Source organism: Roseburia amylophila (genome assembly GCF_025567465.1).
Lineage (GTDB): Bacteria > Bacillota > Clostridia > Lachnospirales > Lachnospiraceae > Roseburia_C > Roseburia_C amylophila.
Map to the genome: position 1 here is coordinate 115,343 of NZ_JAOQKI010000004.1, position 56,503 is coordinate 171,845.

52 protein-coding genes, 1 tRNA gene and 1 other annotated feature (1 of these 54 only partly in view) are annotated in these 56,503 nt (G+C 41.0%); of the genes, 50 read left to right on the plus strand and 3 right to left on the minus strand.

The genetic code is table 11. The features are described 5' to 3' along the window. The 7 genes from dapF to OCV43_RS03830 form a co-directional block, all read left to right on the plus strand. Positions 1–372 carry the 3' portion of a diaminopimelate epimerase gene (gene dapF / locus OCV43_RS03800; protein WP_262623451.1) on the plus strand. The gene continues 477 nt to the left of window position 1, outside the view, so 372 of the gene's 849 nt are visible here — the last part of the coding sequence; its start codon lies off the left edge, out of view; its stop codon occupies positions 370–372. A 67-nt stretch (positions 373–439) separates the two neighbouring features. Next, on the plus strand, positions 440–2,209 hold the full coding sequence (gene argS / locus OCV43_RS03805) for an arginine--tRNA ligase (RefSeq protein WP_262623452.1): 1,770 nt from the start codon (positions 440–442) through the stop codon (positions 2,207–2,209). Between the two features lie 10 nt (positions 2,210–2,219). Next, positions 2,220–2,867 (plus strand): HAD family hydrolase, encoded by a 648-nt coding sequence (locus OCV43_RS03810; protein ID WP_262623453.1) that lies wholly within the window; start codon positions 2,220–2,222, stop codon positions 2,865–2,867. A gap of 113 nt (positions 2,868–2,980) precedes the next feature. Further along, entirely contained in the window at positions 2,981–3,922 is a 942-nt protein-coding gene (locus OCV43_RS03815; protein WP_262623454.1) for an ABC transporter ATP-binding protein, read from the plus strand. Continuing rightward, positions 3,922–6,027 carry a Gldg family protein gene (locus OCV43_RS03820; protein ID WP_262623455.1) on the plus strand — a complete coding sequence of 702 codons (2,106 nt, stop codon included), beginning with the start codon at positions 3,922–3,924 and terminating at the stop codon, positions 6,025–6,027. The genes OCV43_RS03815 and OCV43_RS03820 overlap by 1 nt, the downstream gene beginning before the upstream one ends. Further along, positions 6,027–6,590: a DUF4340 domain-containing protein gene (locus OCV43_RS03825; protein WP_227700142.1), complete on the plus strand. Its 564-nt coding sequence runs from the start codon at positions 6,027–6,029 to the stop codon at positions 6,588–6,590. Before OCV43_RS03820 ends, OCV43_RS03825 begins: the two co-directional genes overlap by 1 nt. A gap of 38 nt (positions 6,591–6,628) precedes the next feature. Further along, positions 6,629–6,856, plus strand: a binding site (T-box leader). 72 nt (positions 6,857–6,928) lie between these two features. Beyond that, positions 6,929–8,632: a proline--tRNA ligase gene (locus OCV43_RS03830; protein WP_262623456.1), complete on the plus strand. Its 1,704-nt coding sequence runs from the start codon at positions 6,929–6,931 to the stop codon at positions 8,630–8,632. A gap of 171 nt (positions 8,633–8,803) precedes the next feature. On the opposite strand, the gene OCV43_RS03835 is transcribed toward OCV43_RS03830, so the two are convergent. Then, the gene (locus OCV43_RS03835; protein ID WP_227700141.1) at positions 8,804–10,078 is read right to left on the minus strand and encodes a chloride channel protein; all 1,275 of its coding nucleotides are present in this window, start codon (positions 10,076–10,078) and stop codon (positions 8,804–8,806) included. Between the two features lie 227 nt (positions 10,079–10,305). Here OCV43_RS03835 and OCV43_RS03840 point away from each other — a divergent pair, with 227 nt between their 5' ends. The 9 genes from OCV43_RS03840 to spoIVA all read left to right on the plus strand — a co-directional run bounded on the left by OCV43_RS03840 (position 10,306) and on the right by spoIVA (position 20,062). After that, on the plus strand, positions 10,306–11,043 hold the full coding sequence (locus OCV43_RS03840; RefSeq protein WP_022242596.1) for a class II aldolase/adducin family protein: 738 nt from the start codon (positions 10,306–10,308) through the stop codon (positions 11,041–11,043). A 90-nt stretch (positions 11,044–11,133) separates the two neighbouring features. After that, on the plus strand, positions 11,134–11,544 hold the full coding sequence (locus OCV43_RS03845) for a C-GCAxxG-C-C family protein (RefSeq protein ID WP_022242595.1): 411 nt from the start codon (positions 11,134–11,136) through the stop codon (positions 11,542–11,544). A 230-nt stretch (positions 11,545–11,774) separates the two neighbouring features. Beyond that, positions 11,775–13,169 (plus strand): ABC transporter substrate-binding protein, encoded by a 1,395-nt coding sequence (locus tag OCV43_RS03850; RefSeq protein WP_262623457.1) that lies wholly within the window; start codon positions 11,775–11,777, stop codon positions 13,167–13,169. Between the two features lie 87 nt (positions 13,170–13,256). Next, positions 13,257–14,099 (plus strand): carbohydrate ABC transporter permease, encoded by an 843-nt coding sequence (locus OCV43_RS03855; RefSeq protein ID WP_022242593.1) that lies wholly within the window; start codon positions 13,257–13,259, stop codon positions 14,097–14,099. After that, positions 14,099–14,983 carry a carbohydrate ABC transporter permease gene (locus OCV43_RS03860; RefSeq protein WP_022242592.1) on the plus strand — a complete coding sequence of 295 codons (885 nt, stop codon included), beginning with the start codon at positions 14,099–14,101 and terminating at the stop codon, positions 14,981–14,983. The genes OCV43_RS03855 and OCV43_RS03860 overlap by 1 nt, the downstream gene beginning before the upstream one ends. Before the next feature lie 54 nt (positions 14,984–15,037). Then, a complete protein-coding gene (locus OCV43_RS03865) occupies positions 15,038–16,048 on the plus strand; it encodes a LacI family DNA-binding transcriptional regulator (protein WP_022242591.1) in 1,011 nt (336 codons plus the stop codon). 25 nt (positions 16,049–16,073) lie between these two features. Further along, the gene (gene malQ / locus OCV43_RS03870; RefSeq protein ID WP_022242590.1) at positions 16,074–17,591 is read left to right on the plus strand and encodes a 4-alpha-glucanotransferase; all 1,518 of its coding nucleotides are present in this window, start codon (positions 16,074–16,076) and stop codon (positions 17,589–17,591) included. 1 nt (position 17,592) lies between these two features. Beyond that, complete coding sequence (locus OCV43_RS03875) at positions 17,593–18,522, plus strand: diacylglycerol/lipid kinase family protein (protein WP_022242589.1); 930 nt, start codon at positions 17,593–17,595, stop codon at positions 18,520–18,522. A gap of 52 nt (positions 18,523–18,574) precedes the next feature. Then, positions 18,575–20,062, plus strand: a complete 1,488-nt coding sequence (gene spoIVA, locus OCV43_RS03880) for a stage IV sporulation protein A (protein WP_262623458.1) — start codon at positions 18,575–18,577, stop codon at positions 20,060–20,062. On the opposite strand, the gene OCV43_RS03885 is transcribed toward spoIVA, so the two are convergent. Then, positions 20,042–20,884 carry an AraC family transcriptional regulator gene (locus OCV43_RS03885; protein ID WP_022242587.1) on the minus strand — a complete coding sequence of 281 codons (843 nt, stop codon included), beginning with the start codon at positions 20,882–20,884 and terminating at the stop codon, positions 20,042–20,044. The genes spoIVA and OCV43_RS03885 overlap by 21 nt on opposite strands. A gap of 184 nt (positions 20,885–21,068) precedes the next feature. Here OCV43_RS03885 and galE point away from each other — a divergent pair, with 184 nt between their 5' ends. The 17 genes from galE to cls all read left to right on the plus strand — a co-directional run bounded on the left by galE (position 21,069) and on the right by cls (position 39,459). Continuing rightward, entirely contained in the window at positions 21,069–22,085 is a 1,017-nt protein-coding gene (galE, locus tag OCV43_RS03890; RefSeq protein WP_022242586.1) for a UDP-glucose 4-epimerase GalE, read from the plus strand. 84 nt (positions 22,086–22,169) lie between these two features. Next, positions 22,170–22,241, plus strand: a tRNA-Glu gene (locus OCV43_RS03895). Positions 22,242–22,434: 193 nt separating this feature from the next. Next, entirely contained in the window at positions 22,435–23,955 is a 1,521-nt protein-coding gene (gene pulA, locus OCV43_RS03900; protein ID WP_262623472.1) for a type I pullulanase, read from the plus strand. Between the two features lie 144 nt (positions 23,956–24,099). Next, a complete protein-coding gene (rimP, locus tag OCV43_RS03905; protein WP_022242582.1) occupies positions 24,100–24,567 on the plus strand; it encodes a ribosome maturation factor RimP in 468 nt (155 codons plus the stop codon). 51 nt (positions 24,568–24,618) lie between these two features. Beyond that, a complete protein-coding gene (nusA, locus tag OCV43_RS03910; RefSeq protein ID WP_227709487.1) occupies positions 24,619–25,767 on the plus strand; it encodes a transcription termination factor NusA in 1,149 nt (382 codons plus the stop codon). After that, a complete protein-coding gene (rnpM, locus tag OCV43_RS03915) occupies positions 25,754–26,032 on the plus strand; it encodes an RNase P modulator RnpM (protein ID WP_022242580.1) in 279 nt (92 codons plus the stop codon). The genes nusA and rnpM overlap by 14 nt, the downstream gene beginning before the upstream one ends. After that, positions 26,019–26,336, plus strand: a complete 318-nt coding sequence (locus OCV43_RS03920) for a L7Ae/L30e/S12e/Gadd45 family ribosomal protein (RefSeq protein WP_022242579.1) — start codon at positions 26,019–26,021, stop codon at positions 26,334–26,336. Before rnpM ends, OCV43_RS03920 begins: the two co-directional genes overlap by 14 nt. Positions 26,337–26,351: 15 nt before the next feature. Then, complete coding sequence (gene infB, locus OCV43_RS03925) at positions 26,352–29,282, plus strand: translation initiation factor IF-2 (RefSeq protein WP_262623459.1); 2,931 nt, start codon at positions 26,352–26,354, stop codon at positions 29,280–29,282. Positions 29,283–29,305: 23 nt separating this feature from the next. Beyond that, on the plus strand, positions 29,306–29,668 hold the full coding sequence (gene rbfA, locus OCV43_RS03930; RefSeq protein WP_022242577.1) for a 30S ribosome-binding factor RbfA: 363 nt from the start codon (positions 29,306–29,308) through the stop codon (positions 29,666–29,668). A 35-nt stretch (positions 29,669–29,703) separates the two neighbouring features. After that, entirely contained in the window at positions 29,704–30,654 is a 951-nt protein-coding gene (locus OCV43_RS03935; RefSeq protein ID WP_022242576.1) for a DHH family phosphoesterase, read from the plus strand. Between the two features lie 12 nt (positions 30,655–30,666). Beyond that, positions 30,667–31,599, plus strand: coding sequence for a tRNA pseudouridine(55) synthase TruB (gene truB, locus OCV43_RS03940; RefSeq protein ID WP_262623460.1), 933 nt, complete (start codon positions 30,667–30,669; stop codon positions 31,597–31,599). 32 nt (positions 31,600–31,631) lie between these two features. Further along, on the plus strand, positions 31,632–32,555 hold the full coding sequence (locus OCV43_RS03945) for a bifunctional riboflavin kinase/FAD synthetase (RefSeq protein ID WP_022242574.1): 924 nt from the start codon (positions 31,632–31,634) through the stop codon (positions 32,553–32,555). A 174-nt stretch (positions 32,556–32,729) separates the two neighbouring features. Beyond that, positions 32,730–33,848, plus strand: a complete 1,119-nt coding sequence (locus tag OCV43_RS03950) for a C40 family peptidase (protein WP_117697173.1) — start codon at positions 32,730–32,732, stop codon at positions 33,846–33,848. A gap of 144 nt (positions 33,849–33,992) precedes the next feature. After that, positions 33,993–34,259: a 30S ribosomal protein S15 gene (rpsO, locus tag OCV43_RS03955; RefSeq protein WP_022242572.1), complete on the plus strand. Its 267-nt coding sequence runs from the start codon at positions 33,993–33,995 to the stop codon at positions 34,257–34,259. Positions 34,260–34,552: 293 nt separating this feature from the next. Next, a complete protein-coding gene (locus OCV43_RS03960; RefSeq protein ID WP_022242571.1) occupies positions 34,553–36,646 on the plus strand; it encodes a polyribonucleotide nucleotidyltransferase in 2,094 nt (697 codons plus the stop codon). A 239-nt stretch (positions 36,647–36,885) separates the two neighbouring features. After that, positions 36,886–37,776 (plus strand): S8 family peptidase, encoded by an 891-nt coding sequence (locus OCV43_RS03965; RefSeq protein ID WP_022243719.1) that lies wholly within the window; start codon positions 36,886–36,888, stop codon positions 37,774–37,776. 147 nt (positions 37,777–37,923) lie between these two features. Beyond that, complete coding sequence (cls, locus tag OCV43_RS03970) at positions 37,924–39,459, plus strand: cardiolipin synthase (protein WP_262623461.1); 1,536 nt, start codon at positions 37,924–37,926, stop codon at positions 39,457–39,459. 8 nt (positions 39,460–39,467) lie between these two features. Here cls and OCV43_RS03975 read toward each other — a convergent pair whose 3' ends face one another. After that, positions 39,468–40,730: a D-alanyl-D-alanine carboxypeptidase family protein gene (locus tag OCV43_RS03975; protein ID WP_331494965.1), complete on the minus strand. Its 1,263-nt coding sequence runs from the start codon at positions 40,728–40,730 to the stop codon at positions 39,468–39,470. Positions 40,731–40,828: 98 nt separating this feature from the next. Here OCV43_RS03975 and OCV43_RS03980 point away from each other — a divergent pair, with 98 nt between their 5' ends. From OCV43_RS03980 to OCV43_RS04060, 17 genes are all read left to right on the plus strand, one after another. Then, positions 40,829–41,686 carry a metallophosphoesterase gene (locus OCV43_RS03980; RefSeq protein ID WP_262623462.1) on the plus strand — a complete coding sequence of 286 codons (858 nt, stop codon included), beginning with the start codon at positions 40,829–40,831 and terminating at the stop codon, positions 41,684–41,686. Positions 41,687–41,793: 107 nt separating this feature from the next. Next, complete coding sequence (locus tag OCV43_RS03985) at positions 41,794–42,543, plus strand: segregation and condensation protein A (protein ID WP_022243723.1); 750 nt, start codon at positions 41,794–41,796, stop codon at positions 42,541–42,543. 23 nt (positions 42,544–42,566) lie between these two features. Then, a complete protein-coding gene (gene scpB / locus OCV43_RS03990) occupies positions 42,567–43,136 on the plus strand; it encodes an SMC-Scp complex subunit ScpB (protein ID WP_022243724.1) in 570 nt (189 codons plus the stop codon). An 80-nt stretch (positions 43,137–43,216) separates the two neighbouring features. Next, entirely contained in the window at positions 43,217–44,479 is a 1,263-nt protein-coding gene (locus tag OCV43_RS03995; RefSeq protein ID WP_262623463.1) for a D-alanyl-D-alanine carboxypeptidase family protein, read from the plus strand. A gap of 140 nt (positions 44,480–44,619) precedes the next feature. Further along, a complete protein-coding gene (locus tag OCV43_RS04000; protein ID WP_262623464.1) occupies positions 44,620–46,056 on the plus strand; it encodes an acyl-CoA carboxylase subunit beta in 1,437 nt (478 codons plus the stop codon). 13 nt (positions 46,057–46,069) lie between these two features. After that, positions 46,070–46,804, plus strand: a complete 735-nt coding sequence (locus OCV43_RS04005; RefSeq protein ID WP_262623465.1) for an OadG family transporter subunit — start codon at positions 46,070–46,072, stop codon at positions 46,802–46,804. Between the two features lie 28 nt (positions 46,805–46,832). Beyond that, positions 46,833–47,195 carry a biotin/lipoyl-containing protein gene (locus tag OCV43_RS04010; RefSeq protein ID WP_117946906.1) on the plus strand — a complete coding sequence of 121 codons (363 nt, stop codon included), beginning with the start codon at positions 46,833–46,835 and terminating at the stop codon, positions 47,193–47,195. A 10-nt stretch (positions 47,196–47,205) separates the two neighbouring features. Further along, the gene (locus tag OCV43_RS04015) at positions 47,206–48,357 is read left to right on the plus strand and encodes a sodium ion-translocating decarboxylase subunit beta (protein WP_117697187.1); all 1,152 of its coding nucleotides are present in this window, start codon (positions 47,206–47,208) and stop codon (positions 48,355–48,357) included. Between the two features lie 10 nt (positions 48,358–48,367). After that, positions 48,368–49,786, plus strand: a complete 1,419-nt coding sequence (locus OCV43_RS04020; RefSeq protein WP_262623466.1) for an oxaloacetate decarboxylase subunit alpha — start codon at positions 48,368–48,370, stop codon at positions 49,784–49,786. Positions 49,787–49,831: 45 nt separating this feature from the next. Beyond that, on the plus strand, positions 49,832–50,041 hold the full coding sequence (locus tag OCV43_RS04025) for a hypothetical protein (RefSeq protein WP_262623467.1): 210 nt from the start codon (positions 49,832–49,834) through the stop codon (positions 50,039–50,041). Beyond that, entirely contained in the window at positions 50,028–50,669 is a 642-nt protein-coding gene (locus OCV43_RS04030; protein WP_262623468.1) for a PilZ domain-containing protein, read from the plus strand. Before OCV43_RS04025 ends, OCV43_RS04030 begins: the two co-directional genes overlap by 14 nt. A 73-nt stretch (positions 50,670–50,742) precedes the next feature. Next, a complete protein-coding gene (locus tag OCV43_RS04035; protein WP_022243732.1) occupies positions 50,743–51,672 on the plus strand; it encodes a MurR/RpiR family transcriptional regulator in 930 nt (309 codons plus the stop codon). After that, on the plus strand, positions 51,665–52,900 hold the full coding sequence (locus tag OCV43_RS04040; protein ID WP_117841010.1) for a BaiN/RdsA family NAD(P)/FAD-dependent oxidoreductase: 1,236 nt from the start codon (positions 51,665–51,667) through the stop codon (positions 52,898–52,900). The genes OCV43_RS04035 and OCV43_RS04040 overlap by 8 nt, the downstream gene beginning before the upstream one ends. A gap of 36 nt (positions 52,901–52,936) precedes the next feature. Beyond that, on the plus strand, positions 52,937–53,602 hold the full coding sequence (cmk, locus tag OCV43_RS04045) for a (d)CMP kinase (RefSeq protein ID WP_262623469.1): 666 nt from the start codon (positions 52,937–52,939) through the stop codon (positions 53,600–53,602). Between the two features lies 1 nt (position 53,603). After that, positions 53,604–54,482 (plus strand): 4-hydroxy-3-methylbut-2-enyl diphosphate reductase, encoded by an 879-nt coding sequence (gene ispH, locus OCV43_RS04050; RefSeq protein ID WP_022243735.1) that lies wholly within the window; start codon positions 53,604–53,606, stop codon positions 54,480–54,482. After that, positions 54,463–55,554, plus strand: a complete 1,092-nt coding sequence (gene rpsA / locus OCV43_RS04055; RefSeq protein ID WP_022243736.1) for a 30S ribosomal protein S1 — start codon at positions 54,463–54,465, stop codon at positions 55,552–55,554. The genes ispH and rpsA overlap by 20 nt, the downstream gene beginning before the upstream one ends. 20 nt (positions 55,555–55,574) lie before the next feature. Further along, positions 55,575–56,348, plus strand: a complete 774-nt coding sequence (locus OCV43_RS04060) for a CheR family methyltransferase (RefSeq protein WP_022243737.1) — start codon at positions 55,575–55,577, stop codon at positions 56,346–56,348. The last annotated feature ends 155 nt before the right edge of the window (positions 56,349–56,503 follow it).

The window sequence follows — 56,503 nt, forward strand, 5'->3', positions numbered from 1 at the left end:
ATGGGAAATCCGAACTGCGTGATTCATTTAGATGAAATCAGTAAAGAAAAGGCAATGGAATTAGGACCTTATGTGGAAAATGCATCTTATTTTCCAAACCGGATTAATATGCAGCTTTGTAAAGTAATGGATAGAGGTCATATCCGGGTGGAAATCTATGAGCGGGGAGCCGGATATACCTTAGCTTCCGGAACCGGAGCCTGTGCAGCAGCGGCAGCATCCCATAAGCTGGGACTGGTAGATGACAGAATTGAAGTCACGATGCCGGGTGGGCAGTTACTGATAGAAATCGGAGAGGATGGCAGTGTGTTCCTTACCGGAGAGGTGCAGAAAATCGGAACAATTCTGATGGCAGAACACTTTCTGGCGTAGTTGACAACTGCTTGCCTTTGAGTATAAAATGGAAAAATAGAATGCTCAGAAAGGAACATGAGAAAGAATGAGAAAGATACTGGATTTAATAACAGATGAGATGGTGAAAGCATTTGAAGCAGCCGGACTTGATGCAAAATATGCAAAAGTAACTGTTTCAAACAGACCGGACTTATGTGAATATCAGTGCAACGGCGCTATGGCTGCTGCAAAAGAATATAAGAAAGCACCGATTATGATTGCGGAGGAAGTAGTAGCACAGCTTAAGGATAACGCAATGTTTGAATCCGTAGAAGCTGTAAAACCTGGCTTCCTTAACTTAAAGCTGAATAATGAATTTGTGGCTTCCTATATCAGTAAGATGCAGGAGGATACAGAGCGTTTAGGCTGTGATAAGGTGGAAAATCCAAAGACCATCATGATTGACTATGGCGGACCAAACGTTGCAAAACCACTTCATGTAGGACATTTACGTTCTGCTATTATCGGTGAAAGCATCAAACGTATTGGTAAATTCATGGGACACAATATGATTGGTGATGTGCATCTGGGTGACTGGGGTCTTCAGATGGGACTGATTATTACTGAATTAAAGCTCCGTAAACCGGAACTTTGCTATTTTGATGAAAATTATGAAGGAGAATATCCGGTTGAGCCTCCATTTACCATTTCCGAGCTGGAAGAAATTTATCCGACAGCCAGCGGAAAATCCAAAGAGGATGCAGCTTATAAAGAAGCTGCCATGCAGGCAACCTATGAACTGCAGCATGGAAGAAGAGGCTATCAGGCATTACTTTCCCATATTTTAAATGTATCTGTAACGGATTTAAAGAAGAATTATGCTAATTTAAATGTATCTTTTGAATTATGGAAGGGTGAGTCTGACGCACAGCCATATATCCCGGACATGGTACAGAAGATGAAGGATGACGGTTATGCATATATCAGTGATGGTGCACTGATAGTAGATGTCAAAGAAGAGACTGATACGAAAGAGATCCCGCCATGTATGATTTTAAAATCCGATGGGGCTTCTCTTTATAACACAACAGACCTTGCGACGATTGTATGGCGTATGAAAGACTATCATCCGGATAAAATTATCTATGTAGTGGATAAACGTCAGGAGCTATATTTTACACAGGTGTTCCGTTGTGCCAGAAAGACACATCTTGTGGATGATGATACAGAGCTTCAGTTTTTAGGTTTTGGTACCATGAATGGAAAAGACGGAAAACCATTTAAGACCAGAGAGGGTGGTGTCATGCGGTTAGAGACACTGCTTTCCAGCATCAATGATGAGATGTACCGCAAGATTACAGAGAACCGTACGGTAGAAGAAGCGGAAGCAAAGGCAACTGCAAAAGTAGTTGCACTTTCCGCAGTAAAATACGGAGACCTTTCCAATCAGGCTTCCAAGGATTATATTTTTGATATCGACCGTTTTACTTCATTTGAAGGAAATACAGGCCCATATATTCTTTATACGATTGTCCGGATCAAATCCATTCTGAACAAATATAAAGAAGCAGGAAAAGAAGCAGGAACAGCAGCAATTCTTCCGGCACATTCCGAAAGCGAGAAGGCATTGATGTTAGAGCTGACCCGTTTCAATGCCATGATGGAAAATGCCTACGAAGAGACAGCACCGCATAAGGTATGTTCTTATATCTATGACCTGGCAAATGCATTGAATCATTTTTATCATGAGACAAAGATTATGGCAGAAGAAGACGAGGCAGTGCAGGCTTCCTATGTTCGTTTATTAACACTGACCAGGCGGACATTAGAGGTTTGTATCGATGTATTAGGTTTCTCTGCACCAGACAGAATGTAAAGGAAAATATATGATTGACAATAGAATGGGTGCCATCTTTGATTTAGATGGCACTCTTTTAGACTCCATGGGAGTATGGCGGAAAATTGATGAGGATTTTCTTGGCAAAAGAGGATTTGTTGTGCCGAATGATTATCTGGTAGCAATTACTTCAAAGAACTTTGATGCGGCAGCAGAATATACCAAAGAGCGTTTTAATCTGCCGGAGTCCGAAGAAGAGATTATCAAAGAATGGTTTGATATGGCGATTGAAGCTTATACCAATGAAGTAAAGTTGAAAGCCGGTGTTATAGATTACCTGAAGCAATTAAAGGCAGAAGGAATTAAGATTGCAGCAGCAACTTCTTCCGATGAGAGGCTGTTTCGTCCCTGTCTTACCCATTGCGGCATCATGAAATATTTTGATGCATTTACAGTGACGCAGGAAGTGAAGCGGGGAAAAGGATTCCCGGATGTGTACCAGCTTGCAGCAGAAAAGCTTTCTTTGAAACCGGAGCAGTGTGTGGTATATGAAGATATTTTAAAAGGTGTGGAAGGTGCAAAGATGGATGATTTCTATGTGGTAGGTGTGGAAGATATCCATTCCTCCTATGAGAAAAATGAAATCATGCAGCTATCTGACCGCTATATCCTAAGCTTTGAAGAATTATTAGATTAATTCCGTCACACAAAAAACACAGTTTGACCGCATTTTTATCACAAAAACATCGTCTTTTTAACACAACTTTCTCATAAACTTTCTGAGGTGAGATGTTATAAGGAGGACGAGACGTGATAGAGATTAGTCATTTGACGAAAAAATACGGGACGCATGTAGCGGTAGATGATTTGAATCTTACCATTGAGCCGGGAAGAATTTATGGCTTCTTAGGACCGAATGGTGCAGGCAAATCAACTACAATGAACATGATTACCGGATATCTGGGGGCAACAGAGGGAACCATTAAAATCAATGGATTTGATATTTTGGCACAGCCGGAGGATGCAAAGAAATGTATAGGCTATTTGCCGGAGCTGCCACCTTTATACATGGATATGACGGTGGAAGAATATCTTTTGTTTGCAGCAGAACTTAAGAAGATTCCAAAGGAGAAACGGAAACCCTATGTAGAAGATGCCATGGCAACCACAAAGATTACTGATATGAGAGGCAGACTGATTAAAAATCTGTCCAAAGGATACCGGCAGAGAGTCGGACTGGCGCAGGCAGTCTTAGGTTATCCGGAAGTTATTATATTAGATGAGCCTACAGTAGGCTTAGACCCGAAACAGATTATTGAAATCCGTGATCTGATTCAGAGTCTTGGAAAGAAGCATACTGTAATTTTAAGTTCCCATATTCTTTCGGAAGTCCGGGCAGTATGTGATTACATATTTATTATTTCCCATGGAAAATTAGTTGCATCGGAAGAAACAGAAGAACTGGTAGAGCGGATGTCCGGTGGACAGGTAATAGAGCTTAAGTTAAAAGCTGAAGAAGAAAAAATAAAAGAAGTTTTTGCAGATGCAGAACATATTACTGCAGTAGAAACGAAAGAACTGCCGGAGGATGGAGTTACTGAGGTGACTGTAACGGCAGAAAAAAATAAAGATGTCAGAGAAGAGATTTTTCATATTTGTGCAGAAAGTGATATGCCGATTTTGGAAATGATAAACGGTGGTAAATCGCTGGAAGATATCTTTCTTGAACTTACATCAAAGGAGGAAGAATAATGCGTGCAATATGGAAAAGAGAATTAAAATCTTATTTTCAGACGGTGACCGGATGGCTTTTTATTGCAGCAACACTGGCACTGTTTGGCCTTTATTTTTATGTATACAATATGTATTATGGTTCGACAGATATCAGCAGTACTTTATCAGCAGTAACGTTTCTGTTTCTGGTTACTGTGCCGATTCTTACGATGCGTACCCTGGCAGAGGAGCGGAAGAATAAGACAGACCAGCTGATTTTAACTTCGCCGGTATCAGTAGAAAAAGTGGTTCTGGCAAAATATCTCGCCACCGGAACCGTATTTACCATCAGTGTAGCGGTTATGTGTCTGGCACCGTTAATTATGTCAGCATATGGAAACGTTGCTTTTGCAAAGAGCTATGTGGGAGTACTGGGTTTCTGGTTATATGGTATGACCTGTATTGCCATTGGAACCTTTGTATCTTCACTGACAGAAAGTATTGTAATTTCTGCAGTATTAACCTTTGTATTTCTCTTTGTGGGATATCTGATGACCGGAATTACCAATCTGATTTCACAGAATGGAAATATTATTACAAAGATTTTAGGCTGTTATGATTTGACAAAACACATGGATATGCTGATGCAGGGAATTCTTGATGTATCCGGCATTGTATATTATATTTCCATGATTATCCTGTTTTTGTTCCTGACGGTACAGTCCATACAGAAGCGTCGCTGGAGTATGAGCAGTAAGAAATTAAAGCTTGGCGTATTCAGTTCTGCCATGGTTGTGATCGGAATCGTGGTTACAGTTGCAGTAAATCTTGTAGTAAATGCATTGCCATCTTCCATTACGTCTATTGATTTGACAGCACAGAAGATGTATTCCATTTCTGATGATACAAAAGAGATTCTTCATAATCTGGATGAGGATGTCACAATTTATGTTCTGGAAGCGGAAGGAAATATGGATGATACTCTTGCAACGACATTAAAGCGTTATGAAGGCGAATCTTCCCATATTTCGGTAGAATATAAAGACCCTTCCGTTTATCCGAATTTTTACCGGGATTATACGGATGATACATCTATCACCAGAAAGAGTCTGATTGTAGAAAGCAGTAAACGTTCCAAAGTAATTAATTACAGCAATATTTATGAGACCAGTATAGATTACAGTACTTATAGCAGCCAGACTACAGGTTATGATGGAGAGGGACAGCTTACCAGTGCCATTTCCTATGTCACATCGGATGAAATGCCGGTTATGTACGAACTGCAGGGACATGGTGAGACAGCATTGAACGGTAATTTTAAAGATGCTATTGAGAAAGCAAATGTCACATTAAACAGCCTCAACCTGATGCAGGCAGACAGCATTCCGGAAGATGCACAGGCACTTATTATCAATGGACCGACCTCTGATTTTTCATCCGATGATGCGTCAAAAGTAATTGATTATATCAATAAAGGTGGCAAACTTTTTGTAACGCTATCTTATACAGATGCTGATATGAGTAATTTTTATTCGGTTTTAAATGAGTTTGGCATCACTGCAGTAGAAGGAATGGTGATGGAGAGCAATACCGGTTCTTATTATCAGGCACCATATTATCTTTTACCAAATGTAGAAAGCAGTGCGCTGACTTCCGGTGTGGATGGTTATGTATTTACACCGTATGCAGTAGGTCTTACCTATAATACCGATACCGAAAATGTAACCTATACACCTTTACTTACCACTTCGGATGCAGCGTACAGTAAGACAGATGCTACAAGCTCCTTAGAGCAGACGGAGGATGATATTGCAGGACCGTTTACGGTAGGATTAAAGGCGGAAAAAACCATGGATGATACAAGCGCAGATATTCTTGTATATTCTTCCATGAGCATGTTTATGGATGATGCAGACAGTATGGTATCCGGAAATAATTTATCCGTATTTTCAAAATCCATTGCAAGCTATATTCCGGAAGACAGCGGTTCAGCAGTTGTGATTCCGGTCAAAGAATATGACAGCAGTACCCTGACCGTACCGGCTTCGGTTGTCATTGCATCAGCTGTAATCGGCATTGCAGTAATTCCGTTATTGCTTCTTGCAATCGGTATCGTAATCTGGATGAGAAGGAGAAAGAAGTAATGAAGAAACAGAAAAAACAGTTGATTGCTTTATGCATCCTGCTTCTTATCTGTATTGTTGCATGGGTTAGCCTGACGAAGTGGAATAAAAGCCAGGAACAGAAAAAACAGGAAGAGGAAGAAGCATCCAAAGTTATGGTGACAGACATTTCAACAGAAGATGTAAAAGCATTTTCTTATCAGTATAATAATGAGACACTGTCTTTTGTAAAAGAAGATGACACCTGGTATTATGAGGCAGATAAAAGCATTGCATTAGACCAGGATGCCGTGGAAACATTGGTTACCACCGCAGCACAGTTTACAGCAGACCAGGAAATCAGGGATTATGAGGACTTGTCAGAGTATGGACTTGAAACGCCGTCAAATACCATTACACTGACGACAGGGGATGGAACAACAACACTTCTGATTGGAAATAAAAATGACATGCTGAGCCAGTATTATGTAAAGACGGATCAGTCTGACAGTATTTATCTGGCAGGAAGTGCAGTATATACCACTTATCAGAAAGGAATCGCGGATTTGACTGCAGCAGAAAGCACAACCGAAATTGCGGAATAAAAGGATTGACAAGTAAAATATCCATTGGTAAAATATATGAGAAAGTGTGGAAGAGAAATAGTAATCATTGGAAGCCTTCAGAGAGAAAACGGCAGGTGAGAGTTTTTGACGGAAGATGATGAACCAGTCTTGGAGCTGCATATCCAAGCAGAAGTGAAGGTATGTCGGGTTCTCCCGTTACAGAGAGAAGGCATAAGAAGATGTGCCGGAGTGCAGGAGCAGTCCTGAATTTAGGTGGTACCACGGATGAAACATTCGCCCTAAGCTAAATCATAGCTTAGGGCTTTTATATTGCTTTAAGCAGATGAGTCGCAAGAATAGAAAAAGGAGATAAGAAAATGAAACTGGAAAAATTAGTTGGTGACCGGTTTAAAGAGAGACCGGCAGATTGTGTGATTGACAGTCATGCACTTATGGTAAAAGGTGGATACATCAAATATGTGGCAAATGGTATCTATTCTTCATTCCTGCCATTAAAGAGAATTACACGTAAGATTGAGCAGATTCTTCGTGAAGAGATGGACAAGGTAGATGGACAGGAAGTACAGTTCCCGGTTGTTATGCCTGCATCTATCTGGGAAGAATCCGGAAGATATGAAAGCATCGGAGACGAGCTGCTTCGTTTTACAGACAGAAACGGTGCCAAGATGGTACTTGGTATGACCCACGAAGAAGCAGCCGTGCAGCTGGTTCGTGAGTATGCACAGAGCTATACCAAATATCCTTTTATGATTTATCAGATTCAGACCAAATTCCGTGATGAAGCAAGACCTCGTGCTGGATTAATCCGTGTGAGAGAATTTACCATGAAGGATGCATATTCCTTCCATACCAGCCAGGAAGATTTGGAGCAGTATTATCAGAGAGTACACAAGGCATATGAGCGTATTTTTGAAAGAGCCGGTATTCCGGAAGTAGTATCCGTTGCATCTGATTCCGGCATGATGGGTGGAAGTCTTTCCCATGAGTTCATGCTTCTTACTCCGATTGGAGAAGATTCCATTGTACTTTGTGATGATTGTGGATACAAAGCAAATATGGAAGCTGCAGAAAATATTTCTGACATTCCAAGAGCCGCAGAATCAGCAGAACTGGAAAAGGTTCATACACCAAATATCCATACCATTGAAGATATCTGTGAATTCTTTGGTGATAAGACAAACAACTCCTGTAAAGCAGTTGTTTATCAGAAAAATTCAGATGACAGCTATGTGGTTGTATTTATCCGTGGCGATCTGGAAATCAATGAGACCAAGCTTGTTAATTATCTTGGTGATCAGATTCATGCTGCTGTTATTACAGAAGAGTGCGGATTAAATGCAGGCTATATCGGACCGGTTGGCTTACATATCAATGCACCTCATGTGGTTTTATATGATAAGTCTCTGGAAGGAAGAAATAACTTATCCTGCGGAGCAAATGAAGAGGAATACCACTTCAAAGGACTTGATATGGAGCGTGATGTAAAAGACGCAGAATATCATGATTTTGCTAAGGTATACGAAGGTGGAATCTGCCCGAAATGTGGTAAGAAGACCGTCCGTATTTCTAAAGGTATTGAAGTGGGAAATATCTTCCAGCTCGGAACCAAATATACCAAGTCCATGAAGATGACTTATGTAGATAAAGATGGTGAGAGACAGACTCCAATCATGGGCTGCTATGGAATCGGTGTCGGAAGACTTGCTGCTGCTGTATGTGAAGCCCATCATGATGAGTATGGTCCAATCTGGCCAAAAGAAATTGCTCCATGGCAGGTCCACCTTTGCGCAGTAAGACCGGACAATGAAGAAGTAAAGGCTTTTGCTGATGATTTATATGAGAAAATGCAGAATGCCGGTATTGAAGTTATCTATGATGACCGTACCGTAAGTGCCGGCATTATGTTTGCAGATGCAGACCTTCTTGGAATTCCACTTCGTGTTATCGTAAGTCCTAGAAATATGAAGCAGGGAATCGTAGAAGTGACATCCCGTGATAAGACCTTAAAGGAACAGGTTCCGGTAGAAAACGTATTTGAAGAGATTCAGAAGTACTTATAAGAAGAGATTAAAAATAGCATATTGTGAATGATATGAGAAGAACTCCTGCCGGTTGGAAAACAATCAGCAGAAGTTCTTTTTATGCGAATAGCGAGAAAAATCGCATGCTTGCATGCAGATTTGGCGAGCACTGTGATAACTCGAGAAACTCGCAAAGCGTGTTTCTTGTAGTTAGTGCGTCTGTTTATTAATATAGCTTGTCTTAAATTTTGAATACATAATCTTCTGGCTGCGGTACAGTCCGTAATAGCCGGAGAGCATATAACTGAATGCAATCGCAAGAAGCAGGAATGGCATTGCAGCAAAGCCGAACATTTCAAAGCTGATCAGCAAAGAAGTAATCGGGCTGTTAGTGACACCACAGAAAATGGCGGCCATACCGATGGCGGCACATAAGGTTGGGGAGAAACCGGTCAACGTTCCAAAGAGACAGCCGAAGCTTGCACCGATAAAGAAAGTAGGAACAATTTCGCCACCTTTAAAACCGGCACCAAGGGTCAGGGCGGTAAAAATGATTTTTAAAAGAAAAGCTTCCGGAGCCACTGTGCCGTCAAAACATTTGGAAATAATATTAACGCCGGTTCCATTGTAATCCTGATTACCTACCAGAAGGGTGAGGAGAATAATGATGCAGCCGCCTGCCGCAGCACGAAGGTAAGGATTTTTGATAAATTTACGGTAAATGGCTTCACTGTAATGTAAGGAAATACAGAACAGGATACTGACCAATGCACATAAAACGGCAAGAATCGTTACGGTAACTGCAGAAGAAATTCCAAATTCCGGAATGTCTAAAATAGCAAAGGACGGCGGCGCAATCTGAAAGTGTAATGCCAGACCATGTGCTACTAAAGCAGAGATAACGCATGGCACTAATGCAGAATAGTGCATGATGCCGACACTGACTACTTCCAGAGGAAAAATAGCGGCAGCCATCGGTGTTCCGAATAAGGCGGAAAAAGCAGCACTCATGCCGCACATAATCATAATATGTTTATCTTTTTCATCAAAACGGAAAAGTCTTCCCAGAGAATTTCCGATGCTTCCGCCAAGCTGAAGTGCTGCACCTTCCCGGCCGGCAGAACCACCAAAGAGGTGTGTGATTAAGGTGGAGATAAAAATAAGCGGAGCCATACGCAGTGGAATTTCATCCCCGGAATGGATGGCGGAAAGCACCAGGTTGGTTCCAGTATCCTTTTCATCATGGAGAAGATGATAGAGCAGTATAATCATGATTCCACCCAGCGGAAGAAAGAAGATGAGCCATGGATAAGCAGTTCTTGTATCGGTGACCCATGTCATGCCAAAGTAAAAGGCAATTCCCACCATACCGATGAGAAGACCGGACAGAATAGAAAAAATAATCCATTTTATGGCGGTACGCAGACGGCGTAGATTGTGTTTGATTTTATGTATCACAAGTTCTTTGGTAACTGGTTCATTCATGATGTAGTAACTCCTTTTTATATAAAGTAAATATTATAAGCAGAAATTGTTTGTATTTTTTGAAAAATATATATTCTATAAGAAATAGTAGCATTCTGGAAATAAATTTACAAGATGAATGAAGAGATAAATGAAGAGAATTTTATTTGCAAAAAATAACCGGGGTGACTATAATAAGTGAAGGCTTTCTATAAAATCTGGAAATCACAGGCAATGGAGGAAGAAAGATGGAATCAGAAATCAGGATACGCCGGCAGATGATAGAGATTGGAAAAAGAATTTATCAGAGCGGAATGGTAGCTGCCAATGATGGTAATCTTTCTGTGCGTATATCAGAGAATGAAATTTTGTGTACGCCAACCGGAATATCCAAAGGATATATGACGGAAGAATGTTTATGTAAGATAAATCTGCAGGGAGAAGTCTTATCCTGTCAGGATGGGTTCCGCCCGTCTTCTGAAATGAAGATGCATTTGAAAGTATATGAAAAACGTCCGGATGTAAGAGCAGTTGTACATGCGCATCCGCCATATGCCACAACCTTTGCGATTGGCGGTCAGGCATTAAATCGTGCAATCATATCAGAATCCATTGTAAGTCTTGGCTGTGTGCCGGTAGCAGAATATGGTCTGCCGTCTACGCAGGAAATACCGGATGCCATTGCACCATATCTTGACTATTTTGATGCGTTGCTCTTAGCACATCATGGGGCACTGACTTATGGAAAGGACCTGACGGAAGCTTATTACCGGATGGAGTCGGTAGAATTATATGCAAGACTTCTTTACCAGAGTAAAATGATGGAAATGGACCGGGAGCTGGATGCAGATACGGTACACAAATTATGTCTGATGCGGGAAAAGGCAGGAATGAAGAATCCGGAAACAGTCTGTAGCAGTAAGAAATTATTATTTGAAAGCTGCCATGAGTGTATCCGCAGGAAAAATCTTTTGCCAGATGGATAGAAAAGAAAACGTTTGGCAGAAGGCAGCATTTTATAAGCAAGAAAAAGTTATTACAGAGAATAGCAGGAAACAGAAAAAGGAGATTAGAAGATGACAATAGAAGAAAGAGTAAAATTAGCAGAAGAAAAACACCACAGCGGATATAACTGTGCACAGGCAGTATTATGCAGTTACAGTGATAAGCTGGGTATTGATGAAGAAACTTTATTCCGTCTGTCGGAAGGATTTGGCGCAGGGATGGCAGATATGCAGGGAACCTGTGGTGCAGCAACCGGAATGTATATGATTGCAGGAGCACTGGGAAGCTCGGGAGCAATTGAAAAGGGCATGACCAAAGGCAGAACATATCAGACGGTAAAGGGACTGACAGCAGCATTTGATGAAAAAAACGGCTCTCATATCTGTAAAGAATTGAAAGGAATTGAAACCGGAAAGGTTTTGCGGAGCTGCGATGGCTGTATTGAAGATGCAGTCCGTATTGCAGAGCGCTTGTTTTCATAGAAAAAACACAATTTCATGGTAAAAGTGCACAAAAATGGAATGCCAAAATTATATAAGTGTACAAAATGTTAAAAACCCCATTGCTATTTTTGAGTAATGGGGTTATATTATATATATCCACTGAAAACGTTACCGAGAACGTAACCAACTAGGTTTCAGACAAGTCGGTATACAGATTGGGAAAGAGGTTTTCAGGAAGGATAGCATATTATATTTTAGGAGGATGTACTATGAAAAGAAAATTAGTATCTCTTATGTTAGTTGTATCTATGACAGCAGCTATGGTTGCTGGATGTGGAAGCGACGACAAGAAAACAGCTGACAATAATGCAGCAGGAACAGAGAAGACAGATGACAGCAAAGAAGCAGCAAGTGGTTCTGTTTACTACTTGAACTTCAAACCAGAACAGGATCAGCAGTGGCAGGATCTTGCAAAAGCTTATACAGATGAGACTGGTGTTCCAGTTGAAGTTGTTACAGCAGCATCTGGTACATATGAAGAGACTTTAAAGTCTGAGATAGCTAAATCTGATGCACCTACACTTTTCCAGGTAAACGGACCGGTTGGTCTTGCAGCATGGAAAGATTACTGCGCAGACTTATCAGGAACAGATGTTTATTCACATGTTAAGAGTGATGACTTTGTACTGAAAGATGGAGACGAAGTAAAAGGTATCGCATATGTACTTGAGACTTATGGTCTTATTTACAACAAAACCGTATTAAACGCATATTGCGGAATGGACGGAGCTAAAGTTACTTCTATTGATGAAATCAACAGCTTCGCAAAATTAAAAGAAGTAGCAGATGATATTCAGTCAAGACTTGCAGAAGTAAGTGAAGCAGCTGGTCCTGAATATGACCTTAAGGGTGCATTTACTTCAGCTGGTATGGATTCATCCTCTGACTGGAGATTCAAAACCCATTTAGCAAACCTTCCAATCTACTATGAATACAAAGCAGATGGAATCGGATCTACAGATGCTATCAAAGGAACTTACCTTGATAACTACAAACAGATCTGGGATTTATACACAACAGATTCTACTTGCGAAGGCTCTATGTTAGCAAGCAAGACTGGTGATGATGCAACAGCTGAATTTGGCTTAGGCGAAGCTGTATTCTATCAGAATGGTACATGGGCATACAATGATATTATCAATGCTGGTGTATTAACAGATGATGACCTTGGAATGATGCCTATCTACATCGGAGTTGATGGAGAAGAGAATCAGGGACTTTGTACAGGATCTGAGAACTACTGGTGTATTAATGCTAATGCTTCTGAAGAAAACATCAAAGCAACAGAAGATTTCTTGAACTGGGTTATTACAAGTGACACAGGACGTGACGTTGTTGCTAACCAGATGGGCTTCACAACACCATTTGATACATTTGATGATGGATATCAGGCAAGCAATGCATTCATGGATGCAGTTAACCAGTCCATTGCAGATGGTAAGAATTCTGTAGCTTGGTGCTTTACAACAATGCCTTCTGAGGCTTGGAAAGATGGCGTAGGTTCTGCATTAACAGCTTATGCTGCTGGAACAGGTTCCTGGGATGATGTTGTAACTGCATTCGTTGATGGCTGGGCTTCTGAGTACGCAGCAGCAAACGAGTAAGACTTATCACATATAATCAGAACAATATGTGAAAAAAAGGGCGGGCGGATATCGCCTGCCCTTTATAAAAGGGAAAGGAAAAATATTATGAACAAATCAATTAAAAAATATTTTCCTCTTTTTGCACTTCCAACGTTAGTTGCATTTACAATTGGTTTTATAATTCCTTTTGCTATGGGTATCTATCTTTCTTTTTGTAAATTCACAACTGTTACGGATGCAAAGTTTGTAGGACTATCTAATTATACCAAAATCTTTGGAGATGAGACATTTGTTCACTCGTTATGGTATACAGCACTCTTTACAATTGTTTCCGTGCTTGCCATTAACTTTTTTGCATTCGTAATTGCGATGCTTTTAACAAAGGGTATTAGAGGAACAAATGCGTTCCGTACCATTTTCTTCATGCCGAACCTGATTGGTGGTATTGTATTAGGATATATCTGGCAGTTGATTTTCAATGGTATTCTCGCAAATTACAGCAGAACATTGGCATATAATGAAAAATATGGTTTCTGGGGTATGATTATCCTGATGTGCTGGCAGCAGATAGGTTATATGATGATTATCTATATCGCGGGTATCCAGAATATTCCTGGAGATTTGATTGAAGCTGCAGAAATCGATGGGGCAACTTCCTGGCAGGTACTTAAAAATGTAACCTTACCGATGGTAATGCCATCCATTACCGTATGTACATTTTTAACACTGACCAACGGATTTAAATTATTCGACCAGAACTTAGCATTGACAGCAGGTGAACCTGCAAAGAAATCACAGCTTTTAGCATTGAACATCTATGATACTTTCTATGGTAGAAACGGATGGGAAGGCGTTGGTCAGGCAAAAGCAGTTGTATTCTTTATCCTGGTAGCAATAATTGCACTTGGACAGAACTATCTGACCAGACGTAAGGAGGTGCAGCAGTAATGAGTAATGTAAGAAAAGCAAAACATGGCTGGATTTTTACCATTATATTTACTATTTTAAGTGTACTGTGGGTACTTCCGATTGTAATCGTATTTATGAACTCCTTTAAATTAAAGGCATATATTAACCGCTTCCCGTTCCAGTTAGGACCGTTTAAAATGACTGACGGATGGGACAGATTTGTTGCCGGAGTGCAGAAGGCATTTGTTGGATTAACCAACTATGCAGAAGGTATCCGCAAGATTAACTTCTTTAATGCGTTTGGAACATCATTATTTATCACAATATGTTCTGTTGCGGTAATTATTCTCTGCACATCTATGTGTGCATGGTATATCATCCGCGTGAATGATAAGTTTTCAAAAGGTTTATATTGCCTTTGCCTGTTTTCCATGATTGTACCTTTCCAGATGGTAATGTTTACATTATCCAAGCTGTCAAATATGTTACATCTTGGAAATCCGGTTGGAATCATTTTAGTATATCTTGGATTTGGAGCAGGACTTGCGGTATTCATGTTTACCGGCTTCGTAAAGAGCATTCCGCTTGAAATCGAAGAAGCGGCAATGATTGATGGATGCAGCCCGATTCAGACATATTTCCAGGTTGTATTCCCGATTTTAAAGCCTACTGCAATTACAGTTGCAATTCTTCAGGTAATGTGGATCTGGAATGACTACCTTCTTCCATATCTGGTACTCGATATCAGAAAATGGAAAACGATTCCGATTGCAATTCAGTATTTGAAAGGTGGATATGGCTCTATTGACTGGGGCGCAATGATGGCTATGCTGGTACTGGCAATTCTTCCAATTATCATTTTCTATGGAATCTGTCAGAAATATATTATCGAAGGCGTTGTTGCAGGAGCTGTAAAAGGTTAAGCATTTATATAATAAGTATTTCGCTATAGATATAGTGTAAAGGCAGGACAAAACATGACAATAAAAGATATTGCAAAAGAATCCGGGTATTCAGTAAGTACTGTGTCAAGGGTTCTGAATAATAGGGATGATGTGAGTCCGGAAGCAGAAAAGAAGATTCGGCGGATTGTTGCAGAACACAATTTTGTTCCAAATGGAAATGCGAAGCATTTGAAACAGATTGCGTCTAAAACCATCTGCGTACTGATAAAAGGTACGTCGAATATGGTTTTTTCAGGGATAGCAGAAGAAATCCAGACGATTGTAAATAAGACCAGTTATACATTGAATATGATATATCTGGATGAAGAAGAAAATGAAGTAGAACAGGCAATTATTCAGTGTCGTGAAAGAAAACCTCTGGGGATTTTATTCCTCGGAGGTAATCCTGCATTTTTTAGGGAAAAGTTTCATGAAGTAAAAGTTCCATCGGTATTAGTGTCTACTGCAGGAAAAGATCTTGGCTTTCCGAACCTGTCCAGTGTAGCAACAGATGATGTGGAAGCGGCAAAATGTGCCATGAATTATCTGGTGAATCAGGGACATGTTCATATTGGAGTAATTGGAGGAAATTTAAGTTCTTCTTATGTCAGTGAACAGCGTTATATCGGGTGCGAGAAATGTTTTGGTGAAAAGGGAAGAATATTTGATTACGATAAATATTTTGTGAAAGCAAGATTTGACTTTGGAAGTGCGTATCGGGCTACGGAAAAACTTTTGGAGAAGGCAAAGGATATGACTGCTATATTTGCGATGAGTGATGTCATGGCAATTGGAGCGATTCGTGCGATACGTGACAGAGGTCTTCTGGTACCGGATGATATTTCCGTTGTGGGGTTTGACGGAATACCAATGGCGGATTACTATAATCCAAAGCTGACCACTGTAAGACAGCGGTACCAGACGATGGCACAACGCAGTCTTGAAATACTATTTCGTACAATTGACTTGAAAACCAAGGCAGTACATGAAATAATACCTTTTGAACTTGCACTGGGGGAAAGTGTTCGTGAGATAGGAAAATAATCTAGTTTGCAGGAGGAATTTAATTATGAGAACAAGTGGGATATTAATGCATATATCTTCACTTCCGTCACCATACGGAATTGGTACAATGGGAAAGGAAGCCAGAAAATTTGTAGACTTTTTGGATAAATCAGGACAGACTTACTGGCAGATATTACCGATATGCCCAACCAGTTATGGAGATTCTCCATATCAGTCATTTTCAAGCTTTGCGGGGAACCCATATTTTATTGACTTAGATTATCTTTGTAAGGATAAGTTACTGACAAAAAAGGAATGTTTAAGCTATGAATGGGGAGAAAATCCGGAATTTGTAGAGTATGGAACACTTTATGAAAACCGTTTTCCTTTATTGAAAAAAGCATATCAGCGCTTTAAAAAAGCATTACCGGATGATTTTGCGGACTTTTGTGAGAAAAACAGTGACTGGTTAGAGGACTATGCACTGTTTATGGCATTGAAGGATGCAAATGGCGGGGTTGCATGGTTTGAATGGAAGAAAGATTTAAAACTCCGTAAACCATCAGCAATTGAAAATGCGAAAGAAGAATTTGCAGATGCTGTTGAATTCTGGAAAATGTTGCAGTATCTGTTCTTCAAACAGTGGACAGAGCTGAAAGCATATGCCAATGAAAAAGGTATTCAGATTATCGGTGATGTACCTATTTATGTTGCTGGTGACAGTGCAGATGTATGGGCAAATCCGGGACAGTTCTATTTAGATGAGAACCTGGATCCGATTGATGTATCCGGATGTCCTCCAGATGCATTCTCTGCTGATGGACAGTTATGGGGAAACCCGTTATTCCGTTGGGATGCTATGAAGAAGGATGGTTATACCTGGTGGACAAAACGTATCAAAGCAATGTCTGAATTGTATGATGTTGTTCGTATTGACCACTTCAGAGGTTTTGATTCATATTACGCAATTCCTGCAAAGGATAAGACAGCAAGAAATGGAGAGTGGAGAGAAGGTCCTGGTATGGACCTGTTCAATGCTCTGGAAAAGAAACTTGGCAGATTAAATATTATTGTAGAAGATTTGGGTTATTTAACACCGTCCGTAAAACAGTTGTTAAAGGATACCGGTTTCCCTGGAATGAAGTTAATCCAGTTTGCTTTCGACAGCAGAGAAGAGAGTGATTACCTTCCACATACATATCAAAAGAATTGTGTTGTTTATACTGGAACTCATGATAATGATACCATTATGGGATGGTTCAAGACGGCTCCAAAGGAAAGCGTTAAATATGCCAAAGAATATTTAAGATTAAACAAAGAAGAAGGATATAACTGGGGCACCATGAAAGCTGTATGGGGCTGTGTTGGTGATATGGCTATTGTTCCGATGCAGGATATTCTTGGAATTGGCAGTGAAGGACGTATGAATACACCATCTACACTTGGCATGAACTGGAAATGGCGTGCAGTAGATGGACAGATTACTTCGGCACTTGCAAAGAAAGTCTGCAAAAATATGGAAATCTACTGTAGAAAGAGAAAAACAAAAGAAGAGCTGGAAGCTTTAGAAACAGCAGAATAAAATGTATCATTTTATAGTAAACAATACCTCGGGAGGCGGCAGGTCCAAACGGGTCTGGGAGGAACTGCAGAATTACCTTCTGGAGCATGAAATAAGGTATAAAGCACATTTTACAGAGTATGAGGGTCATGCGAAGAAGCTTGCAGACCGTGTATGTGATATTGATAGAGAAAAAGTGTATCTTATTGTGGTCGGTGGTGATGGTACGTTAAATGAAGTACTGAACGGGATGCATGATTTTGAAAAAATCCGGTTTGGATACATACCGACCGGCTCCGGGAATGATTTCGCAAGAGGTATGAAAATCAATGGAACACCTACAGAAAATTTAGAGCGGATACTTCAGGCGGAAGAGACAACGCCGATTGACTTAGGCTGTGTCAGCTGGGTGGAAGAAGGACAGAAGGAACAGAAGATTTTTGCAATTAGTTCCGGTCTTGGACTGGATGCGGATGTATGTAAACAGGCACTGCATTCCGGATTAAAGAAAGCATTAAATAGACTGGGACTTGGTTCATTAACCTACGTCTGTCTTACGATAAAATCCCTGTTTACCATGCCGACAGCAGAGGCGAAGATAGTATTTGATGATGAAGTGGAAGAGCCGATTTCCCGGATGATTTTTATTGCTGGAATGAATCAGTATTGTGAAGGCGGTGGAGTGCCGATGGCTCCGGAGGCCGTGGCTACGGACGGAGAATTTTCAGTCTGCTGTGGCTATGGAGTGGCAAGGTGGCGCACCTTTTTCCTGCTGCCATTTCTGGTAAAGGGAAAACATACAGGATTTAAGTGCTTTGATATCCATAACTGCAGAAAATTCAGCGTGGATTTGGAAAAACCAATGGTATTGCATGCTGACGGAGAATATTGCGGGGATGTGACACACGCAGAGTTTAGATGTCTTTCAGGAAAACTGAATATTTTGTTATAATGGTGACTTCCTCCTGCATATACATATAACAGTATAGGCAGGAGGAATTTATATGGAAAATTTTAATACAGGCACTTATGATATGTATAAAGATATCAGTGCAAGGACAAATGGGGAAATTTACATAGGTGTGATTGGAGCTGTGCGGACCGGAAAGTCATCTTTTATCAAACGTTTCATGGAGCTGATGGTACTTCCGTTTATGGAGGATGAAAACAGCCGCCAGCGTGCGGTGGATGAAATGCCACAGGCGGCCCAGGGAAAAACCATTATGACAACAGAGCCGAAGTTTATTCCAAAAGATGCTGCAAAAATCCGGCTGGGCGAAGATACCGAAGTAAAAGTGAGGCTGATTGACTGTGTGGGTTATATGGTAGAGGGTGCCACCGGACATCTGGAAAATGGCGTGGAGCGAATGGTAAAGACGCCTTGGTTTGAAGAGGAAATTCCTTTTACAAAGGCGGCGGAGGTCGGGACCAGAAAGGTTATTAATGACCATGCAACCATTGGAATTGTAGTAACTGCAGATGGCAGTTTCACAGATATCCCGCGGGAGAATTATGTGAAAGGTGAGGAAGAAACCATAAAAGAGCTGCAGAGAATCGGAAAACCCTTTGTTATGGTACTGAATTCCGTAAAACCATACAGCGAGGAAACGGCACAACTGGCAAAAGAATTAGAAGAAAAATATGAAGTCAGTGTATTTCCACTGAATTGTGAGCAGCTTCGAAAAGAAGATGTCTATGCAGTGCTGAAGGGTATCCTCTATGAATTCCCGGTTGTGAAGATGAATTTCTTTCTTCCGAAATGGGTAGAAATGTTGGAAATGAGTCATCCAATCAAAGAAAATGTGGTTGCAAATGCTGGGGAAATGCTGTCGGAAGTAACACTGATAAAAGATTTGATGGATTACAAGATGGCTCCGGAGGGAGATTACATTTCCAATATGATGATGCAGGCAGTGAATCTGGAAAATGGCACAGCAGATATCCGGCTGGATATTGCAGATCAGTATTATTATGAAAATATCAGTGAACTGACCGGAACAGAAGTGACCGGGGAATACCAGCTTATTTCCATGATAAAGGAGCTTTCTGAGAAACGTAAGGAATATGAGAAAGTAGCGGATGCGGTACAATCGGTAGAAATGAAAGGATATGGAGTGGTGAGTCCGAAGCTTTCAGATATTAAAATGGATGATCCGGTGCTGATTAAACATGGTAATAAATTCGGCGTAAAAATTAAGGCAGTAGCACCGTCTGTTCATATGATCCGGGCAAATATTGAAACGGAGATTGCACCGATTGTAGGAAGTGAAGAGCAGGCAAACGACCTGATTCATTATATCAAAGAGGGACAGAGCACAGAAGATGGAGTCTGGGGAACCAGCATTTTTGGAAAATCCATTGGAGAACTGATGGAAGACGGTATCCGCAGCAAAATCAGCATGATGGATGATGAAAGCCAGATGAAGCTGCAGGATACCATGCAGAAAGTTGTAAATGATAATAATGGCGGATTAGTCTGTATTATTATTTAAGGATGTAAGCCGGTAATCCCGGGGCGATATTCCTTTCAGCTTGTGGAACGTCTTGGAAAAATGCAGCCCATTGTCAAAGCCTACGGAATTAGCTACAGCAGTAATGGATAGGCTGGAGTGTTCTAAGAGATAGCATGCCTGTTTTAAACGAAACTGGGTCAGATAATTTTTCGGCGACTGACCCAGTATGGTTTCAAAGGAGCGGTACAGATGGCTCCGGCTTACGCCTACATAATCAGCAATATCTTCTACGCGGATCGGGTAGGAATAGTTGGCGGAAATATAGGCAATTCCTTTCTGGACATAGTTGCTGGAACTGTTATACTGTTCATTATTGCTGGCATGTTTCATAAAAAGAGCCAGCGTCTGATAGAGTCGTCCGGTCATTTCTACAGAATCCATGAAATCATTCCCGCGGGCTTCATAGATACCGAGAAGGTGTTCCCGGATAGATTCGGAAAGCGGCGTCTGGTGAATCAGTGGAAAGTCTCTGGAAAAATCTGTGGCATTCAAAATAATGGCAGCGTCACTGCCATTAAAGCCTACCCAGGCATATTCCCACGGGTCTTTTTCGTCTGCATAATAGGTGATTTCGGTCTGAGGGTAGACAAGGAAGGTATCTCCGGTGGAAAGGGCATAAACTTTACCACCAACAGAATAATATCCTTTGCCGGATAGAATGTGATGAATCAGATAATGGTCACGGATTCCCGGTCCCCACTGGTAAAGAGGTTCACATTTCTGGAAACCGACATTATAGACGGAGAGGGAAACCAGTTCTTTTTTATTTACTTTATAAGAATTCTTATATTTTGGGTCCATCGTATGCCTCCCTTCTGGAATTTGCAGATAGATTATAGATATATTATAGAGGCTGACCTTTGCAGATGCAACAAAAATACATATTGTTTATACAATAGATACTGTTCAAATACAGGAATATAAGGTATACTCTTATTTGTAAGGAACACGAAAATACATATTTTAGTACAAAGGAGTGGAGAATATGTCTATTTTAGTTACAGGTGGAGCAGGTTATATCGGAAGTCATACCTGCGTGGAATTACAGCAGGCAGGCTATGACGTAGTAGTGCTGGATAATTTATCCAATGCCAGCGAAAAATCATTGGAGCGTGTAAAAGCGCTTACTGGAAAAGAAGTTACATTTTACCGTGGAGATATATTAGACCGTGATATCTTAAATGAAATCATGGAAAAAGAGAAGATTGACTGCTGCATTCATTTTGCAGGATTAAAAGCAGTTGGAGAATCTGTGGTAAAGCCATGGGAATATTATAATAACAACATTGCAGGAACATTGACATTAGTAGATGTGATGCGCCAGCACGGCTGCAAGAATATTATCTTTTCTTCCTCCGCGACCGTATATGGTGATCCGGCACAGATTCCAATCACAGAGGAATGCCCGAAAGGACAGTGTACCAATCCATATGGCTGGACGAAATCCATGTTAGAGCAGATTCTTATGGATATGCAGAAAGCTGATCCGGAATGGAATGTTATCTTATTAAGATATTTTAACCCAATCGGAGCACATCAGAGCGGAACTATGGGAGAAAATCCGAATGGAATTCCGAACAATCTGATGCCATATATTACCCAGGTGGCAGTTGGAAAGTTAAAAGAACTTGGCGTATTTGGAAATGATTATGACACACCGGACGGAACCGGAGTAAGAGACTACATTCATGTAGTAGACCTGGCAAAGGGACATGTAAAGGCATTAAAGAAGATTGAGGAAAATGCCGGCTTAAGTATTTACAATCTTGGTACCGGACATGGTTATAGTGTACTTGATATTGTAAAGAATTTTGAAGAAGCAACAGGCGTAAAGATTCCTTATTCCATTAAGCCACGTCGTGCCGGCGACATTGCGACCTGTTATTGTGACCCTTCAAAGGCAGAGCGGGAGCTTGGCTGGAAAGCAGAGTTTGGCATTCGCGAAATGTGTGCCGATTCCTGGAGATGGCAGAAGAATAATCCGAATGGATATGAGGACTAGAAAGAAGCTGAAGAAAAAAATTGCAAAAAAATTAAAAAAAGTGCTTGCAATTTAGAGGGCGTCGTGTTATAGTATCACTTGTCCGGTTCATTGGTCAAGCGGTTAAGACGCCGCCCTCTCACGGCGGAAACAGGGGTTCGATTCCCCTATGAACTGCTCACTATTAATAATTTAATAGCCCAACCCATAGAAGATGCTGAAAGCCAGATAATGGTTTTACAGCATTTTTTATTTATGCGAGTAGCGAGAAAAATCGCATGCTTGCATGTATATTTGGCAAGCACTGCGATAACTCGAGAAACTCGCAAAGTTTGTATCTCGTAGTTGTTCTAAAAAGCCTTAAAAATACATTACTAAAAGTGCGAGGTATACACATTTACATTTACTTCCGTTTTATGATTATGGTTCCGTAGATGAAACAAAGCTGGATACACCGCAGTTTAACTGGGGATATGATCCGGTCAACTACAACGTACCGGAAGGCTCTTATTCCACGGATCCATATCATGGAGAAGTCCGGGTGAAAGAAGCTAAAGAAATGGTAAAGACATTACATGATAACGATATCAGTGTCGTTATGGACGTGGTTTACAATCATGTATACAATGCAGGAGAATTCTGTTTTAACGTAATTGTGCCGGAGTATTTCTCAAGAGTAAATGATAATGGGACTTATTCTAATGGTTCCGGCTGTGGAAATGACACAGCATCCGAGCGTTCCATGGTGAAGAAATATATTGTGGACTCTGTGAAATACTGGGCAGATGAATATCATATTGATGGCTTCCGTTTTGACCTGGTAGGACTTTTGGATACGGAAACCATGAACGAGGTAATCGAGAAAGTGCACAAAGACCACCCGGATGTTATCTTCTACGGAGAAGGATGGTCGATGCAGACAAGCCTTACCAAAGAAGGATATTCCATGACAACACAGACCAATTCCACAGAAGTACCGGAAATGGCTTTTTTCAGTGATACTTTAAGAGATTTGTTAAAAGGAAATACATTTTCAACTACAGAAAAGGGTTTTGTATCCGGAGCAAATGGCAAAGAGAAGACCTTGCAGAAATGCTTTATGGGATTATCACCGGAATGGTGTACTACACCTTCCCAGTCCGTTAACTACGCATCCTGTCACGATAATCTTTCCCTGATGGATCGTATTATCCGTTCTACTCCGGAAGCTTCCGTGGAGGAGCGAATCCGCATGAACAATCTTGCAGCAGCCATTTATATGATTGCAGAGGGTGTTCCGTTTATGCAGGCAGGAGAAGAATTCTTAAGAAGCAAAGTGAAAGCAGATGGTGGTCTAGATGAAAACAGCTACGCCTCACCAGATTCAGTAAACAGCTTAAAATGGAGCAATCTGGAAGATGAACAGTATCAGAATGTTTTCCAGTATTATAAAGGACTGATTGCATTCCGTAAGGCACATCCGGTGCTTCGCCTTGACAATGCAGAGGATGTAAAAGCACATGTGACTCCGGTAGAAGATTTAGATGATAATGTAGTAGCGTTTGCAATTACCGGTGATGTTGACGGAGAGACAGCAGATGGAATGTATGTGATCTTCAATGCCAATAATGAGAAAAAAGAAGTAACTCTTCCGGAAGGAAACTGGAATGTATGCATTAATGATACCTTAGCAGGAACAGATACGATTGAAACAATTTCTGGAACAGCAGAAGTAGCACCGGTTTCTGCATTGATTTTAGTAAAAGGTGATGGAAACGGCAGCACAGCAGTAGCATCTGCAGGAACATTACCAGCATGGATGGCATATGTATTTACAATTCTGGTTGCCGTAGTGATTGGAGCATGTTCTGTCTGGTCACAGAAAAAGGCAGGAAAAGCCGGCAGAAAGTAGATAATTTGGAAATAAAATCTTGCAATTTAAGAAAATAGTGCTATAATAATACAGTACATGATGATTTAGGCTTTGAGAGTGGGCGTTGCGTCCACTCTCAATTCATGTTTAGAACAAAATTTAGACAGATGGAAAGGTGGTTACATGTCCAGAAAAGAAATTTATGAACAGAAGACAGAAAGCTTCATTCAGCCAATCGTTGATAAGTATCATTTTGAACTGGTAGATGTGGAATATGTCAAGGAAGGTTCCGACTGGTATTTACGGGCTTACATTGATAAGGAAGGCGGAATTACCGTCAATGACTGTGAGATGGTAGCACGGGAAATGAATGAGATTCTGGATCGGGAAGATTATGTGGAAGACTCTTACATTTTTGAAGTGAGTTCGCCGGGACTTGGCAGACCGTTGAAGAAAGAAAAGGACTATGTTCGTTCTATGGGAAAAGAAGTGGAGATACGTCTGTATCGTGCCATAGACCATGAAAAGGAATTTTGTGGAGTCTTAAGTGCATATGATGAGAATACCGTAACAATTGAAGACGAATCTTATGGACAGAAGGTATTTGATAAGAAGGATATTGCATTAATCCGTCTTGCCATCGATTTTTAATCATTAACATAGCATACAACTTAGAAAATAAGTATATAGGAGGATAAAGAAATGAATAACGAGTTGTTGGAAGCATTGACAATACTGGAACAGGAAAAAAATATCAGCAAAGAGACTTTACTTGAGGCAATTGAGAATTCTCTGCTGACTGCATGCAAAAACCATTTTGGAAAGGCAGATAATATTAAAGTAAATATTGACCCGGAAACATGCGAGTTCCATGTGCTTGCTGAGAAGACCGTAGTGGAAAAAGTAGAAGATGATGTAACAGAAATCAGTCTTGCAAATGCGCGCATGATTGATTCTGAGTACAATCTTGGTGATGTGGTAAATGTAGAAGTTAAATCCAAAGAATTTGGACGTATTGCAACACAGAATGCAAAGAATGTAATTTTACAGAAGATTCGTGAGGAAGAAAGAAAAGCAATTTACAGCGAATATTACAGCATGGAAAAAGACGTTGTAACCGGAATTGTACAGAGATATGTTGGAAAAAATATTTCCATTAATCTTGGTAAAGCAGATGCCATTCTTACTGAAAATGAGCAGGTAAAGGGAGAGGTATTCAAACCGACCGAACGTATCAAGGTATATATCCTGGAAGTAAAATCTACACCAAAGGGACCAAAGATTATGGTTTCAAGAACCCATCCGGAATTAGTAAAACGTCTGTTTGAATCAGAAGTTACTGAAGTAAAAGATGGTATTGTAGAAATTAAGAGTATTGCCCGTGAAGCAGGAAGCAGAACCAAGATTGCTGTTTACTCCAATGACCCTGATGTGGATCCGGTAGGAGCTTGTGTAGGTATGAACGGAGCCAGGGTAAATGCTATCGTAAGTGAATTACGCGGTGAGAAAATTGATATCATTAACTGGAATGAGAATCCTGCTATGTTAATCGAGAACGCATTAAGCCCAGCAAAAGTTATTTCCGTAATCGCAGATGGCGAAGAGAAGAGCGCAAAGGTTGTTGTTCCGGATTATCAGTTGTCACTTGCTATCGGTAAAGAAGGACAGAATGCAAGACTTGCTGCAAGACTGACCGGATTCAAGATTGATATCAAGAGTGAGACACAGGCAAGAGAGTCCGGTGAATTTATGGATTATGAAAATGATTACGAGGACTATGATGAGGAGTATGAAGAAGGTTATGAAGAAGAAAACACAGGAGATGGTGAGTTCATAGATGGCAACGAATAAGAAGATTCCTATGCGGAAATGTGTAGGATGCCAGGAAATGAAAAGCAAGAAAGAATTGATTCGGATTATTCATACGCCGGAAGATGAACTTGTAGTGGACTCCACTGGAAGGAAGAATGGAAGAGGCGCATATATCTGTCCGAATATGGATTGCTTTTTGGCAGCAAAAAAGACAAAGGGCTTGGAAAGATCTTTGAAAATGGCGATTCCGGAAGAAATATATGAGGAGTTGCAAAAGGAGATGCAGAATATTGAAACAAGATAAGGTGTTATCCATGCTTGGACTTTCTGCCAAGGCAGGAAATGTTGCAAGCGGAGAATTTTCAACAGAGAAAGCGGTAAAAGAAGGAAAGGCTCATCTGGTCATTGTCGCAGGAGATGCTTCAGATAATACGAAGAAACATTTCCGTGATATGTGCAGCTTTTATGAAGTGCCATTTTATGCTTATGCTGATAAAGAGAGTCTCGGACATCATATTGGAAAAGAATTTCGGGCATCATTGGCAGTTACCAACGAAGGTCTTGCCAAAGCCGTCATAAAGCAATTGAAACTGTTAACAACTGAATAACGGAGGTAGTTATATATGTCAAAACTCAGAGTATATGAACTCGCAAAAGAATTAAATATAAAGCCGCAGGATGTTTTGGATTCCTTACAAGGAACCCAGTATGAAGTAAAGACATCCAGCAATAGTATAGATGAAGATGCACAGAAGCTGGTGCGTTCTAAAGTAAACGGAGCAGCAAAACCAGCAGCAGAGACAAAAACGGCAGCAGAGAAAAAGCCGGCAGCAGAGACAAAGCCGGCAGGTGAAGCAAAAGCTGCAACAGAAGCACCGGCTCGTCCGAAGAAAAAAGCAAGTATTTCTGCTGTATTTAACCCACAGAACAGCAAGACCAATCCGGGAAGCAGACGTCAGGCTTATCACACCAATGCCAAGACCGGAGAAGCAAGAAGACCGGCACCGGCTGCAAGACCAGCTCAGCCTGCAAAACCGGCAGCACCAAAGCCTGCTGAGGTAAAAGCTGCAGAAGTTAAGCCGGCAGAGGTAAAAGCAACAGAAGTTAAGGCTGCAGAAGTAAAACCAGCAGAAATGAAAACTGCAGAAGTAAAGACTACGGAAACAAAAACTGTTCAGGAGAAACCGGTAGTGAAAACAGAAGAGAAGAAGACGGAGACAAGAAACTTTAACAATAACCGTCAACAGGGAGACAGACCGTATAATAACAACCGCCCGCAGGGAGACAGACCGTATAATAACAACCGCCCACAGGGAGACAGACCGTATAATAACCGTCAGCAGGGAGACAGACCGTACAATAACAACCGCCCGCAGGGGGACAGACCATATAATAACCGTCAGCAGGGAGACAGACCGTATAATAACAACCGCCCGCAGGGAGACAGACCGTACAATAACAACCGCCCGCAGGGAGACAGACCGTACAACAATAACCGCCCACAGGGAGACAGACCATACAATAATAACCGTCCACAAGGCGACAGAAATGGAAGAGGCGGAAGAAATGGTGGAAGATTCGATCAGGAATTAAACCGTTTCAATAAAGAAGCTATCCAGGCAGGACCGGATGATTTAAGAAAAGAAAGCCGTGAAAACCGTGACCGTGACAATACCCGTAAGAAACAGGTGCAGGAGCACGATAAGTTAGGAAGCAAGAAACAGGAAAGATATGTAAATCTTGAGAAAAACGGCGGTAAGAAGAAACGTCCTGCACAGCCGAAACCAAAGGAAGAAGATACCATCCGCAGCGTATCCCTGCCGGAGCGTATGACGATTAAGGAACTGGCAGATAAGATGAAGGTTCAGGCTTCTGAAATCATCAAGAAGCTCTTTATGAAGGGACAGATGGTTACCGTAAACCAGGAAATCGACTATGACAGTGCAGAAGAAATTGCACTGGAATTTAACTGTATTGCAGAGCCGGAAGAAAAGGTAGACGTAATTGCAGAGCTCTTAAAAGAGGATGAAGAAAGAGAAGAAGATTTAGTTCCAAGACCACCTGTTGTCTGTGTAATGGGTCACGTTGACCATGGTAAAACATCCCTTCTGGATGCAATCCGTAATACACATGTAACAGACCGTGAGGCTGGTGGTATCACACAGCATATCGGAGCCTATGTGGTAAGTATCAATGGACAGAAGATTACCTTCTTAGATACACCGGGACATGAAGCATTTACCGCAATGCGTCTGCGTGGAGCAAAATCTACCGACATCGCAATTCTTGTAGTTGCAGCAGATGATGGTGTCATGCCGCAGACTGTAGAAGCAATTAACCATGCTAAAGCAGCCGGAATTGAAATCGTAGTAGCAATCAATAAGATTGATAAGCCAAATGCCAATATCGACCGAGTAAAACAGGAGTTATCCGAATACGAACTGATTCCGGAAGACTGGGGTGGAAGCACCATTTTTGTACCGGTATCTGCTCATACCCACGAAGGTATTGACCAGTTATTGGAAATGTTATTATTAACAGCAGAAGTCAGCGAGTTAAAGGCAAATCCAAAACGTAAAGCCCGTGGTGTTATCATTGAGGCACAGCTGGATAAAGGAAGAGGAGCTGTAGCAACTGTTTTAGTACAGAAGGGAACCCTTACAGTTGGTGAGCCGATTGCCTGTGGTAGTGCATATGGTAAAGTACGTGCCATGATTGATGATAAGGGAAGAAGAGTAAAAGAAGCCGGACCATCCATGCCGGTAGAGATTTTAGGACTTTCCAGTGTACCGGATGCAGGAGAAACATTCGTAGCATGTGACAGTGAAAAAGATGCAAGAAACTTTGCAGAGACATATATTTCCGAAGGAAAGGCAAAACTGTTAGAGGAGACCCGTTCCAGAATGTCTTTAGATGACCTGTTCTCACAGATTCAGTCCGGAGATGTAAAAGAGCTGGATATCATCGTTAAAGCAGACGTCCAGGGTTCTGTAGAAGCCGTAAAACAGAGCCTTGTAAAACTTTCCAACGACGAAGTTGTGGTTAAGATTATCCATGGTGGTGTTGGTGCAATCAACGAATCTGATGTTACTTTAGCATCTGCATCTAACGCAATCATCATTGGATTTAACGTAAGACCGGACCCTACAGCAAAGGTTACTGCTGAAAATGAAGGTGTAGATATCCGTCTTTATAAAGTTATCTATAACGCAATTGAAGACGTAGAAGCTGCTATGAAGGGAATGTTAGATCCTGTATACGAAGAAAAAGTAATCGGCCATGCAGAAGTCCGTCAGATTTTCAAAGCATCCGGTGTTGGTAACATTGCAGGTTCTTATGTATTGGATGGTAACTTCGAGCGTGGATGTAAAGTCCGTATTACCCGTGAGGGAACACAGATATTTGAAGGAAATCTTGCTTCCCTGAAACGTTTCAAGGACGATGTGAAGGAAGTAAAAGCCGGATATGAGTGTGGTCTTGTATTCGAAGGATTTAATGATATTGCAGAACTGGATCAGGTAGAGGCATATAAGATGGTAGAGGTTGCCAGATAATCTGATAGAAGGACAGGAAAATTATGCAAAAAAATAGTATGAAAAATATGCGGATAAATGGAGAAGTTCAAAGAGAACTCTCCAACATTATCCGGAGTGAAGTAAAAGACCCGCGTATTGCACCGATGACCAGTGTGGTCGCCGTAGAAGTGGCACCGGATTTAAAAACCTGTAAGGCGTATATCAGTGTATTCGGAGACGAAGAAGCTCAGAATAATACAATCAAAGGTCTTAATAGTGCAGAAGGGTATATTCGTCATGCCCTCGCAAAAAGTATCAATTTAAGAAATACTCCGGAGATTCGGTTTATTCTGGATCAGTCCATTGAGTATGGTGTAAACATGTCAAAGAAAATTGATGAGGTGATTGGACAGGAAGAGTCCTAAGCCTCATCCGAAGAGAAAGAGAGCAGGTGTTGCCAATGAAATTAGAGGAACAGCTTTATGATGTGAAGCGTGTAGCAATAGCCGGTCATGTAAAACCTGACGGAGACTGTGTAGGTTCCACGTTAGCAGTATATAACTATATCAGAAAATATCATCCGGAAATGGAAGTGGAACTCCATCTGGAACCGATTCCAAACATTTTCAAATTCCTTGCAAATGCAGATAAAATTGACAGCTCTTATATAGAAAAAGAGCCATACGATTTATTTATTGCATTGGACTGCGGCGATGAGAAACGACTGGGAAATGCAGTGAAATATTTTCATGCAGCAAAACGCACCTTCTGTGTTGACCATCATATCAGCAATCAGAACTTTGCAGATGCAAACTACATTTTCCCGGAGGCAAGTTCAACCTGTGAGCTTGTATATGAACTCATAGATAAAGAGAAGATTACAAAGGAAATTGCAGAATGTATTTATGTGGGAATTGTGCATGATACGGGTGTGTTCCAGTATTCCTGTACTTCCGCAAAGACCATGAACATTGCCGGCAGGCTGATGGAAATGGGAATTGATTTCAGCCGTATCGTGGATAAGACTTATTATGAGAAAACTTACGAGCAGAACCGGATTTTGGGTCAGGCATTGGTGGACAGCCAGCTCTTTTTAGATGGAAAATGCATTGCATCTATCGTAACCAAAGAAGAAATGGAAAAATACCAGGTTCTTCCGAAACATTTAGAAGGAATCGTACAGCAGCTTCGTGCTACCAAAGATGTGGAAGCTGCAATCTTTCTTTACGAAAATGAGGATGGAAGCTTTAAAGCAAGCATGCGTTCCAGTGGTAAGGTAGATGTGGCAGTTATTATGATGTCCTATGGTGGAGGCGGTCATATACGGGCAGCCGGAGCAACCATAGAAGGCAATGCCAAAGAGATTCTTGAGGGAATCGTAAAGGACGTTGAAAAACAGCTTTTGAAATAGACAGGATAACGTATGGACGGAATTATTAATGTGAGAAAAGAAAAAGGATTTACGTCCTTTGACGTAGTTGCAAAGCTGCGTGGAATTTTAAAAATGAAAAAGATTGGACATACAGGTACGCTTGATCCGGATGCGGAGGGCGTACTTCCTGTATGTATAGGAAAAGCAACCAGAGTCTGTGACCTTTTAACTGATAAGGACAAGGTATACGAGGCAGTCATGCTTTTGGGAAAAGAAACGGATACCCAGGATATGACAGGAACCATATTAAAGGAATCCGAGGTAAATTTTTCCATAGAAGAAGTAAAGCAGTGTATTGAAAGCTTTGTGGGAGAATATGCACAGATTCCGCCGATGTATTCTGCACTGAAGGTCAATGGAAAGAAATTATGTGACTTAGCAAGAGAAGGTGTGGAAGTAGAACGCAAGGCAAGGAAGGTTCAGATATTAGATATTGCAATTTTATCAATCGACTTGCCGCGAGTGACCATGCGGGTGCACTGTTCCAAAGGAACTTATATCCGGACATTGTGCCATGACATCGGAGAAAAATTAGGTTGTGGAGCCTGTATGGAGTACCTGGTACGGACAAGAGTTTCAGATTTTCAAATAGAAGATGCAAAAACACTGCAGGAAATTGAGACAATAATGAAAAGTGGTAAGATAGAAGAGATTTTATATCCCATTGATACCGTATTTAAAAATCTGCCACAGATTCACAGCCGCAAAGATAGTACTGCACTTTTATATAATGGAAATAAGCTGCCGCTGCCCGTGATAGAAGAGGCAGAGACGATAGAGCATACGCTTGCTTCTTTTTATAAAGAAGATGACTGCAAAAAAGTCAGAGTGTATGACAATGCAAATCATTTTGTTGGAATATATGAATACCGTACAGCGGACAGGCTGTTTAAGCCGGTAAAACTTTTCTTTACACAGCAATGAGAAGGAAAAAGACATTTAAGCAGGTATAAAAAATGAAGTATATACATGGAACAACAGAATTTCATATTGAAGAAGAATGCGTGCTTTCCCTTGGCAAATTTGACGGTCTGCACAGAGGACATGAGACTTTATTAGAACATATGATGGAGCAGAAGAATAAAGGCTGTGCAACGGTACTATTTACCTTTGCCATTCCGCCGAGACCGGGCAGGATAAATGAAGTCCAGAAGGTGCTTACGACGAATGAAGAGAAGGTTGCAATCTGTGAAGAGCAGGGCATTGATTATCTGATTGAATATCCTTTTACCAAAGAAGTCATGACCATGGAACCGGAAGCATTTATTGAAATGCTGGCTTCTTCCATGAAAATCCGTGGCATTGTGGTTGGAACAGATTTTCATTTTGGACATAACCGCCGCGGAGATTACCATCTGCTGGAAATATATGCGAAGAAGCTGCATTATGAACTTAAGGTAATAGATAAGGTTCAGTATGAGAATCGGGATATCAGCAGTACCTTTATCCGGGAAGAAGTAGAAAAGGGCAATATGGAAAAAGTAAAATACCTTCTTGGCTATGATTATTTTGTGGAAGGTGTTGTAATACATGGCAGAGAAATGGGCGCGAAGGTACTTGGAATCCCGACCATAAATATCATACCGCCGGAAAACAAACTGCTTCCGCCGTTTGGCGTCTATGTTTGTGATGTTGTAGTAGGGGATAAGACGTATCATGGAATCGCAGATGTTGGATGTAAGCCGACTATCGAAGGGGTTAATCCGGTGGCAGTGGAAACCAATATTTTTGATTTTAATGAGAATCTCTATGGAAAGAAAGTGCGTGTCTGCTTCCGGAGCAGAGAGCGCAGCGAGATGAAGTTTGAATCCTTAGAGGCTTTAAAGCAACAGCTCGAACAGGATATTGCCTATGGCAGATTTTATGTACAGCAGCATTAAATATATGAATTTCGTAAAATTTCGAACAATTGTTACATAATTGTTACATATTTATGTTGACATTATGAAATCACGTTGCTATAATCTTAAAATATGGAGAAGCATATTGATTCGAACAGATGCGGAAATGCAGGGTGCATTTTGCATCGTTACAATGTCAGGAGGCATATTTTTATGAAGAACAATAGAAAGTGGAAGACAACAGCATTTATTCTTACCTGTGGACTTACAGTGGCGCTTGAGGGTGGCGCAGCTGCACAGACATCAGCAGGTTCCGGCTTAAATGCAGGAATATTTGCTACAATGGATTCCTATTATAATACAGATATTGTTGTTTCAGCAACCAATACTGTTACAACGATGGAAGGACAGTCTGAGGATGCTGCAGCAACCGATACAACGGTACCTGCAGATACAGCAGCAACCGATACAGCGGTACCTGCAGATACAACAATCTGTGGATATACCAATCTTGGTATTGCACAGGTTGACAGCAGTTTAAATGTAAGGGAACAGCCGGATACCAATTCTGATATCGTAGGAAAGATGCAGAACGATGCCGGATGTGAAATATTAGAGGACGATGGCGAGTGGCTTAAAATTGAATCTGGTCAGGTAACCGGATATGTAAAAGCAGAATATATCATTACCGGAGAGGCAGCTGTAGCAAAAGCCCAGGAAGTAATGAAGACCATTGCAACCGTTACAACACAGACTTTAAATGTACGTGCTGAGATGAATACCGATTGTACCAAACTTGCATTGATGCCGGAAGGAGAAGAATTAGAGGTTTTAAATCAGTATGATGGCTGGGTGGAAGTAGACTTAGATGGTGATGTAGGATATGCAAGCACCGACTATGTAGAGATTTCACAGCAGCTGCCAAAGGCACAGACCATGACAGAATTAAAATATGGTCAGGGTGTTTCAGATACAAGAGTATCACTGGTGGCTTATGCAACACAGTTTGTCGGTAATCCATATGTATGGGGCGGAACCAGCCTTACCAGAGGAGCGGACTGTTCCGGATTCGTATTATCCGTATATGCAAATTATGGCGTATATCTGCCACACTCATCCAGAGCACAGGCAGGATGCGGAACCAGAATCAGTGCATCCGAAGCACAGCCGGGAGATTTGTTCTTCTATGGTAGCGGTAAGGGCATCAACCATGTGGCAATCTATATCGGAAATGGTCAGATTGTTCATGCAAGTTCACCTTCTACCGGAATCAAGATTTCCAATGCATATTATCGTTCACCAGTATGTGTTGTCCGTGTATTAGGAAACTAGATAAGGAAACTAACAGAATTTTGTTTACAAATAATAAGTAGTATGTTATATTTGTTAGGTATGATTTAGCCGATATTCGGTAGATGGACACTCCGACCTTTTACTGATTATCAGGCGATAAGAAAATATAAGGAGGAAACGTAAATGTTATCAAAAGAAAGAAAAGAAGCAATCATCGCGGAATATGGTAAAACTGCTACAGACACAGGTTCACCAGAGGTACAGGTTGCACTTTTAACAGCCAGAATCAATGAGCTGAATGAGCACTTAAAAGTAAATCAGAAGGATCATCATTCCAGAAGAGGACTTTTAAAGATGGTTGGTCAGAGACGTCGTTTACTGGCTTACTTAAAGAAAGTTGATATTGAAAGATATCGTTCTTTAATCGAACGTTTAGGTTTAAGAAAGTAATTTCTTGTAAAAGGAAACCGTATAGAATAGAGCGGAGTTGTCCGCTCTATTTTTCGGTTGCCAGGCTTCCACAGGTTGCCGGATATCCGTAAGGAACTGCAAGTACAGAGTCTTATGGATGACAATGTAAGAACGGCAGAAGGACGATTCCGAGACCACTGATTAGTGCAATTACAGATTGTGTTAATCAGTAGTTTCGGTCGATACACCTCCGGATGACTGCAAACAGCACCATTTCGGAACTTCTGCCATAATAAGCAGGAATATCCTGTATACAAAAAAGGAGAAATGATATGTACCAGAGTTATTCAATGGAACTTGCCGGAAGAACTCTTACGGTTGATATTAACCGTGTGGGTAAACAGGCAAATGGATGTGCATTCATGCACTACGGTGATACCACTGTATTATCTACTGCAACAGCATCTGAAAAGCCAAGAGACGGAATCGACTTTTTCCCTCTTAGCGTAGAGTTCGAAGAGAAATCTTATGCAGTAGGAAAAATCCCTGGCGGATTTAATAAGAGAGAAGGAAAAGCATCTGAGAATGCAATCCTTACTTCCCGTGTAATTGACAGACCTATGCGTCCGTTATTCCCAAAGGATTATCGTAATGATGTAACATTAAACAACCTCGTTATGAGCGTTGACCCGGAATGCCGTCCGGAAATCGTAGCAATGCTTGGTTCTGCGATTGCAACCTGCATTTCGGACATCCCATTTGACGGACCATGTGCTATGACACAGGTCGGAATGAAAGATGGTGAATTTGTAATCAACCCATCCCAGGAAGTTTGGGACAATGGTGATTTACAGTTGACGGTTGCTTCTACAAGAGAGAAAGTAATCATGATTGAAGCCGGAGCAAATGAGATTCCGGAAGATAAAATGATTGAAGCAATTTACATGGCACACGACATCAACCAGACCATTAATGATTTCATTATGAAACTGGTAAACGAAGTTGGTAAACCAAAACATGAATATACAAGCTGTGCAGTTCCAGAGGAAATGTTTGCAGCTATGCGTGAGATTGTTACACCGGATGAGATGGAAGTAGCAGTATTCTCTGACGACAAACAGACCAGAGAAGAAAATATCCGTAAAGTAACAGAGAAAATGGAAGAGGCATTTGCAGATAACGAAGAGTGGCTTCCATTAGTTGGTGAGGCTGTATATCAGTATCAGAAGAAGACCGTTCGTAAGATGATTTTAAAAGACCACAAACGTCCGGATGGAAGAGCAATCAACCAGATTCGTCCGCTTGCATCTGAGGTTGATATTATTCCTAGAGTACATGGTTCTGCTATGTTTACCCGTGGACAGACTCAGATCTGTGATGTTGTAACATTAGCTCCATTATCTGAAGTTCAGAAAATCGATGGATTAGATGAGAATATTACAACTAAGAGATATATGCACCATTACAATTTCCCATCCTACTCTGTTGGAGAAACAAAACCTTCCAGAGGACCGGGACGTCGTGAAATCGGACATGGAGCACTGGCTGAGAAAGCATTGGTTCCGGTTCTTCCTTCTGAAGAAGAATTCCCATATGCAATCCGTGCCGTATCCGAGACCTTTGAATCTAATGGCTCTACCTCTATGGCATCTACCTGTGCATCCTGTATGGCACTTATGGCTGCAGGTGTTCCGATTAAGAAAATGGTTGCAGGTATTTCCTGTGGTCTGGTAACTGGTGAGACAGATGATGATTACATCGTATTAACCGATATTCAGGGACTTGAGGACTTCTTCGGAGATATGGACTTCAAGGTAACCGGTACACATGACGGTATTACTGCAATCCAGATGGATATTAAGATTCACGGATTAACAAGACCTATCGTAGAAGAAGCAATCAGAAGAACCAGGGAAGCAAGACTTTATATCATGGACGAAGTTATGTCCAAAGCAATTGCTGAGCCAAGAAAAGAAGTTGGACAGTATGCTCCAAAGATTCTTCAGGTTCAGATTGACCCGGCTAAGATTGGTGATGTAGTAGGTCAGAAGGGTAAGACAATCAACGAGATTATCGACCGCACTGGTGTTAAGATTGACATCAATGATGAAGGTGCAGTAAGCATCTGTGGTACCGATAAAGCAATGCTTGAGAAAGCTGCTGACATGATCCGTATCATTACAACTGATTTTGAAGAAGGTCAGATTTTCACTGGTAAAGTAGTAGGCATCAAAGAATTTGGTGCATTCATCGAATTTGCACCGGGCAAAGAGGGAATGGTTCACATTTCCAAGATTGCAAAAGAGAGAATCGAACATGTAGAAGATGTTCTGACTCTTGGTGATACAGTAACCTGTATCTGCATGGGCAAAGACAGAATGGGAAGAATCAGCTTCTCCATCAAGGATGTTCCTGCTCAGAACTAATTGCAGATTCGTGGCATGTGATTTTTCAATACTCACATAAATAAAATAAGGCGTATGCTTTTGCGGATGAAAATCCACAAGGGTATACGCCTTTTTACGTAAGTAGCGAAGAAAAAGTCTGGCAGAAAAAAAGAGCCGGGTTTGCTGAGTAAACTTCTTTTTCGGGTATCCGGAAAGCTCTGCCGGTGGTCAAAAATGCTGCACTGCATATATTATAAGAAAACATAAAATGGTGCAGTATGGAACGGGTCAGACAGATTACAAGGGTGAATGAAGCTCATAAACTAGGATATATTGGAAATAATGTCACTGTAGCCGTGATGGATACAGGAATTGGAACTCATATTGATTTTGGACAAAGAATCAGAGGATTTCGTGATTATGTAGGTGATAAGAAGATACTTTATGATGATAATGGTCATGGAACCCATGTTTCAGGAATTATTGCAGGTTCCGGTTTTGCTTCTCATGGACGTTACCGGGGGATGGCACCGGGAGCAGCGATATATGCGATAAAAGTATTAGACCGTATGGGAAAGGGAAATACCAGACTGGTGGTATCAGCATTAAAATGGCTGATTTCTAATTATGAGAAAATGAATATCAGAATTTTAAATATTTCCGTAGGAATGCTTGCTTCGGCCAGAAGGGAAGAACAGGAGGAATTGTTAGCAGCAATTGAAGCAGTCTGGGATGCAGGAATCGTAGTGGTTGCTGCTGCAGGAAATAACGGACCAAAGGATAAGAGTATTACGATACCGGGGCTATGCCGGAAGATTATAACGGTAGGCAGCAGTGATGATGAGGAAGGAGAAGTAAAAAATCTTGGCCTGATGCGTGGGTATAGTGGGAGAGGTCCGACGGAAGCCTGCATTATGAAACCGGAAGTAGTGGCTCCTGGAACAGCGATTGTCAGCTGTAAGCGGATGGGAAATGGTTATGAGATGAAAAGTGGAACATCTATGGCAACACCGGTGGTGGCGGGGGCGGTCGCGGTGCTTTTAAGCCGTTATTCAAATCTAAAACCGGCAGAAGTAAAACTGCGGCTTTATGAGACGAGTGTAGATACCGGAAAATCCAAGCATGCACAGGGCTGGGGGAGGCTGGATGTCATGCAGCTGATTCGATAAAATAAAAGAATATGGAAGAGATAAAAAGCAGAGAGAAAGAGACAGAGGGAAAGGAATACGCCGGACATTTGATTTCTGGGAGAAAATGCGGTAGAATGAAGAATACGCATAAAATAAGGGGTAGAAAAAGAAAGAGGAGGGAATAAGGTGAAGAAAATAGTTAAAGTTTTAATCAGCAGACTTTTTATCACAGTTTTACTTATTTTACTTCAGTTTGGATATTTATTTTATCTGCTGCTGGAAGTTGGTAAAATGTCTACTTACATCAACCTGATTCTCAATATACTTGCATTTATCGTAGCTTTATTCGTTGTAAATCGAAGAATGAATCCGGCATACCGGCTGGCATGGGTATTTATTATTCTGATGTTTCCGTTGCTCGGATTGTTGCTGTACGTGGTATTTGGAAGACCGGAACTCACCAGAAAGGCAAGAGAGAAAATGAACCGTGTAAATGAGGAAGTAGAACCGCTTCTTACAGAAGATAGAGCGTGCAGAGAACGGCTGGCAGAAGAAGATCCGGTTGCCGCTGGACAGTCTGCATATATCAGTGACTGGGCGCATTTTCCGGTTTATGAACATACAGCAACAAATTATTATCCGTCCGGAGAAGAAATGTTTCCGGTTATGTTAGAAGAAATCCGGAAAGCGAAAAAGTTTGTTTTTCTGGAATATTTTATTTTAGATGATGGAAAGATGTTCCGGGAGCTGATTCAGCTTTTGAAGGAAAAAGTGGCAGAGGGCGTAGAAGTACGTCTGATTTATGATGATGTTGGCTGCATTACGACACTGCCGAATAATTTCTATAAGGAATTGCAGAAAATCGGAATTAAATGTGCGGCGTTTAATCCGTTGCGGGCGAGACTGGCTGTTATTATGAATAACCGTGACCACAGAAAAATCCTCGTTATTGATGGAAATGTTGCATTTACTGGCGGAATTAATATTGCAGATGAATATATCAATGAAATTGAGCGGTTTGGATACTGGAAGGATACCGGAATCCGTATGAAAGGTGCAGCGGTATGGAGCTTTACCGGTATGTTTCTTGAAATGTGGAATTATATAATAAATTCCACGGAGGATTATGAGAAGTTCCGGCCGGATGCAGATTATGTGGCAAAGATTCCATCCGTTGGATATGTGCAGCCGTATAGTGATACACCGTTAGATCACGAAAATACCGGCGAGAATGTATACATGAACATTATTAATTCAGCACAGAAGTATGTCTACATTTTCACCCCGTATCTGATTATTGACCATGAAATGCTGGTAAGCCTTCAGAATGCGGCAAAACGTGGTGTGGATGTGCGGATTGTAACACCTGGAATTCCGGATAAGAAATTTGTTTATCTTCTGACACAGGCAGATTATGGTGTTCTTATTGAAAGTGGTGTAAAGATTTATCAGTATACACCGGGATTTATTCATGCAAAGAGTTTTGTCTGTGATGATAAAATTGCTACCGTAGGCAGCATCAATCTGGATTACCGCAGTATGTATCTGCATTTTGAATGCGGAGTCTGGTGCTATAAGACCGAGGCAGTGCTGCAGTTAAAAGAAGATGCACTTGCGGTAATCGGACAGTCACAGCAGATTGATCTGGAATTCTGCAAACACAGATTTGTAGGAGTACGGATGATACAGACCTGTCTGCGTCTGCTGGCCCCGCTTTTGTAGAAAAGGTTTTACAGGGAGAAGAAATAAGTAAGCGTCTTACGAAAATAATCCTGATAGGTAGCTTTTGGAATTGTAGTATCATATAAGACCCGGATGGAGCCGATTTCTTTTTCATTTAATGTATAGTAAAGTGTGCCGGCTTCTTTTCCCTGTGTTACCGGAGCTTTTATTTCTTCTGGAAGAGAAAGCTTTTTTTCAATAAGATTTAAGTCATTTCCTGCAGTATCAAGATATGAAAAGGTTCCTTCATAGGAAAGACTGACCTTTTTATCAGTGCCACCCCGTACTGATAATTCCGGCAGAGCGGGAGGTGTGGTATCCTGATAGAGCCGGCATACGGAAAAACCATAGTCTAAAAGGGCGGACGCATCAGCAAAACGCACTTTATAATCCGGTGCAGCCATAATGACTGCGATGAGTTTAATGTTATCTTTTTCAGCAGTGGCTGAGACACAGTACTTGGCAAGACCGGTGGAACCGGTTTTTAATCCAGTGGCATAGGCGTATTGTTTGATGAGCTTATTGGTGTTGGTTAAACCAAATTCGGAAGACCCTTTTTTCGTGACATGGGTAATATTTTCCATCCAGATGGTGGAATAATTATGTATCTGTGGATATTTTGTGATTAATTCCCGGGACATTAGAGCAACATCATAGGCACTTGTCATATGATTGTCAACGTCAAGACCGCAGCAGTTAACAAAGTTGGTATCCTTCATACCAAGTCCGGCAGCCCGCTCATTCATCTGGGCAACGAAGGCATCTTCCGAACCTGCAATGAATTCTGCCATGGCAACGCAGGCGTCATTGGCACTGGCAACACTGATACACTTTATCATGGTATCAACGGTCTGGGTTTCACCCGGCTCTAAGAAGACCTGGAAACCGCCCATGCTTGCAGCATGTTCCGAAACTGTGACAATATCATCCAGGGAAATTTTTTGTGCGTCCAGAGCATCGAAAATCAGAATCAGCGTCATGATTTTCGTAATGCTGGCAGGATGCAGGATGGAATGAGCATCCTTTTCATAGATGACGGTTCCGGTAGATGCTTCCATTAAAAGAGCGCTGGGAGCGGACAATGCGACCGGAGCAGATGCATCGGAAGCAGCATCCGGATTGGAAGCATCTGGCATGGAAGCATCAGGGGATGGATTGTCGGATTCTGCAGGAGTTTCGTTTTCTGCAAGAACAGAAAATTGTGATGCCATTGGTAAAAAGGCCGGGCTGAGAAGAGACAGGCTTATGAAAATGGAAAGAATGGTATGCATAAGAATACCTCCGGTATGTTCTATTACATTTTAATAGAGAAGAGAAAGAAATATGCAGATAAAGCATGGTTTATTTTGTTGACGCAAAGAGGTGAAAGATGTTATTAAAAATCATTATTGTAATAGCATGTGTAATTTTGGTTTACATAATCTGGCAGTGGCAGGAATTAAAAAAATTTGCAAGAACGGATTATGAGATAAAAAGTGGTAAAGTGCAAAGAGAATATAAGGCAGCAGTACTGGCAGATTTGCATGGTTTTCAGTATGGAAAAGACAACATCCGGCTTTTAGATGCAATTAGAAGTGGACAGCCGGATCTGATTCTGATTCCAGGAGATATGGTGGTCAGCAGGAAAAGTGACACCTATGAGACAGCGTTAAAGATATTGGAAGAGCTGTGCAGGATTGCACCGGTTTATTATTCTTACGGAAATCATGAATCCCGTGCCCATGTAAGAAAAAGTGAGTATCAGGAGAAATTTTTCGCTTTTGAAAAGAAATTAAAAGAACTAGGGATTCATGTACTGCATAATGAAACAGAAGCTTTTGGAGAACTGGCGGTTACCGGGCTTGAAATTCCATTGTCCTGTTATAAAAAAGGAGTGGATGTGCCACTTCCACAGGATTATCTTGAGAAAACGCTTCCGGAGCAGACGGAAGATACATTTCAGGTGCTGTTAGCACACAATCCAAGATATGCGAAGGAATATGCAGACTGGGGAGCGGATTTGACTTTTTGCGGACATAATCATGGAGGACTGATACGGATTCCGGGGGTTGGAAGCCTGATTTCTCCGCAGTTTCAGTGGTTCCCGAAATATGATGCAGGAGCCTTTGATTTTGAGGGAAAGAAAGTAATCGTAAGCCGGGGGCTTGGAACCCATACCTTTCATATCAGAATCTTTAACCGGGCGGAACTTGTGTTTATGGTTATAAAACCACAAGATATTGCTTGATTTGTGGTATAAAGTTGTGAAAAACACTAAATCTTGTGAAAACACTTGCGTTTTTTCTTAGATACCGTTAAAATAGATGTGCTAGGAAAGAATGGAGAGGTTTTGAAATGGAATTAACAGTAAAGCTGCAGGTGTTCGAAGGACCGTTAGATTTGCTCCTTCATCTGCTGGATAAAAATAAAGTAAATATCTATGATATCCCAATTGTGGAGATTACCAATCAGTATATGGAATATATCCGGGAAATGAAGCGGCAGGATTTAAATGTTATGAGTGAGTTCTTAGTCATGGCAGCCACACTGATTGATATTAAATCAAAGATGCTTCTTCCGGCAAAAGAGACAGAAGAAGAGGAAGCAGAAGACCCGAGAGCAGAACTGGTAGAACAGCTTTTGGAATATAAGATGTATAAATGCATTTCCTATGAATTAAAAGACCGTCAGATGGATGCGGAAAAGGTGATGTTTAAGGAGCCGACGATTCCGGACGAGGTAGCTGCCTATGAAGAGCCGGTGGATTTAGAGGAACTGATGGCAGATGTCACATTGAAGAAATTGAATGATATTTTCAAATCCATCATGCGTAAGCAGGAAGATAAGATTGACCCGGTTCGTTCCAAATTTGGCAAGATTGAGAAAGAAGAAGTATCACTGTCCGATAAAATGGTATATTTAGAGCAGTATGCAATGACACATCCGCATTTCAGCTTTCGCAGTCTTTTAGAAGCACAGTGTGGCAAGATGGAGATTATCGTGACCTTCCTTGCAGTGCTTGAGTTAATGAAGATGGGCAAGATAACCATTTATCAGGATAAAATATTTGATGATATCAGAATAGAGTCCAAGGTTGCAGCCTAGGCTCTTATTATATGAGGGTAGTAATGGAAGAAAAGAATTATGAAGCAATTATAGAAGCAATTTTATTTACCATGGGGGAATCGGTAGAATTGGATAAAATTGCTAATGCAATTGAATTAGACAAACAGGAAACCAAAAAGAAAATAGAAGCACTCCGGCAGAAATATGAGCAGGAAGAAAGAGGTATCCAGATTATCGAACTGGACGGCGCTTATCAGATGTGTACGAAGAATGAAATGTATGAATATCTGATTCGGATTGCAAAACAGCCGAAGAAGCGTGTCCTTACAGACGTACTGTTAGAGACCTTATCCATCATTGCTTATAAGCAGCCAATCACCAAGGCGGAGATTGAAAAAATCCGTGGCGTATCCTGCGACCATGCAGTAAGCAAACTGGTGGAATATAATCTGGTCAATGAAGTGGGAAGATTGGATGCTCCGGGCAGACCGATGCTATTTGGCACAACAGAGGAATTCTTACGGAGCTTTGGTGTGCATTCCATCGATGAACTCCCGGTGCTGAATGAAGACCAGGTGGAAGAATTCAAACATCAGGCTGAACAGGAAGCAGAAATGAAGCTTGAAGTATAGCAACAGGGAATGTAGTAAGCGGGAGTATAATCATAGAAAGAAATGAATAGAATGCAGAGAAAATGTATTTCGGAGCGGTCATGAAAAAGAGACGGTGGAAGAAAATGACAGCATTATCTCTGCTTTTTATATTTTTTAGTTCCAATCATATTCCGGCAGAACCGCTGCCACAGGATAATCCGGATGAAACGCAGGAAGAAAATGAAATAGAAATCGAAGAACCAAAGAATTTGTACGCGCTGTCTGCATGCTTAATGGATGCGGATTCAGGGCGTATTTTGTTTGGAAAAGAAGAGGATGTGCGCCGGGCAAATGCCAGTACGACAAAGATTATGACATTGATTGTAACCTTAGAGCATGCAGATTTAAATAACGTGGTTACATTTTCTGATTATGCAGCCTCCCAGCCGGATGTGCAGCTGAATGGAGCAAGTGGGGAACAGTTTTTATTAAAAGACCTTTGTTTCTCTCTGATGTTAGAATCCCACAATGATTCGGCAGTGGCAATTGCGGAACATGTGGCAGGAAGTGTGGAGGCATTTGCTGGCTTGATGAATGAGAAGGCGGCGGAGCTTGGCTGCATGGATACCTATTTCATTACGCCAAACGGACTGGATAAGGAAGATGAAAACGGATTCCATGGAACGACAGCAGCCGACCTTGCCCGGATTATGAGCTATTGCATCAAGGAGTCTCCCATGAAAGAGACTTTTCTTGAAATTACGCAGACACCGTCCTATTCCTTTTCTAATATAGAAGGAACACGAAACTACAGCTGCAATAATCACAACCGTTTCCTTACGATGATGGACGGAGCAATCAGTGGTAAAACCGGTTTTACGGGCAATGCCGGATACTGTTATGTGGGAGCATTGCGGCGGGATGACCGTACCTATGTGGTGGCACTTTTAGGCTGCGGCTGGCCAAACAATAAGAATTATAAATGGTCAGACACAAAACAGTTGATGCAGTATGGAATTGATTCATTTGAAAAGGTAAATCTTCTGGAGTTGGAAATTCCCAAGGAAGCAGAATGTCCCCTTGAGATAAGTGGGGCAAAGACAGAAGGCTATAGCAGAATTAAGATGACAGAGGTTCAGAACAGGACAGAGGAAAAACAGATAGAAAATATACTGCTTCGTAAGGATGAATCCATTGAATTTAAATTGGAGAGAAAGCAGAGACTTGAGGCTCCGGTGGAAGCAGGAACTACTGTTGGAACCCTTAAGTATATACTGAACGGGCAGGTGGTGAGAGAGGAAGAACTTGTCTTAAAAGACAGTGTTCCGGCATGGGATTACCGCTACAGCTGCCTCAGAATGGTTGACCTTTTTTCTTTATAAAGTCAGAAAATCAGCCATAAAATGCGATATGTAAAATCTGTGAAAAAATTAACAATTTGCTATTGAAAAGTTTTGGTCAATGTACTACAATTACCCTAGCGAAAAATTTTATTTTTCTAAAATAGATGGAGGACTAAGAGATGAGCAACAGAAGTAATAACTTAGCAGAACAGAGAATTTGCCGTTTGCTGGATGAAAACAGCTTTATGGAAATCGGTTCTCTGGTAACCGCAAGAAATACGGATTTTAATCTGGCAGATGAAGCTACGCCATCAGATGGTGTCATTACCGGACATGGTCTGATTGATGGTAATCTGGTATTTGTCTACAGTCAGGATTCTTCCGTATTAAATGGAACAATTGGCGAGATGCATGCAAAGAAAATTGCAGCTGTTTATGACAGAGCAATGAAGATGGGTGCGCCGGTAATCGGACTTTTGGATTGTGCCGGAGTTCGTCTTCAGGAATCAGTAGATGCTTTGAATGCATTAGGAATGATTTATGAAAAACAGGTTATGGCATCCGGAGTAATTCCACAGATTTGTGCTGTATTTGGCAACTGTGGCGGCGGACTTACTGTAGTACCTGGATTATGTGATTTTGCATATATGGAAGCTGATAAAGCAAAAATGTTTGTAAATGCACCAAACGCAATCGAAGGAAATTACGTTGGAAAATGTGATACTTCTTCTGCAGATTTCCAGAGCACAGAGACCGGCGTCATTGATATGGCAGGTTCTGAAGAAGAAATCTTTGCACAGATTCGTGAACTGGTCTGCATGCTTCCGGCAGATAACACAGAGAATGGTTATATGGAAGACTGTGAAGATGATTTGAACCGTGCATGCGAAAATGTAGATACCATGAAAGGCGATCCTCGTTTCGTATTAAGCGAGATTTCTGATAATCATAATTTCTTAGAGACAAAGAAGGATTATGCAAAGAGCATGGTAACCGGATTCATCCAGTTAAACGGACTGACTATCGGTGCTGTTGCTAACTGCACAGAAGAATATGATGAAGAAGGAAAGAAAGTCGCAGAGCATGATGCAGCACTTTGTGCAAAAGGCTGTGAAAAAGCTTCTGAATTCATCCAGTTCTGTGATGCATTTGATATTCCTGTATTATCTCTTACCAATGTGGCTGGATTTACAGCAACAAAATGCAGCGAAAGAAGACTTGCAAAAGCTCTGGCTAAACTTACATATGCATTTGCAAATGCTACCGTTCCTAAGGTTAGCCTGCTTACCGGTAATGCTTACGGAAGTGCAGCAGTAATGATGAACTCCAAAGCAATCGGTGCTGACCTTGTATACGCATGGCCGGATGTTAAGACCGGTATGATGGATGCACGTCTTGCAGCAGAGATTATGTATACAGACGCTGATGCGGACAAGCTTGCTGAGAAAGCAAAAGAATATGAGGCATTACAGTCTAACGTTGTAACTGCAGCTAAGAGAGGATATGTAGACTTGATTATTGAGCCTGCTGATACCAGAAAATATCTTGTAGCAGCTTTTGAAATGCTGTTTACAAAACGTATGGATACTCCATATAAGAAACATGGAACAAAATAGAAAGGTGAATCTTATGAAGAAAAAATTGTGGATGCTTGTATGTGTTTGTCTGCTTGCATTTTCTGTTACGGCCTGTGGTAAGACAGATCAGACTTCAATAACATTCAATGGAGGCACCTATGACCAGTGGAAGGATACAGTACAGCAGACAGCACAGCAGATGACTACTGTGTCAGAAGCTGATATTGATAATGCTCTTTCTTCCATTTCAGAGAAGAGCGATGCAGTAAACTACAACTTCTATAGCAGTTGGAAAGAAGCTGTTGCTGACGAAGGAGACTTCCAGGGATTTGGTGACTTTACCATGACAGAGTCAAATAAGACAATGGTAATGGAACAGATATTGAATTATACCAACCGTGATTTGAGTTTTACTGTTGTATTTGATACAACTACAGACACACCGGAACTTACCAGTATGACATTTGACAAGGTATATTCACTTGGCGAGAAAATGGGCAAAGCCGGAATGAATACACTTATGGGCATGGGTACCGTATTTGTAATCTTAATTTTAATCAGTATTATTATTTATGCATTCCGCATTATTCCTTATTTACAGAATAAGAAAAAGAATGCGGCTGATGCAACTGCTGCAAAAGAAGATAAAGTAGTAGAACAGATTGCTCAGAAAGAAGAACTGGTTCAGGATGATTTGGAACTTGTTGCAGTTATCTCTGCTGCAATTGCGGCAGCAACAGGAAGTTCTACAGATGGATTTGTAGTACGTTCCATTAAGAGAAGATAGTTTGAAGAATAATTAGGAGGATATAAAGATGAAAAACTATACAATTACAGTAAATGGAAATGTTTATGATGTTACCGTAGAAGAGAACGGAGCATCTGCACCTGTAGCTGCACCAAGAAAGGCAGCAGCTCCTGCAGCAAAAGCAGCAGCACCTAAGGCAGCAGCCGGAGCAGGAAGCATTAAGATTGAAGCCGGAGCAGCCGGAAAAGTATTCAAGATTGAGGCTCAGCCTGGAACAGCAGTAAAGAAAGGTGATGCAGTTCTGATTCTTGAAATTATGAAAATGGAGACTCCTGTTGTTGCACCGGAAGACGGAACAGTTGCAAGCATCGAAGTTGCAGTTGGTGACAGCGTAGAAGCAGGAGCATTACTTGCTACAATGAACAACTAGGAGGAAAATTATGTTAAGTTATGTTGGAGACACAATGAGTAACCTCCTGCATCAGACTGCATTCTTTAACCTGACCTGGGGTAACTACCTTATGATTGTAATTGCCTGCGTATTCTTATATCTGGCAATCAAGAAAGGTTATGAACCTCTTCTTCTGGTTCCGATTGCATTTGGTATGCTTCTGGTTAACATTTATCCGGACATTATTGCAAGTCCGGAAGAGACCAGCAATGGTGTCGGTGGTTTACTTTATTATTTCTATACTCTGGATGAGTGGTCAATCTTACCTTCTCTGATTTTCCTTGGAGTTGGTGCGATGACAGACTTTGGCCCTTTGATTGCAAACCCAATCAGCTTCCTTTTAGGAGCAGCAGCACAGTTCGGTATTTTTGGAGCTTACCTGCTTGCAATTCTGATGGGATTCAATGACAAGGGAGCAGCAGCCGTATCTATTATCGGTGGAGCAGATGGTCCTACCTCTATCTTCCTTGCCGGTAAATTAGGACAGGCTGCATTGATGGGACCGATTGCGGTGGCAGCATATTCTTATATGTCTCTGGTTCCGATTATTCAGCCGCCAATTATGAAACTGTTTACAACAAAGAAAGAACGTGCAATCAAGATGGAGAACCTTCGTCCGGTATCCAAACTGGAGAAGATTTTGTTCCCAATCGTAGTTACTACAATTGTATGTCTGATTCTTCCGACAACCGCTCCGTTGGTTGGTATGCTTATGCTTGGTAACCTCTTCCGTGAGTCTGGTGTAGTCAGACAGCTTACAGATACAGCATCCAATGCTTTGATGTATATCGTAGTTATTCTTCTGGGTACTTCCGTTGGTGCATCTACCAGTGCAGAAGCATTCTTAAATTTCAGCACACTTAAGATTGTTGCTCTTGGACTGATTGCATTTATGTTTGGTACTGCAGCCGGAGTCCTCTTTGGAAAACTGCTTTGCTGGATTACCAAAGGAAAAATTAATCCGTTGATTGGTTCTGCCGGAGTTTCCGCCGTGCCTATGGCTGCGCGTGTATCGCAGAAGGTTGGTGCAGAAGAAGACCCGACAAACTTTTTACTTATGCATGCAATGGGACCAAACGTTGCCGGCGTTATCGGTACAGCAGTAGCTGCCGGTGTATTTATGGCAATCTTTGGTATATAGGAGGATAGAAATGTCAGAAGAAATGAAAAAACCTTTAAAAATTACAGAAACTGTTCTTCGTGATGCACATCAGTCTCTGATTGCAACCAGAATGACAACAGAACAGATGCTTCCAATTATCCCGAAAATGGATGAAGTTGGATATTATGCAGTAGAGTGCTGGGGTGGAGCAACATTTGATGCCTGCCTTCGTTTCTTAAAAGAAGATCCATGGGAGAGACTTCGTAAATTAAGAGATGGATTTAAGAAAACTAAACTTCAGATGCTGTTCCGTGGACAGAATATCTTGGGATATCGTCCATATGCAGATGATGTGGTTGAGTATTTCGTACAGAAATCTATTGCAAACGGAATTGATATTATCCGTATTTTTGACTGCTTAAATGATGTTCGTAACCTTCAGACAGCAGTAACAGCATGTAACAAAGAAAAAGGACATGCTCAGGTTGCATTATCCTATACATTAGGAGATGCTTATACCTTGGATTACTGGATGGAAATGGCAAAGAGAGTAGAAGGCATGGGTGCTGATTCCTTATGTATTAAGGATATGGCAGGACTTTTAGTTCCTCAGAAAGCAACCGAACTGATTCAGGCTCTGAAATCTTCGACCAGCCTTCCAATCGAACTGCATACACATTATACTTCCGGTGTAGCTTCCATGACATACATGAAAGCTGTAGAAGCTGGATGTGATATTATCGATACTGCAATGTCACCATTTGCACTTGGTACCAGCCAGCCTGCGACCGAAGTTATGGTAGAAGCATTCAAGGGAACACAGTATGATACCGGTCTTGACCAGAACAAACTGGCTGAAATCGCTGATTACTTCCGCCCAATGCGTGAGGAAGCATTAGACAGCGGTCTGATGAATCCAAAGGTACTTGGTGTTAATATTAAGACTTTATTATATCAGGTACCGGGTGGAATGTTATCCAACCTGATTTCCCAGTTAAAAGAGCAGGGACAGGAAGATAAATACGAAGAAGTACTGGCTGAAGTACCTCGTGTTCGTAAAGACCTTGGTGAGCCACCACTTGTTACACCTTCTTCCCAGATTGTTGGTACACAGGCTGTATTTAACGTATTAATGGGTGAGCGTTACAAAGTTGCTACCAAAGAGACCAAGGATATTCTTCTTGGAAAATATGGTCAGACTGTAAAACCTTTCAATCCGGAAGTTGTGGATAAGGTTCTCGGTGCTGACAAAGATAAGGCAATTACCTGCCGTCCGGCAGACTTACTTGAGCCTGAATTAGATAAGATTGAAGCTGAAATGAAACAGTACAAACAGCAGGATGAAGATGTATTATCCTATGCATTATTCCCGCAGGTTGCTACTGAGTTCTTCAAATATCGTCAGGCACAGCAGACGAAAGTTGATACAACAATTGCAGATACAAAGAACGGAGCATATCCGGTATAGGATACCTTGCTATCTATAGCAGTAAAGAGGCGGCTACAGACAAATATGTCTGTAGCTGTTTTCCTTTTTGATGGCTATAATGGAATATCAGAATTACATAAAAATTCTATGGACAAGAGGACAAAAGATTGCTATGATGAAGTCATGATTTGTCATGGGGTAGACAAATTTAATTGCAAAGCATTTGAAAATATTGTGGCAGTTCTTTCACGGTATTTGGAGAGGGAAAAGGTGAAGGACAATGAAACTGTATGAATTGGGGACAGGGGAGCCGGTGCAGGTGCTGGTGAAAGTGGAGAATGCTTCAGCAGAATATGATAGTACAGTTGCTTTTGGAAAAGAAGGTATTTTATTAATCGAGCCAATACGTTATGATGGAAAAATTATTAATTTTTCCGGAGATAAGGTACATATCAGTGTAATTTATATGGAAGATGGAATCAAACCGCTGATATGGGAGGGGTGCAGAATGCAGACCGTCCAGGCAGGAAAAGAAAAATATCATGCAATTGTATGCAAGCGTGATGGAATGAAATGGAACCGCAGACAGGCATACCGCCAGTATCTGGGACTGGATGGAACGTTATCCATTGACAGCACTAGAGCAAATCATTCTGTGATTGTGAAAGATATCAGTGCTACCGGAGTGTCATTTGTGGGGATGCCGGATATGAATTATCTTTCCATGGGACCGTTTCATTTGACGTTTGAAGATAAAGCAAGCAGGCTTAAGGTACAGTTAACCGGTACTGCTGTTCGTCAGGAGCCGGTAGATGAAACGAAAGTGATTGTAGGATGTAAGGTAAAGCAGGCAAATCTCGACTTGGGGACTTATGTCGCCTCCAAGCAGAAGCAGGAAATTGCCAGACGACATGGAAACTGACAAAAATCCTGCAAAAAAATGTTGAAATGACATAAAAAATGCAAATTTTTTGTAGAATCGAGAAGAAGGAACTATGAATGGGAATACCAATGATTTGACCAGTCGAATCAACGAATGTTATGGAAGTTTAAGCAAAGGACAGAAAATATTAGCAACCTATATTACGGATAATTATGATAAGGCTGTATTTCTTACGGCAGCAAAAATGGGACAGGTAGTAGGTGTGAGCGAATCGACTGTAGTACGATTTGCTACACATTTAGGCTATAAGGGTTATCCGGAATTTCAAAAGGCTTTAGAAGAGATGGTTCGGAATAAGCTCAACTCCATTCAGCGTATGGAAGTGACTTATGGAAGAATCAGCCAGTCGCATATATTAGAAACGGTATTGCAGTCGGATCAGGAGAAAATTAAGGATACCTTGGAACATATTGATGAACATGCTTTTGAACTGGCAGTAGATACCATTATCAAAGCAAAACATATTTATATTGTTGGAATACGAAGCTGCGCTCCACTGGCAGCTTTTATGGCGTTTTACTTTAATCTGATGTTTGAAAATGTGACATTGCTTCAGACCAATAATTCCAGTGAATTATTTGAACAGATGGTGCGAATCAGTAAGGATGATGTCATTATCGGAATCAGCTTTCCAAGATATTCCATGCGTACCTTAAAGGCAATGGAATTTGCCAATAACCGGAATGCAAAAGTAATTACATTAACAGATAGTGTGCATTCCCCAATGAATTTATATTCTTCCTGTAATCTGATTGCAAGAAGTGATATGGCATCTATTGTGGATTCTCTGGTGGCACCGCTTAGTGTTATCAATGCACTGATTGTTGCTCTGTGTATGAAGAAGCAGGGTGAGGTTGCCAAGACATTGGAGACCTTGGAGGATATCTGGAATGAATACCAGGTATATGAAAATGATGAAATTAATTATATTGATGATAAAATCAAAATGAGATATGCCAAATTAGGAGATGCAGATGAGTAAGGTACTTGTAATCGGCGGTGGACCGGCGGGCTGTTTTGCAGCAATCGCTGCGGCAGAGCAGGGACATCAAGTCGTATTGTTAGAACGCAATGAGAAAATCGGGAAAAAATTATTCATTACCGGAAAAGGAAGATGTAACCTTACCAATGCATGTGATACGGAAGAACTATTTTCAAACATTCCAAGGAATTCCAAGTTCTTATACAGCGCAATCTATTCTTATGACAATTTCCGGGTCATGGATTTCTTTGAACAGAATGGTACACCGGTAAAGGTGGAGCGGGGAAACCGCGTATTTCCGGTATCAGACCATTCATCGGATGTCATTGCAGCCTTAAAACGCTCCCTGGATGCACATAAAGTAAAGATTATGTATCATACAGCGGTAGAAAAGCTTATGGTATCGGAGAATTGTGTACATGGAGTAATTACTGCAGAGGGAAAGAAAATGCCGGCAGATGCAGTAGTTATTGCAACAGGCGGCTGTTCTTATGCATCTACCGGTTCTACCGGGGATGGTTATCGTTTCGCAGAAGCCTGCGGACATACCATAAAAACCTGCAGTCCATCCCTTGTGCCTTTTAATGCAGAAGAGGAATATGTCAAAGAATTGCAGGGGCTATCGTTGAAAAATGTAAAGGCAAGCATTTATCAGGGCAAAAAGCTTTTGTATGAAGCTTTTGGAGAAATGTTATTTACCCATTTTGGCGTAAGTGGACCTCTGATGTTAAGCGCCAGCAGTGTGGTAAATGATGCGGTAAGAAAACAGCCGTTGCAATTATACATTGACTGGAAACCCGCACTTTCAGAAGAACAGTTAGATCATAGAATTTTAAGGGACTTTGAAGAGGCAAAGAACCGGCAGGTGATTCATGGAATTGAAAAATTATATCCGTCCAAATTCCTGCCGATTATTTTAAGACTTGCTAAGATTCCAGCAGAAAAGCGTGTCAATGAAGTAACCAAAGAGGAACGGCAGCGACTGGTGGACTTGACAAAGAAGTTCCCGGTTACACTGACTGGTTTACGGGGCTTTTCGGAAGCCATTATTACAAAGGGCGGTGTTTCTGTAAAAGAAGTAAATCCATCGACCATGGAATCAAAATTAACAAAGCATCTTTATTTTGCCGGAGAGGTATTGGATTTGGATGCATTTACCGGCGGCTTTAATCTGCAGATTGCCTGGTCTACCGGATATCTGGCAGGAAGCAGCATTGGAAATGAATAAAGAGAATAAAAAAGCAGAAAAATCGGAGGATGAGAAATGAGCTTTAATATAGCAATCGACGGACCGGCAGGAGCCGGAAAAAGCACTATAGCAAAACAGCTTGCAAAGGAACTTTCTTTTATATATGTAGATACAGGAGCCATGTATCGGAGTATGGCATTGTATTTTATGAGAAATGACATTGCAAAGGAAGATGAGGCAGCAATTTCAGATGCCTGTAAAACCGTGGAAGTATCTATTGCCTATGAGAATGGAGAACAGCAGGTGCTTTTAAACGGTGAGAATGTCAGCAAAGAAATCCGGAAAGAAGAAGTTGGAAAAATGGCATCTGCCACCAGTGTTTATAAGGAAGTCCGCAAAAAACTGGTTGAATTACAGCAGAAGCTTGCAGCAGATAAAGATGTTATCATGGATGGAAGAGATATCGGAACCTGTGTGCTGCCGAATGCCCAGGTAAAGATTTATCTTACTGCAAGTGTTGAAACAAGAGCCGAGAGAAGATATCAGGAATTGCTGGAAAAAGGTGCTGCCTGTGACTTGGAAGTGATTAAAAAAGATATTGCGGACCGTGATTATCAGGATATGCATCGGGAGATTTCACCATTAAAGCAGGCAGAAGATGCCATTCTTGTAGATTCTTCGGATATGGGAATTGAAGAAGTGGTAGAAACCATCAAAAATATTTATAGGGAAAAATGTTAATATGAAAAATGTCAGAGTTGCAAAAAGTGCAGGTTTCTGCTTTGGCGTAAAGCGTGCAGTAGATATGGTTTATGCACAGCTTGAAACAAACGATGAAACAAAGGATGGAATAAAAGACCCGATTTATACTTACGGACCGATTATTCATAATGAAGAAGTGGTAAAGGATTTAGAGGCAAAGGGCGTAACCGTAATCCATGATATTTCAGAAATAGAAGAATCAGAAAAAGGAACCATCGTCATCCGTTCCCATGGTGTAGGCGAAAAAATATATCAGACATTAGAAAATGCCGGTTACCATATCGTGGATGCCACCTGTCCTTTTGTAAAGAAGATACATCGTCATGTACGGGAATATGGAGATGCCGGTTATCATGTTGTAATTATCGGAAATGCCAGCCATCCGGAGGTAGAAGGAATCCGTGGATGGGGAAATGAAGAGGAAATTACGGTAATTGGAACGAGGGAAGCAGCAGAAAATTTCCGGGTTTCAGCAGGAAAAAAGGTTTGTATCGTATCACAAACGACATTTAACTACAATAAATTTCAAGAATTAGTTGAAATTATAAATAAAAAAGGTTATGATATAATTGTTTTAAATACAATCTGTAATGCAACGGAAGAGCGGCAGACCCAGTCGAGGGCTTTGGCAAAAGAAGTTGAAGCGATGATTGTGGTTGGTGGGAAGAGCAGTTCCAACACACAGAAGTTATTTGAAATATGTAAAAACGAATGTGCAAATACTTACTATATACAAACCATAGATGATTTGGATCCGGCAGTACTTCGGACCATTGATAACGTAGGTATTACCGCAGGGGCATCTACCCCAAATAAAATTATTGAGGAGGTTCAAAATAATGTCAGAAATGAGTTTTGAACAAATGTTGGAAGAATCTTTTAAAACAATAAGAAATGGAGAGGTAGTCGAAGGCGTCGTTATCGGTGTTAAGCCAGATGAGATCATCCTTAATATTGGATATAAGTCAGACGGAATTATTACACGTAATGAATATACGAACGAAGCAAATGTAGACCTGACCACCGTTGTATCCGTAGGTGACACTATGGAAGCCAAAGTTTTAAAGGTAAATGATGGAGAGGGACAGGTACTTCTTACTTACAAACGTCTTGCTGCTGAAAAAGGAAGCAAGCGTTTGGAGGAAGCATTCAACAATCAGGAAGTGCTTACCGCAAAGGTTACACAGGTATTATCCGGTGGATTAAGTGTTGTAGTTGACGAAGCAAGAGTATTTATTCCTGCAAGCCTTGTATCAGATACTTACGAGAAAGATTTATCTAAGTATGAAGGACAGGAAATTTCATTTGTAATCACTGAGTTCAACCCAAGAAAGAGAAGAATTATCGGTGACAGAAAACAGCTTTTAGTAGCAGAGAAAGCTGAAAAACAGAAAGAACTCATGGAGAGAATCCATGTTGGTGATGTTGTAGAAGGTACAGTAAAGAACGTAACAGACTTTGGCGCATTCATCGACCTTGGTGGAGCAGACGGACTGTTACATATTTCTGAAATGTCCTGGGGACGTGTTGAAAGTCCTAAGAAAGTATTCAAAGTTGGCGATACTGTAAAAGTATTCATCAAAGATATCAATGAGAGTAAGATTGCACTGAGCATGAAATTTGAGGATGAGAATCCTTGGAATAATGCTGCAGAGAAATATGCAGTAGGTAATGTGGTAACAGGTGTTGTTGCAAGAATGACAGACTTTGGTGCGTTCGTAGAATTAGCTCCTGGAGTAGATGCATTACTTCATGTATCCCAGATTTCTAAAGAGCATGTTGAGAAACCTTCTGATGTATTAAAAGTAGGTCAGAAAGTAGAAGCTAAAGTAGTTGACTTTAATGAAGAAGACAAGAAAATCAGCTTAAGCATGAAAGCACTTCTGCCAGAAGAGGAAGCTGATACAGAAGAAGTTCCTACAGAAGAATAATAAGGTTGGAGGTAGCATATATGTTTGAAGGCTATGAAAAGTTTAAAAAAGATATATATGCAATGACCACGATTGACTTAAATGCTTACAAAGAGAAACAGATGCGTCGTAGGATTGACAGCCTTTTGGTAAAGAATAAGGCTCAGTCCTATGATGAGTATGTACATCTGCTTCATACAGATAAAGAGAAGTTTGACCAGTTTATTAATTTCCTGACTATTAATGTTTCGGAATTTTACCGGAACCCGGAACAGTGGAAGTTTTTGGACGAAGAGGTTTTCCCGGCACTTATAAAACAGTTTGGCAGCAATTTGAAAATCTGGAGTGCAGCGTGTTCTACCGGAGATGAGCCATACTCTCTTGTAATGGCTTTATCAAAGCATGTTCCGCTGAACCAGATACATATAATTGCTACTGATATTGATAAACAGGTACTTGAGAAAGCAAGAGTTGGACTTTATAACGAAAAGAGCATTGAATCTGTACCGGATGATTTGAAGCGTAAGTATTTTACACAGGTAGGAAAATCCTATAAGATTTCCGATGAAATCAAAAAGCATGTAGAATTTCGGGAACATAATCTTTTGCGGGATCCATATCCATCAGGTTGTCATTTGATTGTCTGCAGAAATGTAGTAATTTATTTTACAGAAGAAGCAAAAGACGAGATTTATCGCAAGTTCTATGATTCTTTGGCAAAAGATGGAATGTTATTTATCGGAAGTACAGAGCAGATTATGAATTATCGTGAGTTGAATTTAAAAAGACATCAGTCATTTTTCTTTCAGAAATAATGATGACATAGTAAAGACCTCATTCTCTAAATTGGGAAAGAGGTCTTTTTTTACAGGAAATTGCTTTCCTGTAAAGTAAAAAACGAGTTATAGGACAAAATGTGTTGATGAAAACCGCTTTCAAGCCTTGAAAATAAAGGGCTGAAGGCGGTTTA

What these genes read in the sequence shown, in the direction of transcription:
- argS (WP_262623452.1), top strand. Translation starts at nt 440, where the DNA reads ATGAGAAAGATACTGGATTTAATAACAGATGAGATGGTGAAAGCATTT.
- OCV43_RS03810 (WP_262623453.1), top strand. Translation starts at nt 2,220, where the DNA reads ATGATTGACAATAGAATGGGTGCCATCTTTGATTTAGATGGCACTCTT.
- OCV43_RS03820 (WP_262623455.1), top strand. Translation starts at nt 3,922, where the DNA reads ATGCGTGCAATATGGAAAAGAGAATTAAAATCTTATTTTCAGACGGTG.
- OCV43_RS03825 (WP_227700142.1), top strand. Translation starts at nt 6,027, where the DNA reads ATGAAGAAACAGAAAAAACAGTTGATTGCTTTATGCATCCTGCTTCTT.
- OCV43_RS03830 (WP_262623456.1), top strand. Translation starts at nt 6,929, where the DNA reads ATGAAACTGGAAAAATTAGTTGGTGACCGGTTTAAAGAGAGACCGGCA.
- OCV43_RS03835 (WP_227700141.1), bottom strand. Translation starts at nt 10,078, where the DNA reads ATGAATGAACCAGTTACCAAAGAACTTGTGATACATAAAATCAAACAC.
- OCV43_RS03840 (WP_022242596.1), top strand. Translation starts at nt 10,306, where the DNA reads ATGGAATCAGAAATCAGGATACGCCGGCAGATGATAGAGATTGGAAAA.
- OCV43_RS03845 (WP_022242595.1), top strand. Translation starts at nt 11,134, where the DNA reads ATGACAATAGAAGAAAGAGTAAAATTAGCAGAAGAAAAACACCACAGC.
- OCV43_RS03850 (WP_262623457.1), top strand. Translation starts at nt 11,775, where the DNA reads ATGAAAAGAAAATTAGTATCTCTTATGTTAGTTGTATCTATGACAGCA.
- OCV43_RS03855 (WP_022242593.1), top strand. Translation starts at nt 13,257, where the DNA reads ATGAACAAATCAATTAAAAAATATTTTCCTCTTTTTGCACTTCCAACG.
- OCV43_RS03860 (WP_022242592.1), top strand. Translation starts at nt 14,099, where the DNA reads ATGAGTAATGTAAGAAAAGCAAAACATGGCTGGATTTTTACCATTATA.
- OCV43_RS03865 (WP_022242591.1), top strand. Translation starts at nt 15,038, where the DNA reads ATGACAATAAAAGATATTGCAAAAGAATCCGGGTATTCAGTAAGTACT.
- malQ (WP_022242590.1), top strand. Translation starts at nt 16,074, where the DNA reads ATGAGAACAAGTGGGATATTAATGCATATATCTTCACTTCCGTCACCA.
- OCV43_RS03875 (WP_022242589.1), top strand. Translation starts at nt 17,593, where the DNA reads ATGTATCATTTTATAGTAAACAATACCTCGGGAGGCGGCAGGTCCAAA.
- spoIVA (WP_262623458.1), top strand. Translation starts at nt 18,575, where the DNA reads ATGGAAAATTTTAATACAGGCACTTATGATATGTATAAAGATATCAGT.
- OCV43_RS03885 (WP_022242587.1), bottom strand. Translation starts at nt 20,884, where the DNA reads ATGGACCCAAAATATAAGAATTCTTATAAAGTAAATAAAAAAGAACTG.
- galE (WP_022242586.1), top strand. Translation starts at nt 21,069, where the DNA reads ATGTCTATTTTAGTTACAGGTGGAGCAGGTTATATCGGAAGTCATACC.
- rimP (WP_022242582.1), top strand. Translation starts at nt 24,100, where the DNA reads ATGTCCAGAAAAGAAATTTATGAACAGAAGACAGAAAGCTTCATTCAG.
- nusA (WP_227709487.1), top strand. Translation starts at nt 24,619, where the DNA reads ATGAATAACGAGTTGTTGGAAGCATTGACAATACTGGAACAGGAAAAA.
- rnpM (WP_022242580.1), top strand. Translation starts at nt 25,754, where the DNA reads ATGGCAACGAATAAGAAGATTCCTATGCGGAAATGTGTAGGATGCCAG.
- infB (WP_262623459.1), top strand. Translation starts at nt 26,352, where the DNA reads ATGTCAAAACTCAGAGTATATGAACTCGCAAAAGAATTAAATATAAAG.
- rbfA (WP_022242577.1), top strand. Translation starts at nt 29,306, where the DNA reads ATGCAAAAAAATAGTATGAAAAATATGCGGATAAATGGAGAAGTTCAA.
- OCV43_RS03935 (WP_022242576.1), top strand. Translation starts at nt 29,704, where the DNA reads ATGAAATTAGAGGAACAGCTTTATGATGTGAAGCGTGTAGCAATAGCC.
- truB (WP_262623460.1), top strand. Translation starts at nt 30,667, where the DNA reads ATGGACGGAATTATTAATGTGAGAAAAGAAAAAGGATTTACGTCCTTT.
- OCV43_RS03945 (WP_022242574.1), top strand. Translation starts at nt 31,632, where the DNA reads ATGAAGTATATACATGGAACAACAGAATTTCATATTGAAGAAGAATGC.
- OCV43_RS03950 (WP_117697173.1), top strand. Translation starts at nt 32,730, where the DNA reads ATGAAGAACAATAGAAAGTGGAAGACAACAGCATTTATTCTTACCTGT.
- rpsO (WP_022242572.1), top strand. Translation starts at nt 33,993, where the DNA reads ATGTTATCAAAAGAAAGAAAAGAAGCAATCATCGCGGAATATGGTAAA.
- OCV43_RS03960 (WP_022242571.1), top strand. Translation starts at nt 34,553, where the DNA reads ATGTACCAGAGTTATTCAATGGAACTTGCCGGAAGAACTCTTACGGTT.
- OCV43_RS03965 (WP_022243719.1), top strand. Translation starts at nt 36,886, where the DNA reads ATGGAACGGGTCAGACAGATTACAAGGGTGAATGAAGCTCATAAACTA.
- OCV43_RS03975 (WP_331494965.1), bottom strand. Translation starts at nt 40,730, where the DNA reads ATGCATACCATTCTTTCCATTTTCATAAGCCTGTCTCTTCTCAGCCCG.
- OCV43_RS03980 (WP_262623462.1), top strand. Translation starts at nt 40,829, where the DNA reads ATGTTATTAAAAATCATTATTGTAATAGCATGTGTAATTTTGGTTTAC.
- OCV43_RS03985 (WP_022243723.1), top strand. Translation starts at nt 41,794, where the DNA reads ATGGAATTAACAGTAAAGCTGCAGGTGTTCGAAGGACCGTTAGATTTG.
- scpB (WP_022243724.1), top strand. Translation starts at nt 42,567, where the DNA reads ATGGAAGAAAAGAATTATGAAGCAATTATAGAAGCAATTTTATTTACC.
- OCV43_RS03995 (WP_262623463.1), top strand. Translation starts at nt 43,217, where the DNA reads ATGAAAAAGAGACGGTGGAAGAAAATGACAGCATTATCTCTGCTTTTT.
- OCV43_RS04000 (WP_262623464.1), top strand. Translation starts at nt 44,620, where the DNA reads ATGAGCAACAGAAGTAATAACTTAGCAGAACAGAGAATTTGCCGTTTG.
- OCV43_RS04005 (WP_262623465.1), top strand. Translation starts at nt 46,070, where the DNA reads ATGAAGAAAAAATTGTGGATGCTTGTATGTGTTTGTCTGCTTGCATTT.
- OCV43_RS04010 (WP_117946906.1), top strand. Translation starts at nt 46,833, where the DNA reads ATGAAAAACTATACAATTACAGTAAATGGAAATGTTTATGATGTTACC.
- OCV43_RS04015 (WP_117697187.1), top strand. Translation starts at nt 47,206, where the DNA reads ATGTTAAGTTATGTTGGAGACACAATGAGTAACCTCCTGCATCAGACT.
- OCV43_RS04020 (WP_262623466.1), top strand. Translation starts at nt 48,368, where the DNA reads ATGTCAGAAGAAATGAAAAAACCTTTAAAAATTACAGAAACTGTTCTT.
- OCV43_RS04025 (WP_262623467.1), top strand. Translation starts at nt 49,832, where the DNA reads ATGTCTGTAGCTGTTTTCCTTTTTGATGGCTATAATGGAATATCAGAA.
- OCV43_RS04030 (WP_262623468.1), top strand. Translation starts at nt 50,028, where the DNA reads ATGAAACTGTATGAATTGGGGACAGGGGAGCCGGTGCAGGTGCTGGTG.
- OCV43_RS04035 (WP_022243732.1), top strand. Translation starts at nt 50,743, where the DNA reads ATGAATGGGAATACCAATGATTTGACCAGTCGAATCAACGAATGTTAT.
- OCV43_RS04040 (WP_117841010.1), top strand. Translation starts at nt 51,665, where the DNA reads ATGAGTAAGGTACTTGTAATCGGCGGTGGACCGGCGGGCTGTTTTGCA.
- cmk (WP_262623469.1), top strand. Translation starts at nt 52,937, where the DNA reads ATGAGCTTTAATATAGCAATCGACGGACCGGCAGGAGCCGGAAAAAGC.
- ispH (WP_022243735.1), top strand. Translation starts at nt 53,604, where the DNA reads ATGAAAAATGTCAGAGTTGCAAAAAGTGCAGGTTTCTGCTTTGGCGTA.
- rpsA (WP_022243736.1), top strand. Translation starts at nt 54,463, where the DNA reads ATGTCAGAAATGAGTTTTGAACAAATGTTGGAAGAATCTTTTAAAACA.
- OCV43_RS04060 (WP_022243737.1), top strand. Translation starts at nt 55,575, where the DNA reads ATGTTTGAAGGCTATGAAAAGTTTAAAAAAGATATATATGCAATGACC.